Source organism: Drancourtella massiliensis, assembly GCF_016900655.1.
Classification (GTDB): Bacteria; Bacillota; Clostridia; order Lachnospirales; family Lachnospiraceae; genus Sellimonas; species Sellimonas catena.
This window is the reverse complement of sequence record NZ_JACJKH010000006.1, coordinates 1-57,671: the sequence shown is the minus strand read 5'-3', so window position 1 is coordinate 57,671 and position 57,671 is coordinate 1. Positions and strand designations below refer to the sequence as shown.

The following is a 57,671-nucleotide window of genomic DNA, read 5'->3' as shown; positions in this document are numbered from 1 at the left end:
TAATTGACTGTTCCCTTCTCCACTTTTCAATGTTCGCATGATGACCGGAAAGAAGTATCGGCGGCACCTGTTTTCCGTGCCACGTCTCCGGCCTGGAATACTGCGGGTATTCCAGAAGGTGATCCTGAAAACTCTCAAACTCTGCCGAAACATCATTGTGAAGGACTCCAGGTACCAGCCTTGCTATTGCGTCTATCATGACCATGGCCGCGAGTTCTCCTCCTGTCAGGACATAGTCTCCGATGGAGACATAATCTGTCACAATCTCTTCCAGTACTCTCTCGTCAATCCCTTCATAGTGGCCGCAAAGCAGGATCAATTCATCCTCTTTCGCGAATTCTTCCGCCATTTCCTGGTTAAAGGTCCTGCCCTGTGGAGACAGGTAGACAAGCCTCGGTCTTTTTCCTTCCTTTGATGCCTTTGTCTTCTGACAGACGGCCTCATAGCACTGAAAAACCGGCTCTGCCTGCATCAGCATTCCTGCTCCGCCTCCATATGGATAATCATCCACGCTCTGATGCTTGTTAAATGCGTAATCCCGGATATTGACCGCGTCAATGGATAACAGACCTTTTGCCTCGGCACGTCCGATGATACTGGTCTTCAATCCCTGTTCTACCATATCCGGAAACAATGTCATAATGTGAAAATTCATCTGTGTTTCCTTCCTGTTACTGGATCAGTCCCTTCATCAGATGAATCTTCATCTGCCTCTTTTCCGGATCCACATCCAAAATACATTCGCGGATGGCCGGAATCAGAACTTCTCCCTGCTTTTCTGTCTGAATGATGTAAACATCATTTGCGCCTGTTTCCATGACATCGCTCAGGCGTCCGAAACAGGAACCGTCCTCCGTCACTACATCCATGCCGATCAGGTCGGCAATGTAGTATTCGTTTTCATCAAGCGGCACGGCGTCTTCTCTTGCAACGAGAAGCGGGCGGCCTTTATAGCGCTCGATATCATTTATATTATCGATTCCTCTGAACTTCAGAATGACCATCTGTTTAAAATAACGGACATTCTCAATCTCCAGCGTCATCTGTTCTTTTCCTGTATCCAGTATGACTTCTTTCAGCTCCTGAAAGCGTGTCTTCTCATCCGTGGTAGGAAAGACCTTTACTTCACCTCTGATTCCGTGTGTGCTTGAAATCACTCCCACCTGCAGAAACTGTTCCATACGCTTCTCCTTCTCTATAAAAATGAAGAACAGTCCCGCACATGCCCGGCATGGCAGCCTGTTCTTGCTTTTGCAGTCCGCAGACATCACTGCTTAAGTGATATCTACGACTACCTTTTTGTCTTCTTTTGCGGCGGCAGCCTTTACAACAGAACGAATTGCTTTCGCAATACGCCCCTGTTTGCCGATCACCTTACCCATATCGCCTTCTGCCACATGAACTTCGATGACCGTAGTCCTGCCTTCCACCTTTTCCGTAACTACTACCTGATCCGGTTCATCAACCAGAGCTTTCGCAATTACTTCTACTAATTCTTTCATATGCAGGCACCTCCGACGTCTGGACTATTTTTCGATACCAGCTGCTTTAAAAATCTTGCTTACAACTTCTGTCGGCTGTGCTCCGTTGTTTAACCATTTCTTTGCTGCTTCTTCGTCTACCTTGAAAACGCTCGGATCTTTTGTCGGATCGTAAGTACCGATTTCCTCGATGAACTTACCGTCTCTTGGGGAACGGGAATCAGCTACGATGATTCTATAGAAAGGAGCTTTTTTCTGTCCCATTCTTCTTAATCTGATTTTTACTGCCATTTGTTTCACCTCCACTATACTGTTTCTCTTTTATTTATGTTAAAAAGGTAATTTGAATTTTCCCTTTTTACCACCTTTGCCGCCCATCATTCCAGGCATCTGCTTCATCATCTTTTTCATCTGTTCAAACTGCTTGCACAGCTTGTTCACTTCCGAGATGTCCACTCCGGCGCCTTTTGCAATCCGGTGCTTTCTGGAAGGTGTCAGGATATCCGGATTTCTCCGCTCCTTGACTGTCATCGAGTAGATGATAGCCTCCATCCGCTCCATCTTCTTTTGCGCATCATCGGAATCAATGTCAGGCATCTTACCTTTCTTTCCCATCATGCCGCCGATTCCCGGAAGCATGCCGAGGATATTTCCAAGGCCTCCCATGTTTCTCATCTGCTTCATGGACTCCAGATAATCTTCAAAGTCAAACTGGGCCTTCCGAAGCTTCTGTGACATCTCTTTTGCCTTGTCCTCGTCAATGTCAGCCTCCGCTTTTTCAATCAGAGTGAGGATATCACCCATACCAAGGATTCTGGATGCCATCCGGTCCGGATAAAACTGCTCCAGATCGGAGAGCTTCTCACCCATACCAACATACAGGATCGGGCACCCTGTCACGGCTTTGATGGAAAGTGCGGCACCGCCTCTTGTATCACCGTCAAGCTTTGTGACAATGACACCGTCTATTCCAATCTTATCGTTGAATTCCTTTGCAACATTGACCGCATCCTGACCAGTCATGGCATCCACCACAAGAATCGTCTGGTGTACGGTCACTGCCTCTTTAATCTCCTGGAGTTCTTCCATCATATCTTCATCAATGTGAAGACGTCCGGCCGTATCCAGGATTACAATGTTGTTTCCGTTCTTCGCCGCATGCTCCATGGCCGCTTTGGCGATATTTGCAGGTTTATGTTTCTCTCCCATGGAAAATACTTCTACACCCTGCTTCTCCCCGTTAATCTGAAGCTGCTGGATCGCCGCCGGACGGTAAACGTCACAGGCAACCAGAAGCGGTTTCTTGCCTTTGAGCTTGAACTTCCCTGCAAGCTTTGCGGTAGTGGTCGTCTTACCGGCTCCCTGTAACCCTGCCATCATGATGACGGTCGTTGCTTTCCCAGGTTCCAGCTTGATCTCCGTAGTCTCAGACCCCATCAAAGAGACAAGTTCTTCGTTTACGATCTTGATTACCATCTGTCCAGGATTCAGTCCATTCATAACATCCTGTCCGACCGCGCGTTCCTGCACGTTTTTGATAAAGCTCTTTACAACTTTGAAGTTTACATCGGCTTCCAGGAGAGCCATCTTGACTTCTCTGAGGGCCGCCTTTACATCCTCTTCTGTCAGCCGTCCCTTGCTTCGCAGATTCCGGAATACATTCTGAAGTTTCTCTGTTAAGCTGTCAAATGCCATTCTATAACTCCTCTATGATTTCATCTGAAATCTGCCGGATCTCGCGGATCAGAGTCTCTTTCTCCTTTTCCTGCCAGGTGTCCAGCAGACGGTCAATCTGATGTACCTTCTCTTTTACTGTAAGAAACTTCCGGATCAGGTGGAGCTTCTCCTCATACCCCTCCAGCGTCTTTTCGCACCGACGGATCGTATCGTGGACCCCCTGCCTGCTGATGCCTCTCTCTTCGGCAATCTCACCGAGGGAAAGATCCTCCAGCATAAACTGTTCATATATTTCTTTCTGGTTTGCTGTCAGCAGTTCGCCGTAAAAATCATACAGCAGAGCACGCATTACGATTTCATCCATGTTTCTCACCTGTGACATCATACTATAAATAAAATGCGGTGTCAAGAGGAAATGCTTGACACCATAAAAAATTTTTTACAGCTTTGGATTGAGCAGTTTTTCGATGTTTAACAGCCCTCTTCCCTGAATGTTTGCATCCTTTCCCATGTCATCCGCGCTCATCAGAAGACGAAGCTTGACTTCCACATTTTTCATGTCCGGATATTTGCTCAAAAGAAGCGCTGCTGCCCCGGATACAATGGGAGCGGACATGGAGGTGCCGCTTTTTACCGAATACATCTTCTGATTCTTTTTCTGTCCGAATCCGTTGCAGGAACGGATATAGGATCCGGGGGCTACCAGATCCGGCTTGCAGACGCACTCGAATGTCGGTCCTCTGCCGGAGTAATTCGTCCCGACTTTTCCAAACCGGTCTTTTTGCTCTCCGTCATCGGACGCTCCGACTGTGATCACTTTTTTGCTGACACCGGGAATCGTTACGGTTCCACTCCTGGGGCCGAAATTTCCGGCCGCCGTAACAACTACAAGGCCCTCATCCCACATCCGGTCCACCCAGCGCAGAAGCTCCGCCTCTTCCTCGTCTCCACGGTGGGGAAGGGTTCCGATCGAAATGTTCACGATCCGGATCGCCCATTTTTCCCGGTTTTTCAGGATCGCCCGGATGCCTTCTATCAGATGCCGGATCTTTCCTTCCCCTTTCTGATCCAGCACCTTAACGGCCACAATCCGGGAAGCCGGAGCGATGCCTGCATACACTCCGGACGACATTTTCCCTGATCCTGCAATGATGCCTGCCACATGAGTGCCATGAGAATTATCGTCATACATCCGCCTTTTTCCATGCAGCATATCACCAAATGCGACAATCCGTCCCTCCAGGTCCGGGTGCGGTGAGATACCGGTATCCAGCACCGCCGTCGTGATCCCGTGCCCGTCGATATGACCAAAGAGTGTATCGTCACAAAAATAATGAACATTTTCCTTAACCCGTCTCACGCAAAAAACTCCTTTTCTTTCATCCTATTCAAGAAAAAACCTCTGTGTGAGCGCCTTATATTTTCTCTTTGGAAATATTTTGAAATCAAGGAAACACTTACAAGCCCTGCTACATAGTATAACATTGTAAATAACAAATATGGAGGCAAAAATATGAGTGACTTAAGTGCAACAAACTGTGGATGCGGATGCGAATCTTCTTCTGGTTTCGGAGGTAATTCCTGCCTGTGGATCATCCTTCTTCTGTGCTGCTGCGGCGGATGCGGAGGAAACGGAAGAAGCGGTTTTGGCGGCGGATGTGACAACTGCCTGTGGATTATCCTTCTGCTCTGCTGCTGCGGCGGATTTGGCGGAAACGGATATAATGACAACGGCTGCTGCTAGTGCCTGCTGACAAAAAGGGGAGGCGGGGTAAAACATCCCGCCTCCTCTTTTCTTCTAATCAAATGTTACCACATCATTGGCCGGTTTCTTTGCCGGAAGAACCTCTTCCAGGTAAAGAACCGGTCCTTTTTCCTTGTACTGCTTCATATATTCATACCGGAACGAAACCGTTACAAATACCCAGTCTCTGTTCTGATAGGGAATCTCCTCTTTACATTTACAAAGATACCCAAGAAATGTAATGTCCTCCTCGCAGCAGGTCATCACAAAACGGCCCGGCACAAAAAATCCGCCTCCCAGTTTCTTGTTTTTATATACCTGTGCAAGAAACCTGAGCTTTTTGTTTTTGTAATGCTCCGGGTGCTCCATGGCGTCCAGATACCAGATGCCGTAATCGATCTCATCAATCTCGATCACCGGCGCATTCAGATCAAACGGCAGATCCTCCTCTGTATTCTCAACCGGCTCTCCGTCCTCATTTTCAAAAACGATCTGTGCTCTCGGATTCATCACCTTGATGCTTCTGCGGATCCTGGCTTTATCCGTATCGTCCTCTGTCCGGTTGACAATAACCAGATCAGAATAAAGAAGCGGAGCCAGAAACATATTTCTCATATTCAAAAGATACATCTCTGCCGTGCCTGCATCCACAGTAGAGAGTACTGCTCCAATCTCCCATCCCGGCGGAAGCTTCATCTCCAGCATCCGGTTCAGATCCCATGTGCCGTTGAACTCGATCATGACATGATCCGGGCGGTAGTTCAGTTCCAGTCCCTCAAGGAAGAATTCATTAAGTTTTTCCTCCTCGTCTACCACGTATTTGATGATTCCGTTTTTCTTAAGCCACGCTTCGTCGTACTCCTCGTCCCCCTCTTCACAGACAATCAGAAGTGTCTGATTGTAGTCAAGAAAGTCCGGGCTGTGCAGCGCTTCATTAATTAAAGTTGTCTTCCCGCTGTCCAGAAATCCTGTAAAAAGTTCTACTACTGTTTCCATCTGGCACTCTCCTGTCTATACATGCAGTGTCTGCTGAATGTTATCAGTATGGATATCGGTTCCGATCACACAGATCTTTCCGGTATAATCCGCTTTGGTGTCACGGATCTCATATTCTCCCGGCACATAGTCAAACTCCATCCAGCTTCCGTCAGTTCCCTCGACGATTCCCTTTGCTCTTAAAATGGTACCGTATGTTTCTTCATCTGCAAGAGAATCCAGGAACTGTTCAATCTCGGAACGGTCGTATTTCTCTACGGTCTCTGTTCCCCAGCTTGTAAACACATCGTCTGCATGATGATGCCCTTCATGATCGTGGTGGTGATGTTCATGACAGCCGCAATCTTCGTGATCATGGTGGTGCTCATGTCCATGTCCTTCATGGTCATGATGATGCTCATGGCAGCCGCAATCTTCGTGATCATGGTGGCAGCATCCGTCATGATCATGGTGAAGGCATGCTTCATTGAGAAGATCCGTCGGCTTGGAAGTCTGCTCTACCGCATTACGGATCACTTCCCCGTCAAGCTGATCCCATGGTGTTGTGATGACGGCAGCATCCGGGTTTTCTTCCCTGATCAGAGCGACAGCCTCTTTGAGTTTTGAGTCTGTCATGGACTGGGTCCTGCTCAGCACGATCGTTGCGGCATGTTCAATCTGATTGCTGTAAAATTCACCGAAGTTCTTCAGATAGATCTTTACTTTCTTTCCGTCTGCTACTGTGATACAGCTGTTCAGTTCGATTCCGCAGTGTTCCTCTACATTTCTGACCGCTCCTGCCACGTCAGACAGCTTGCCCACACCGGACGGCTCAATGATGATACGGTCCGGATGATACTGATCTACGACTTTTTTCAGCGCTTCGCTGAAATCTCCCACGAGGGTACAACAGATGCAGCCTGAATTCATCTCGGTAATCTCGATCCCGGCATCTTTCAGAAATCCGCCGTCGATTCCGATTTCTCCGAATTCATTTTCTATCAGTACGATCTTTTCCCCCTGAAATACATCCGTCACCAGACGTTTGATAAAGGTGGTCTTTCCGGCTCCGAGGAAGCCGGAGATAATATCTACTTTTGTCATAATGCATCCTTCTTTCTTTTTTCATCGTCTTTTATCATAGCAGTTTTTTGTCTTTTTTAAAAGACTTCTGTTATAAAAAAGAGCAGGACCGGCTGCTCCGGTCCTGAAAATTTCCGCAGTTGAAACAGACGTTATCCATTGCATCTCCGGTCTATTTCCTGTTCTGACGTCTTACTGCTTTTTTCTCATCTTCTTTATTAACGTGAACGGCGAGAGTCTCTTTATCATATTCGGAACTTTTTTGCTGCAGCATGCATTCTTCATCCAGTTCATAAACCGTATTCCCGTCCAGAATCAGTTTTCTTGGCATGTCTCATTCTCCTTTTCCTTTTTCTTCCAGTATATGATGCCCGCATATTTTCGGTTTTATTCACATATATATTTACAACGCCGGATCAGATAGGAGATGCAAACATATGAAGAACAAAACTCCATTTCCCATGACACCTTTCGATATGCTGGTAGTACCTGAACATCTTCATATTATGAAGCTGTTCCTCCCCTATCTGCCTTCCGGCACTCAGAAAATTCTGGCTGTTTGGATCAAATATATGGAGCTTCATAATACACTTGCATATTTCCGGAACTTCCCTCATTTTGGCCTGGGGGAATGTCTCTCGCCAAAACAGGCGGGCGCAATGGAAATTTTCGAAGAGCTCCGCCCGTATATGAAGGAAGACGAGGCCGAACAGATCGATATGGCTCTTTCCGCCATGAGCATGATGGAAATGATGAATGCTGCCGGTCCCGCAGAAGAACATCCCGGCCCGGCAGATCTGCTCCGGTCCATGATGCCTTCCGGCACGGACGACATGTTCGATCTCTACAGTCAAATGTTTGAAAAAGGAGGCGAAGCTGAAGATGAATCCGAAGGACAGCCAGTGGGCGGAATGGATGAAGAATCCTGCGATCCGGAACCTGGATCCGCTGAAACAGGAACTGATACGGACAGCATTTGACAGGACACAGGGAAAAACAGGCCGGAATCTGGCGCCTGTCATGATGTCTTTGATCACTCAGGCAAATCAAAAAGGAATCCGATTTTCCGAGGATGAAATGACTTTGATTCTCCAGTTTTTAAAGGAAGGGAAAAGCAAGGAAGAACAGGCCCGAATCGACCAGATGGTCGCCTTTGTCAATGCTGCATGGAAAAAGAGGAACTGAATACAGTTCCTCTTTAAAATCCTTCTTCTTTTCTCATCAGGCGGTTTTCTCTTCTTTTCAGAGCCCCTTCCCACTCGGCCTTTTCTGTCTCAGACTCGACTATCAGACGGGGAACTTCTTTTGGACGGTCATTTTCGTCCAGCGCCACTACCGTAAAATAAGCACGGTTGATCGGCCGGCGCATGCCGGTCGGATCCTCCACATAGGTATCTACCCTGATTTCCATGGATGTGTGTCCTGTATAAGTCATTTTCGCCCGGATCACAACCATATCATTTTGATAAGCCCCGCGGATGAACCGGAGATTATCTACTGAAGCTGTTGTAATATTGCTCATGCAATGACGCTTTGCTACAATACCGGCTGCCTCGTCAATCCACTGCATCAAAACGCCCCCAAACAGACGGCCGGCTGAATTCAGATGGGTAGGCCGCACCAGATGGACCGTCTCCACCATGGAATCCTCGACTCTCTTTGGTATGATTTCACTCATAATTTTAACCTCTTTTTGACTTTCTTTTTTCCTTTTTTTATTATATCATGGTACTACAAAAGAAAAAAGGAGTAAAATCTATGCGAAATATCAGACTGACAATAGAATACGACGGCTCCAGATACCACGGCTGGCAGAGACTCGGAGCCGGTGAGGATACTTCCAGTACCATTTCCGGAAAACTTTCTGAAGTAATTTTCCGGATGACCGGTCAGAAATCAGAGCTTTTCTGTGCTTCCAGGACAGAGACCGGAGTCCATGCCTACGCACAGACGGTCAATTTCCATACAGGCTGCAGCCTCAGTGCCAGGGAAATCAAGCATTATCTTAACCGCTACCTCCCTTCCGACATTGCTGTTCTGGAAGTAGAGGATATGCCGGAGCGTTTCCACGCTTCCTTAAATGCAAAGAAACGCACCTATATCTACCGGATCTCCACTGCAGAAGTGCCGGATGTATTCGAACGGAAGTATGTATATCATCTGTTTAAGAAACCGGATATTGAGAAGATGCGTGAAGCATCCGGACTTCTGGTTGGACGCCACGATTTTCAGCACTTCTCTTCCTCTAAAAAGAAAAAAGGCGGAGTCAAGGAAATCTTCTCCATTGACATATACGGAAGCGGGGATGAACTGGAATTCACTATCACTGCCAATGACTTCCTTCATAATATGGCACGGATCATCATCTCCACACTCCTGGATATCGGACAGGGAATGCGTCCGGTTGACGATATCGGACGGATCTTTGACGGCAAAGAAGCCGCATCTGATCCGATCGATCCAAAAGGCCTGTTCTTCCAGGAGGCAGAATATCCACAATAGTACAGACAAAAGGCCAGAAAGGACAGGGCACGACTGAACCTTTTCTTTCCGGCCTTTTTTAATACAACAGTTTGCTGAATATCGATGTAATCAGAACATCCACGACCGTGCAGCCTGAACAGATCCGCCAGGTATACAATCCCCATTTTCTGCGCTTTATCTGAAAAAGACAGATAAAAATCAAAGAACCGATATAAATGCTGTATCTTAAAATCACGTATAGATTTAAAAAACATGAAATCATATCTTTTACCAACCAAACTATAAGAAGCTCAACATAAGTCGATTTTCTCCTGTTTTAGAGAGACATTTTTTCAATCCAATATTATCTTCATTACAAATTCGATTCAATAATTATACCGTTAATTTCATGCTAAATTTATGTTAAAGCATTTTTTCGCATCTATTATTATCACCTGTCGGCACAAAATAAGACCAGTTGCCACTTCAGCTGATCTTATTTGCTTTTCGTTTTATTTATTTAAATATTCCAGCAGTCTTTCATACTCTTCTTTCATCTGCACATAGCCGTGCTCATAGAACGATGTAAGACGATCGTAATTCTTTTCCATTCTTCCTATCGTTTTTATCTTCGGACGGAGGACAAAAATTTCTCCTTTCCGTTCCAACTGCTCAATCTGCTCCATCTGCTTATTGTAAACATAAGGACGTCTCAGGATCGTCCGGACCAGATTCGGATATTTCTTATATGCAGCGCGATAGATTCTGGTTTCTCCAAGGGACGGTTTCTTCTTCCGATAGCCCTCGTTTCTTGTCAGAATGACAATAATCTTTTTCCTTCCCTTTTTTAAAGCTCTTTCGATCGGCACGGAATCTGCAAGTCCTCCATCCAGATACGGAACTCCGTCAATCCGGACGATCGGAGCTGCCAGCGGCATACTGCTGGAAGCCCGGCAGATTTTTAGAAGCCGTTCTTTTTCTTTTCTCTCATCGAGATACTCTGCTTTCCCGGTCTCGCAGTTTGTCACTACCTGATCACATTTCATCTCCGACTGGAAGTACGTGTCAAAGTCAAATGGAATCAGCTCTTTTGGATACCGGTCAAAAATGAGATCCATATCCATCATGCTTTTTTCCTTGACCATCTTGCGCAGGCCCAGATAAAAGTCATATTCTTTTTCCTTGTGTATCATGCACTTTTTCGTGCGTCCGATCTGCCTGGACACATAATCGATTGCGTTGCAGGCCCCTGCGGATACTCCGATCACGTCGGTTGTGTAAAAATCTTTTTCCATAAGAAAGTCAAGCACTCCGGAGGTAAATACTCCTCTTGTCGCGCCTCCTTCCAGAACAAGAACCGCAGGAATCAGTTTGTTATTCTGGCTATTCTGTCTTTCGTCCATTTTTCTCCTCCTGCTTTCAAATTTTGCCTTTGTCTTTTATAGTATCAGCTTCTTTTCATGAAGTAAACAATGAATTTGATCTTTTTCTTTCTTCCTGTGTTATACTGGTTTCAACGAATGAACAAGGAGGAACTTATTTATGATCAGCAAAGAATTTCATGCTTCCAGACGGGCGCTCTACGCTTCTGTTCTGAATGAGAATTCTGTCGGATTTGTCTTTTCCGGCACAGAAAAGGAATGGAAAGGGGATGAAATGTATCCTTTTACACCCTATGCCAATTTTTATTATCTGACAGGATTTTCCTATCCGGATGCTGTCCTGATGGTTGTCAAGAGAAACGGCGTTATCCGGGAGACATTGTTTATCGATCACCCGGATGAAAAGGCTGCCCGCTGGACCGGCGTCTCTTACACAAAGGAAAGCGTCAAGGAAGAAACCGGCATCGAACAGGTGGAGTATCTGGAGCGTTTTGAAAAATCTATTCCGCTGTTTGGCGAGCCGGGCCTGATTCATCAGGTTTATATCGACATTCCCGGATGGGAGCGTCCGTTTGTTAAAAATGAGGCCCGCAGCTTTGCCTGCCGCATCCATAACTTTGATCCTACTCTTCCGGTTTATAACACCTTTCAGGATCTGGCGCGGTTCCGCCAGGTAAAAACAAAGGAAGAAATCGCACTGCACCGCAAAGCCTGTGAGATTACGGAAATCGGCGTAAAAAACATGCTCTCCCATTTGAAACCGGACATGTATGAATACGAAAGCGAAGCGTACTTTGATTTTTCCCTGAAGTCCCACAATGCTGCGCACGCGTTTCCAACCATTGCTGCTTCCGGTCCGAATGCCTGCTGCATGCATTACAGTGACAACGACCGTCTGATGAAAGATGGAGACATGATTTTATATGACCTTGGTGCCAAATGGGGCGGATATGACGCGGATGTCAGTCGGACCTATCCGATAAACGGACATTTTACCGAGGAGCAGAAAACCCTTTACAACATCGTTTTAAAAGGACTGGATGCTGCCATTGCTGCGACGAAACCGGGCCAGCCGAAAAACGAGCTGCAGGAATTAAGCAAGCAGGTGATGGCGGAAGAACTGATCCGGATTGGCATGATCGAAAAGCCGGAAGAAATCATTCGCTACTATTTTCATGGATCCGGCCATTATATTGGTCTTTATACGCATGATGTAGGGGACGATAACGCCCTTCTGGAAGAGGACATGGTCTTCACCCTGGAACCGGGGCTCTACTTCGATGAGCTTGGGATCGGCATCCGAATTGAAGACACTCTTGTTGTGACAAAGGACGGCTGCGAAGTACTCAGCGGAGGAATCCCGAAAACAGTTGAGGAAATCGAAGCATTCATGCAGAAGTCATAAGCCGGCACAACTCGTTCATTTACCGGATTCTGCCGGGGAAATCCCTTGCCAAGTGGATATGGATTGTGATAAGATAGGCGATGGTTATTATGACGCAGACAATCTGAATTCACGTAAAGGAGAACGAAACGCTATGATCAGTACAAATAATGTCACACTTCGCGTTGGGAAAAAAGCGCTGTTTGAAGACGTAACGATCAAATTCACCGAAGGCAACTGTTATGGACTGATTGGCGCCAACGGGGCCGGAAAATCTACTTTTCTGAAGATTCTTTCCGGACAGCTGGAGCCGACGAACGGGGAAGTGATCATTACACCGGGAGAGCGTCTTTCTTTCCTTCAGCAGGATCATTTTAAATATGATGAATACATGGTTTTGGATACCGTAATTATGGGAAATGCGCGGTTATACGAAATCATGAAAGAAAAAGAGGCGCTCTATGCCAAAGAAGACTTTACCGATGAAGATGGCATGAAAGCAAGTGAGCTCGAAGGAGAATTTGCTACCATGAACGGATGGGAGGCAGAATCTGATGCAGCCAGTCTGTTAAATGGTCTTGGCATTGAAACGGATCTTCATTATCAGTATATGAAAAATCTGACCGGTGCACAGAAGGTGAAGGTCCTGCTTGCACAGGCACTGTTCGGAAATCCGGATATCCTTCTTCTGGACGAGCCGACCAACCATCTGGATCTGGATGCCATCGCATGGCTGGAGGAATTTTTGATCAGCTTTGAAAATACGGTCATTGTGGTGTCCCACGACCGTTATTTCCTGAATAAGGTCTGCACTCAGATCGCAGATATCGATTATGGAAAAATCCAGCTCTATGCAGGAAACTATGATTTCTGGTATGAGTCCAGCCAGCTTTTGATCCGGCAGATGAAAGAAGCAAACAAGAAGAAGGAAGAAAAGATCAAAGAGCTCAAAGAGTTTATCTCCCGTTTCAGCGCCAATGCTTCCAAATCCAAGCAGGCGACTTCCAGAAAGAAGGCTCTGGAAAAGATTCAGCTCGATGAAATCCGTCCTTCCAGCAGAAAATACCCGTACATCGACTTCCGTCCAAACCGTGAAATCGGTAATGAAGTTCTGACAGTGGAAAATCTGACCAAGACTATTGACGGAGTGAAAGTTCTGGATCATTTAAGCTTCACCATCAATCACGATGACAAAGTCGCTTTTGTCGGAAGTAACGAGCTTGCAAAGACAACCCTCTTCCGCATTCTCGCAGGAGAGCTTGAGCCGGATGAAGGTACCTACAAATGGGGAATCACAACTTCTCAGGCCTATTTCCCAAAGGACAGCGGAAAAGAATTTGACAGTAACTATACGATCACAGAATGGCTGACACAGTATTCTGAAGAGAAGGACGTGACTTATGTCCGTGGCTTCCTTGGCCGTATGCTCTTTGGAGGAGACGATGGAATGAAGCGTGTCAATGTTCTCTCAGGCGGGGAAAAGGTACGCTGCCTCCTTTCCAAGATGATGATTTCGGGAGCCAATGTTCTGATTTTTGATGAGCCGACCAACCATCTGGATATGGAATCCATCACTGCGCTTAACAATGGTATGATCAAATTCCCGGGAGTGATTCTTTTCTCTTCCCGCGACCATCAGATTGTACAGACAACAGCAAACCGGATTATGGAAATCATGCCGAACGGCCAGATGATTGACAAGATCACAACCTATGATGAATATCTGGAAAGCGATGAGATGGCCAGAAAACGCCAGACTTATACTACCACAGCTGAAGAAGAGGAAGATGACTAAAATACCAGACGTGTATCTTCCATAAAAAATCCCCGTCCTGCGGCCAGATACGCAAGACGGGGATTTTAAGTTACCATGGTTTGACTTCTTCTGTATAGTAGGTTTTTCCTTCTTCTACAATCCGGTATTCTTCCGGTGTCACGTCCACGATTGTCACCGCACAGTTCTTGTGAACTCCCGTTCCCCAGAAATCTTTGACATCTGCTCCCTTCATATGACATAAAAGAGCACAGAGTGCTGCGCCGTGGGTCGCAATCAAAATCGTCTGCCCTGCACGTGCAGGATCCTGACGAAGCTCCTCCAGAAAATCCCCCGTTCTTTTCAGGACATCCTCAAAGGATTCTCCTCCTTTTGGTGGACGGTACTTTTCCGGAGCATGGAAAAACTGGAAAAACTCTGGATCCGGAATTTCAGATGCCTCTTCTTTACAGATCAGCCCTTCGTAAATGCCAAATCCCATCTCCTCGATTCTCTTCTCATCGAGAATTGGAACATTACGGTCTCCGAGAACAAGCTCTGCCGTCCTTCTGGCACGCTTCAGAGGACTGGTATAAGCCACATCAAAAGGGACGGTGCTTAATGCCTCTCCTGTTTCTTCCGCCAGATGCTCTCCAAAGGCATTCAATGGAATATCCGACTTTCCCTGCAGTTTTTTCACTTTATTCCAGTCCGTCTCACCATGACGAATCAAATATAAACGCATAAGTAACCCTCCTGATTCTTTATCAAATCTCAGTGTCCTAACACTCTTTTCCTATTTTAACACAACCTGAGATTCATTTCAGTATTCCCTTGCCCTTTTTAACAAATCAGTCTATACTTACTAAGTGAAAGGAGAGAAACAACATGGAAAAAATTGCAAGTTTTACTATAAATCATCTGACCCTTCTTCCAGGTGTCTATGTGTCACGAAAGGATACTGTGGGGGATTCTGTTATTACGACATTCGATCTTCGAATGACCCGGCCGAACTATGAACCGGTAATGAATACCGCAGAGGTTCACACGATCGAGCATCTGGGGGCAACATTTCTGAGAAACCATGAGGGATTCGGGGTAAAAACCATTTATTTTGGACCTATGGGATGCCGTACCGGATTTTATCTGGTGCTTGCAGGCGACTATGAATCCCGGGACATTCTTCCGCTTTTAAATGATATGTTTGATTTTATTGCCGGATTTGAAGGAGAAGTTCCGGGAGCTTCCGCCAGGGACTGCGGGAACTATCTGGATATGAACCTTCCGATGGCCCGCTATCTTGCAGCAAAATATAAAAAAGAAGTGCTGGATCATATTACAGAGGAGCGTCTTGTTTATCCGGACTAATCTGAAAATTTCAAAGAGAGAGTACCGTCTGAGTCTACAGACTGTGCTCTCTCTTTCTTTTTTTGATTACCCGTTTCAGATAAGAAAAAGTCTTCTCCTCTCCCTCTTCCGCCAGCATGCGCAAAAGCTTTTCCAGTACTTTCTTTGTATGTGGATGAAGAAACCGGGCTGAACAGCCCCTCTCATAATATTCCAGCGGACAGCGATCCGTATATGACTCTTTTTTATATGTTTTGGATGCCGCAATCCGGTCCAGAAACATCTCAAAAATATACCTGTCCGGCATCCTCATGCCGCAGATCCCGTCTTCCGGACGAAGTCCATAATCCATCCAGTACTCATAATGATGCTTGTTGCGTCCCTTATGATGCAGCCAGGCAGTTGAGCAGCCTTTGTCCTCCCGTTCGGCATTATTCGGGCTTCTGTTGCCTTGAAAATAACGACAGCCGACAAGAAACTCGCACGGCGAATATTTCGACAAGTCATGCAACAGTCCCTGCCTGTACAGTCCCACCCGAAAACAATATTTCATCACCAGAAATTTATGTCGGTTGATTGTACAAAAATGTCCCCAGACGTTCATTGTGTTTCCTTTCTCTTTGTTGTTACTGTTCGATCCACCACCGGATTCCCGCCAGAAGCGCAAGATGCAGCGGATAAAACAGATAAAAGATTTTTTTCATATCCCTTCCTTTTTCTCCGCTGTAAAGATGGAGAGGAATCAAGGACAAAACCGCAAACATCTGTCTTCCTCCCATCAGTAAAACATTGACGGCTGCAAGAGATATATCGCGCTTTAGATTTTCATTGTAAAAGCAGTAACAGAATAAAATCATCAAAAGTCCCATGGAACTATAGTCTGTCGCAAAAAATTCTGCTGCCAGAAGAACCATAAGTACAGAAAAACACCTGAATACCATGTTTTCAAAATACAGCCAGAAATAAAGCATCAGAACTCCTAGCGCAAACGTAAAAAGAACATTCTGTCTTCCAGGATAAACAGGTGTTCCGAAAAAAGCAAGATCGTAAAATGGCTCCGAGGCAACAGCGAAAGCAAACAGCCTGAGACCGTAACTGACGATGTTCCTCGTGTACATGAATCCGACTGCCGTCGTGAAAGCAAAGATCGGAAACGAAATCCTCCCGATCACGTCCAGAATCCACAGGTCCGGAAAAAAGATCAGTCCGACGTGATCGATCAACATTGTAATCAGTCCGGTCCACTTCAACTGACACGCAGAAATCTCCGGCCTATTTTTTACAAGTATCTTCTGATTCATATGCCTCCCCTGTAAATACCGCTATGGATCTCGCTTCAATCACTGCCTTGCGCTCCTGACAGACTTCACCATTGCTTTCTAAAAATCCTTTCTGGACTGTTGTGGTAAAAATCTTCCTCCAGTGTTTTCCTTTTGGCAGAGACGGCAATGCAAAGGTATGATCTTCCCAGTGCATATTGTAGGCAATATAAAGATCTTTCTCCCTCTTGGTCGCGCCACTGTAAAAGACTCCAAGTTGTCTGCTTGCAATCTCATTCGGAACCTGCCATGCATTCTCTCCGTGATAAGACACATCCGGCACTCCACAGTGGGTCAGATCAATTCCCTGACATTCTTCTGCCGGGTGAAGGATCCTGTGCTCTTTCCGGAAACGGATCAGCGCTTTGACATAATCTGTCAGCCACTGCTCTTTCTCCGCCTTTTTCCAGTTTACCCAGGCAGTATCATTGTCCTGACAATACACATTATTGTTTCCATTCTGAGAATTTGCGAACTCGTCTCCTGCCAGAATACACGGCGTCCCCTGAGCCATCAGAAGCAGGAAAAATGCATTGCGCATCTGCTGCTCTCTGAGTTTTACAACCGCTTTTTTTCGTGTCGGACCTTCTACTCCGCAGTTCCAGCTGTAATTGTAGTCCGGTCCATCATGATTATTCTCGCCATTTAATTCATTATGCTTTCCATCATAGGAGACAAGATCACAAAGCGTAAATCCAGTGTGATCCGTAATATAATGATACTGATGGTCATTTTGACAGAGATGCTTCAAATGCCAGATGACACTCTCGATCATACCTTCGTCTCCCTTCAGGAAACGCCGCATAACTGTTTGAAACTCGTCATTTTTCACAATCAGCTTCAGATTCTTCAGATAATCATCACTCTGAATCACTTCCAGCGGAACCGTATATGGATTTACGACAAAACCGTCTGCATGAAACTCCTGCCGGTAATATCTCAGGCATTCGATCATCTTTTGTTTCGGCATGGCATCGTAAAACGGCAGGTGAAGGATTACCTCAATCCCTGCCTGATGGCATGCCTTGACCATCTCTTTTAATTCCCGGAGCGGATTGGAGCTGGCGTAACGGCTCTTCGGAGCAAAACAGTAGGCCTCACCATATCCCCAGTAATTCCTTGCAAGTCTGATGTGATCTTCAAACTCATAGACCGGCATGCACTGAATCTGATTGATGCCAAGCTCTTTCAGATACGGAATTTTTTCAATAATGCCTCCAAAAGTTCCTCTGTTTTTTACTTTAGAGCCCTGACTTTTTGTATATCCGCGCACATGAAGGCTGTAGGCGATGATATCCTCATCCGGAAGATCCAGCGGGCGGTCATTGTCCCAGTCAAAATCCGGTGCACAGAGAAGCGCCCTCACATATTCGGTCTCCAGACCGTTTTCGTCCTGTCCGGTATACTTTCTGATCCCATGGGCATACGGGTCTACATAGGGCTCGTCATCAATAAAGTACAGATACTCATCTCCATCCTTAAGACCGCTCTGGATACCGGATGAACGGATATCTCCATAAAGAATATCTTCTTCCATGCTGATCTCCCGATATGGCTCTGTCTTTTTCCCCCGGTAGATACAAAGCCTGCAGTTCTTTCCTTTCGGAACCGCTACAGAAAAGGAAATCCCCTCCTCTGTCCATAATACTCCTGCCGGCACAGGTCGTTTTTCTCCATGTGTCATAACTTTTAATCCTTTCCGGCGGCAGTGCTACTGCCAGCCATCGACTCCATACATTTCAACATTGCTTCTATCAATGTAAAGTACTTCCTCTAATGTCTCTTCTTCATATCTTTCCCCGTTCATAATCTGAAATGCCACTGTCACTGCGGATTTGCCAATATTGATCGGCGACTGTGCAGCAATTCCGGCAACCAGACTGTCATCCTTAGCAAGTTCCTGCTTTAACTCCGGCGAACCGTCTACACTGTAGATCATCATGTCTGTTCTGCCTGCTTCCTCGATGGCATCCAGCGCACCAAGAGCAATCTGGTCATTTCCGCACATGACCGCTGTAATATGCTCCTGCTCTTGCAGGATGGATGCCATTTGTTTCTTCGCCTCTTCACGTTCGCCATATGTCTCGGCTCTCGACACAACTTCAAAGCCTTCTCCGGCAATTGTCTCCTCAAATCCGTTAATCCTGTCAATAATTGAATTCTGTGTTGTGCACTCCAGGATCACAACCTGTCCGCCATCCGGAGCAGCCTCGATCAGCTTTTCGCCGCAGATAACCCCCGCGCTTGTATTGTCAGAACCGATATAGGCATCGACATCCTCCCGGTTCTGTACCTGCGTATCAAGATTAATGATCTTAATATCTGATTCCTTTAACTCTGTTACTGCAGGCTGAATCTTCTCCCAGTCTACCGGACATAAAAAAATCGCTTCAATTCCGTCCGAAATCATCTCACGTATCTGCTGGATCTGTGTTGTGGAATCTCCCTTCGGATCTTTGGATATCAAAGTGCTGCCCGCCTCTTCAACGGCCTCCCTGATAGATGCCTCCAGCGTGTCATAATAGGGATTGTCCATGTTAATACAGGAAAAACCTAATTTATATGATTCGGTTTCAACTTCTTCTTCCTCCTCTGCCGGGACCGGATTGTCTTCCGGAGTACCGCCTGCCGGTTTGGCGCAGGCCACAAGTCCCAGGCTGAAAACAAGCAATAGTGCAACAATACCTGCTGCCCATCTTTTGAACTTCATATTCTTTCCTCCCGATGTTGTACTAATCAGTTTTATTGTAACTTTTCCCCGTAGGGAATGTCAATAGTTTAAAATTTCATTCATTTTTTGTTTCCCCTTGCTTTTTATGAACGGGTCTGATACAGTAAATTTATCAACACAAAGGAGAGAAAGAGTATGGAAGATCAAAATTTAACTGTCACTCTTACGCTTGATAATGACGAGGAGCTGGAATGCGATGTGCTGACTATCTTTTCTGCCGGTACACATGAATATATTGCCCTGCTTCCTCTGGATGAAAATGGGGACGCAAATGAAAACGGGGATGTATTTCTTTACCGCTACGAAGAGATTGACGGCGAGCCGAATCTTTCCAACATCGAGGATGATGATGAGTATGAAGCGGCCGCTGATGCATTTGATGAGTGGCTTGATGAGCAGGAATTTAACGAGCTTCTTGACGAGGACGAGTAAATAGTTCCTGGACAAAACGGGATGGATAAACTTCCTTCCCGTTTTTTTCTTTGACATAACAGATGGAAAGCTCTTCCTTTGCGCGCGTCATGGCAACATAAAACAGCCTTCTCTCCTCTTCGATTTCCTCTTCCACAATGGCTTTCCTGTGGGGAATACTGCCTTCCTGCGCTTCAATGATATAAACACAGCGGTATTCCAGGCCTTTGGCTCCGTGCATCGTCAGCAAAGCTGTTTTCCCCTTTGTAAATTTTTCTTCCTTTTCCATCTGACGGATCCGGTCTGTATAAACCTGTGTGAATTCAATCCACTCTTTCATGGTATCCATCTTTTTCATGCTCTGGGCAAGTTCATCTACAATCTCGGTAAGCTCTGCCTCCTCAATCTGCATCTTCTGCGAATACTCTTTCAGATACTCCTGATATCCGGTCTTTTTCAGAAGAAACTGAAATGCCGCATATGGCGCCATCCTGGAAACTGCCTCCATATCTTCTTCGAAAGCATCAATTCTGTCCAGCATCCACTCTTTATCACAGTAAAATAATTTCAGATCCTCAAAATCTGTCCGCTCTTTCTCCAGAGCACTCCGGCTGATGTAACGGTTCGGGCGGTTGATTACCCGCAGAAAATCACTGCGGTTTCTTTCCCCCATGGCAATCCGAAAATATGCCTTCATATCTTCCGCAATAAAATGCTCAAAGAGATGGAATGCTTTTTCTTTCATAAAAAAAGGAATCCCCCGGTTCATAAAGGCGGACATTACCATAGAAGCGTCCTGTACGGTCCGGAAAATGACTGAGATCTCTTCCGGCGGCACTCCTTCTTCCAGTTTCTTTTTTACAGCGGCTGCGACATACTCAGCCTCCTGCTCCATGTCTTTTAATTCCTGTACATGAACCGGCTTTCCCCGGTCATGGACCGCTTCAAGATCTTTGGAAAAGCGGAACTTGTTTTTCCGGATCACTTTTCCGGAAGCCTGTACAATAAACGCGCTGCTCCGATAGTTCACGGATAGCCGGACAAGCGATGCCTGAGGAAAATCCTCCATAAACTGTTTCATGATGCCCGGTGTGGCCCCGCGAAACCCGTAAATCGCCTGATCATCATCTCCTACCACAAAAAGGTTCGCCCTCTTCCCCGCAAGTAATTTGATAATCTCGTACTGTATTTTGCTGCTGTCCTGAAACTCATCGATCAAAATGTAAGGATATCGTTCCTGCCATTTCTTCAGGATCTGAGGCTGACGACAGAATAACTGATAACACAGCAGAAGCATATCATCAAAATCGATCCGGCCGGCCTCTTTTTTCCGCTTCTCGTAGGCATGGTAGATCTGCCGGTCTTCCGGATCATCCGTAATTCCGGAAAATCCCCCGTTATTTTTTACCTTCCCGATCATAAGAAGGACATCTTTGTCTTTCGGGCGTTTCCGGTTTTCTCTTTCCACATCCCTGACCGCTGCTTCTGCCATGGCCTTCTGTTCTTCTTCCGTCAAAATCTGATCCGGAGCAAGATGATAAATCTGACGGAGCATTCCATAATAAATGCCGTGGAATGTCCCGAAGGTCACCGGACAATGTTTCAGTCCCATCCTGGCAAGGAAACGCTCTTTCATTTCCTTTACCGCATACTTGGTGAAGGTAATAACAAGTATCTCCTCAGGCCGGATCCTGAAATGGCGGATCATCCATTCCAGACGTCCCGTAATCACAGCCGTCTTTCCGGAACCCGGTCCTGCAAGGACCATACATGGTCCTCCACGGTGGCAGACCGCCTCCCTCTGTGCCTCATTAAAATCGGAAAGCGGGGGTCTTTCTCCCCCGCTGTGCTTTTTTTCCATACTCTATTTCTCCAGTAATTCGATTGCTTTACGGATCCTGTCAAGAGATTCTTCCTTTCCGAGAACCTCCATAATCTCAGTTGCCCCGCCCGGTGTATTCTGTTTTCCGGAAACCGCTGTTCTAACCGGCCACATTACATAGCCGTTCTTGCATCCTTTCTCTGCAACATATCCTTTTAATGTTTCAAAAAGTGCATCGTTGGAATAGTCATCCTGCTTTTCCAGAACCGGAAGAAGCTCTTTTAACACTTCAAGAGATGTCTCCTCATTTGTCTTCATCTTCTTGTGAATGTACATGGACGTGTCATACTCCGGAAGTTCCTCGAAGAAATCAATCTGCTCCATGATATCCGGGAAAATTTCAATTCTGGTTTTGACAAGAGCAGCGATTTTCTTCAGATCGTAGTCTTTTGTGATAACCTTCCTGATATAAGGCTCCGCCATATCATAGAAGGTATCGAAATCCATCATCTTCATATATTCGCTGTTCATCCATTTCAGCTTCTGTACGTCAAATACGGCCGGAGATTTGCTCATATGGTGGTAGTCAAATGCCTTTACAAGCTCTTCCAGACTGAAGATCTCCTGATTGTCCTGCGGGCACCATCCAAGAAGTGCAACATAGTTTACGACTGCCTCTGAGATAAAGCCCTGTTCGATCAGATCCTCATAGGAAGAATGACCGCAGCGTTTGCTCAGTTTTTTATGGTTCTCATCCGTAATCAAAGGACAGTGCACATAAACCGGCGGCTCCCATCCAAATGCCTCGTAAAGTCGGTTGTATTTTGGCGCGGAGGAAAGGTACTCGTTTCCTCTTACCACATGTGTGATATTCATCAGATGGTCATCGACCACGTTTGCAAAATTGTAGGTCGGGTATCCATCGGACTTGATCAGAATCATATCATCCAGCTCAGCATTGTTAACTGTGATATCCCCGTAAATCTCATCATGAAAGGTTGTCGTTCCTTCTGTCGGCATATTGATCCGGATAACATACGGTTTGCCTGCCGCAAGGTTCGCTTCGATCTCTTCTTTGCTCAAAGACAGACAGTGTTTATCATAAACACGGATCTCTGTCCCGCTTTCCGAGACAGTAGACTTCAGACTGTCCAGACGCTCCTTGTCACAGAAGCAATAATAGGCGTCTCCCTGCTCAATCAGCTGCTTTGCATATTTCAGGTAGAGACCGCTTTTATTTCTTTCACTCTGCACATACGGCCCATATCCGCCATCCTTGTCCGGTCCTTCATCGTGAATCAGGCCCGTCTTTTCAAGCGTCCGGTAAATAATTTCCAAAGCGCCGTCCATAAAACGCTCCTGGTCTGTATCTTCAATACGAAGCATGAAATCTCCGCCTTCGTGTTTTGCAATCAGGTAGGCATACAGCGCCGTACGAAGATTGCCGACATGCATTCTCCCTGTCGGACTTGGTGCAAATCTGGTTCTTACTTTACTCATAGTTTTCTCTCCTGCTTTCCTTATTTGTCTTTTTTGTCCTTTCCGGTAATATTGATCATATCAATAATCGCAATGCTGACAACAAACAGCAGCATCATACCGTAAACAGCATATCCCTGAAGCTTTTCCGAGTCTGAAAAATATACGATGATGAAAAAAATAATCATGACAATATCGACGCCTGCCATAGGAATGCCAAGTTTACGTCCAACCTTCTTCGGATCAAGTGTTTTTTTCACTTTATCCGGAAGGGTACGGTAGCCCGGAACCATATTCAAAGCTTTTCCGTTGATCAGCGCGATGCTGATAATTGTCATAAATCCAATTACGATCAGACTTCCTACCATTTTTCCTCTTCCTTCCTTTCCTCTTTTTGTATATAGCGGAGGGAATCCTGCTTCCATTCTCCTTTTCGTACCACTTTAAACAGCGTATCCATCAAAAAGATTGCCAACGCTATGGCACCCGCAATCTCAAGTGTCTGAGTCAGGTAGAAACTCGCCATAGAACGGTCATTTTGAAGAACGTAATTCATAATCTGATAAATACCGTTTCCCGGAACAGTCGGCAGAATTCCGCCAATCAAAAATATCGTAACCGGGGCCTTTAATGCCCTTGCAAAAATATGGGAAATCAAACCGGCAGCCAGAGCGGACCAGAAAGACGATATCACCGCGTTCCATCCCGCCTCCATACAGATCATATAGATAAATCCTGCGGCTGCTCCGGAAATCCCTGCCCAGATCAAATATTTTTTCGGTGAATTAATCAGCATGGAAAAGGAAAATACCGCAATAAAAAACCCGATTGTCTTGATTCCGATTTCAATCATAAGTTTCCTCCCATGATTCCATTTCCAAATACCGCAAATGCAACTCCGACCCCGAGCGCGATCGCCGCCGCCTTTAGAAATGCTTCCAGAATTCTCGCGCATCCTGATATATAGTCACCCTGCAGTGTGTCACGCACAGCATTGGTAATTGCAACCCCCGGAACAAGCGGCATGATAGATCCGATTACGACAGTATCGAGATTAATTGCTCCTCCAAGAATAGATTTCACAATAACGGCCATCAGACCTACGCAAAAAGACGTTCCGATATCAAGAATCAAACCGTCAATTCCCGCCGTTTCTGCTCCCGCCATCACCCCTGAAAGAGCAAGGCCGACAATCACTGTTGCCAGCACATCATAGAGTGAACCGCCAAGTGAAATCGTAAATCCAACCGCCACCGCAAGCGGAATAAAAAAAGCAAGTGCACTTGGATATGGAACGGATTCTACTCTTTTCAGCTGGTCATAGGCTTCCTGAAGTTCAATTTCTCCGCCGCAGTATCGTCTGGAGATCTGATTCACCTGCTCAATCACACTTAAGTTTGTGCCTCTTTTTTCAATCCCCTGAATCAGAGTAACAGGGGCAACATTTTCACCGCTGATGCATGCTGTGATTCCCGTCAGGACGACAAGAATCTCCACCACCTCCAGATGGGAAGTCTTTAAAATGTGGTGCATCGTGTCCTCAACCCGGTAGGTTTCTGCACCACTTTCCAGCATCATTTTTCCGGCAAGCATTGCTGTATCCATTAAGAGTTTGTAGTCCATTTAGATGTCCTTTTCCTGTTATCATAGTTCCATGAGACATCATACTATTTCTTCCGGGAAAAATCAAGCCACACAGGAAAACCAGCCCGAAAAAACTTTTCCGGGCTGGTTTTGTATAGGATTTATTATAGTATATCGGCTAGTTAATGTATCCTGCTTTTTTCAGCTCTTCTTCAGCTTTTGCAAGATTTGCCTCAGATACACGGATGATCGGGCCTGTACATCCCATTCCGCTTTCAGCGTAAACTTCGATCTTCCACAGTGCGCGCACTGCATCTTCAAGATCCATAACCTCAATTCCGGCAATCTGAGCTGTCACGATTTCCTTCGGCGGCTCTTTTACTTCCTCTTCTGCTGCAGCCGGTTTTGCAACTGTCTTATATGCAGCAAGTACTTCTGTATATCCGCATTTCTTTACAGCATTGAACTCAGCTTTAGCAACATCAAATACCTTGTTGCGTACAAGTTCTGCAGCGTAGCAGATTGCATTTGCGATTACCGGAGCACCGGAAGCACGGGAAACGATCATAACGAGTTCATCGTATCCTTCCCCGATTCCCGGTCCGTATCCATATCCTGTTGCCTCGAAGCTTCCGCCTGTGTTGAAAGAGGAAAGCATCTTTACAAGAATGTTTCCTGTCAGGGAATCTGTAACAAGGATATCCGGGGATGCCTGAAGGACGTCATTTCCTCTCATTACACATCCGCCGTCTGCACGTCCGGATTCAGCAAAAGCAATATCGTATCCATTGCTCTGAAGCTCCTTCAGTGCTTTTTCTGTCTGGCGTGCACCGTCAACATTCAGGATGCCGACTGTCGGTTTTGCGATTCCGCAAGCCTTTGCAGCAATTACGCCGTAAACAGCATTTTTAATCATACCTTCAATACGGTCGGTACTGGAAGTTCCTGTCGTATTGGCGATAAACATTTCTTTTCCTTTAGCAGGTGTTACAACGCGTCCAACAGTAGATACACCGATCGGGAACGGGAAGTGCATTGTTACAGCACCGTCTATCTCCTTGTTTTTCAGCATATCTTCCATCTTTTTATGACCTTCTTCATCATCAGCCACTTTGATTGTTGTTACGCCTTCTGCTTCCAGAGTTCCGATGTAATATACATCTACGCCCTGCTTTGCTGCCATCACCGCTGCCTGCATGGAATTTTCTTCACCGTGTTCGCTGCCCATTCCTGTCAGAGCAATTTTCGGGCGTTTGCCGTACTGGCCGCTCTCCAGTCCCTGTGCCATTTCCATAAAGGTAGAGGCAATTACTTTTTCAATACTACTTGCCATTTTCTACACCTCACTATTCTGCCATCAGAGTTTCAGCGAATTCTTTCATAGCTTTTGCGATCAGGCCTTTTACTTCTTCTTCAGATACAGCAGATTCTGCGCTGTTTCCTTCATTTGCCTGGATTACAAAAGATACACCATCGAACAGGTTTGTCATACGTCCAAGGAAGAGACTTCCTTTTCCGATGATCATTGCTTTCTTGATCTTTCCTTCCAGAATATCTTCACGTGCAAATCCGATGTACGGAACACCTGACGGAATATGTCCCTGTGTCGGAGCCCATCCTGTCAGACCATGCTGTGCGATGAAGTCCGGAAGAGCTTTTCTGTCGATATCGCCGCGTTTTACAGCAAGCGCACCGATCATCTTGTAGTTTGCAAGCGGAACATCACCTGCTCCAGCCGGTTTTGTGATATCCGGATTCTGCATTTCCGGTGAGAATTTGTCAATATCTGTTACTTTCCAGCCTACTCTGTCAAGCGGATCTGTTACAAGACTTCCGATAACAGCCTGAGGTGCGGAACCGGTTCCTACTGTATGACGTCCAAGAACATCCAGATTGATTTCCGGGTTTACACCATCGTTTTCTGTAACGACAACCGCAAATCCTCCAAGGCAGTCTTCCAGGATCGGAAGGCCTTTTTTCACGTGGTCTTTACCGTTCATACCAAGTTTTGCAGTACATCCACCTGCTGTAACAACAACAGTTTTATATGCTCCGGATTTTACGAGAGCAGCTGCCTCAATCAGAGCGTGGGATGGTCCTGCACAGAATCCACGGGAGTCAGATCCTGTTGCGGATACAAGTCCTGCTACTTCTGCAGCAGCTTTCGCGAAGTTACCGCCGCCTCTCTGGTTCATATCACCACATGCTTCCTCAGCACAGTCGATAACGTACTCAACGTCTTCTTTGTTGATTCCAGCATTGCGGATTGCATATAACAGAGCAAGTACGCTGGAGGCTTTGCTCATCAGGTTTTCATGCATTACATGAGCAGAAAGGTTCACATCGATATCGTGAGCTGTTCTTACACATCCAACAAGTTCATTGTTGTGGTACAGTCCTTCTGCATGCTCATTTTCGATATAGTGTTTGATTTCGTCCAGCTCATAACCTTCTTCAATCTTGGAGATGATATCCTCTGTGATGATCGGGTCAGCAGCCAGAGCATCTTTATGAGCGCTTACGAAGTTCTTGTCAAGTTTTACAACTTCGAACATATCGCAAGCCTGTACTAAAAGAAGGAACTCTTCTTCCGGCATGATTTCACCGAATTTTCCGTATCTTTCTGCTCCTTCTTTTGTTTTGTCATAGTAAGGGAATTCAACCTGGGAAAGTTCTTCCGGTGTAGCGTTTCCAATGTAAACCTGGTTTGGCCAGTAGTTTACACATTCTTCATAAGAGCGTAAATGACCTCTTAATTCTTTTAAATATTCTGATTCCGGATTGACAACTCTTTCTGTTGTCTGTGTTGTCCCGTTATATACTACCATTTCAGGAGTATGTGCCAATACATAGCTGGCTCCTTTAATTACACTGTTCATTGTTAGTGTCCACCTTTCTTTACGTTATAAAAAGGAATTATGTTGTAGAAAAAGCGGTGAGGTAAGTATTTACCCCACCGCTCCTGAATCCGAAATCCGGTATTTCAGATTTTCCTATAAATACTTACAGTATTCGTCACGGATTGCAGACATTTCGTCTACGATGTCGTCAACATCAAGAACCATTTCCATCATGCCGACCTGTTCATCGTATACCGCTTCATCAAACTCTTCTTTCAGTTCTGGTTCACAAACGTGATATGTCGTGAGTCCAAGCTGGACCCCTGTCAATGGACCTGCGAATGTCGGGTCACCAGCAGTAACTGTTTCAGCTGCAAGACCAGCAGCTTCACCTTCAGCTGCACCAAGTACTACTACCAGGTTTTCTGGTCCGAATTCATCTGCGAATTCTTTAACCCTCTTCTGATTCTCAAGATCCATTGCGCCTGCGCTCGTTCAGACGAAACATTCTGTTGAAGAAAAAACAATTTCTCCACCGGCTGTCTTTACGCATTCTGCGATAGCCGGTCCCGGAACACCATCACGGTCACCAATAATAATGACTTTTTTACCTTCTAAAATTGCCATGATGTTTTTCCTCCTTCCCTTCATTTTAATAATTGGTTGATAAATATTTATTCAGGGCACCGCTTTATGCCCTCGTAAAGCCCGAAAGGGCAATTACGCAAAAGAAATTTACGCCATAGCGTAGTATTTTTTAACCATCTCTTCTACTGCTTCCGGAGTAGCGTCATCTTTTACTAACTCTTCCACTTTTTCACCATCTTTATAGATAGCAATAACCGGAAGTCCAAGGATCTTCTGGCCGATTGCAAGACGGCGTGCTTTTGTTGTATTTAAAGATGTAAATTTGATTTTGTCGCCATATTTGTCAGCATATGCATGAACATGCGGCATTAAAGCCTGGCAAGGTACGCATCCATCTCCGAAGAAATCTACGAGAACGTATCCTTCTGCCTGCAGAACTTCTGGTTCAAATGTTTTCTTATCTACTTCTAACATTGTTAAACTCCTCCTTAATACTTCTTATTCGTTTTCGTTGATATATTTTTCAGCCTGTGTAGCAGCAATTGCTCCATCTGCAGCAGCTGTTACTACCTGACGAAGGCTCTTGATACGAACATCACCTGCCACAAATACGCCAGGAATGTTTGTATGCATGTTTTCATCGGATTTGATATATCCTCTTTCGTCCATGTCGATCACGCCTTCGAAAATTTTGGAATTAGGGATTGTTCCGATAAATCCGAATACACCGAACATTCCGTCATCTTCGTCTGCTTCGATTGTAGTAAGTTCGCCAGTCTTAACGTTCTTAACTGTCATGGAAGAAAGAATACCGTCACCGTTTACTTCTTCTACAACGGTATCCCATAAGAAATGGAGTTTGTCATTCTTAAACGCCTTTTCCTGAATGGACTTCGCTGCACGAAGTTCATCACGTCTGTGGATGATTGTAACTTTTCTTGCGAATTTTGTAAGATACATCGCTTCTTCAACAGCAGAATCTCCGCCGCCTACTACGAAAACTTCAAAATCTTCAAAGAAGTTGGCATCACATGTTGCGCAGTAAGAAATACCTTTTCCCATAAATTCTTTTTCGTTTTTGCATCCAATCGGACGTGCAAAAGCGCCGGTTGCAATGATCACTGTTTTTCCAAGATATTCTGCCTTGGCACTCTTCAGCTTTTTCACATCGCCATCCAGTTCAACAGCATTGATTACGTCTGTCACACGCTCTGCGCCAAACTTCTCAGCCTGTTCTGTCATTCTTGCGATCAGAGAAGGGCCGCTTTCTCCCTCCACGATCTGTCCCGGATAGTTTTCAATTTCATCCGTGATAGCAATCTGTCCGCCGTCTTTTCCTTTTTCAATGATCAGAGTGGATAAGCGGCTTCTTCCGGCATAAAGGCCTGCTGCTAATCCGGCCGGTCCTGCTCCCAGGATGATTACGTCATAAATTTTGCTCATAACGTTTACTCCTTCTTTCCTATAATGTCTTTATCCTTACGTCCGGAAGGCTGCAGGCCTGTCCGGACGCTGAATTCCACATGACGCCAATCAAGAGGGCGTTTTCAGACTCTTATTTATCGAAAATCGTCTGATCTTCAACTTCTGTAGTAAGAGCATTTAATGCTTTTTCTACGATTTCTTTACGAAGTTTGTATTCTTCGTCTTTATCAAGTGCCGGGTTGCCAAGCGGATGAGGAATGGCAATAGCCGGAACGATTCTGTTTGCACCAACTGTCATGGAGATTGGTGTAACTGTGCAGACATGAACAACCGGAAGTCCGGCAGCTTCGATGCCTTTAACAAGCGTTGCACCGCAACGCGTACAGGTACCTCATGTAGAGGTGAGGATAACTGCGTCAACTCCGTCAGCTTTCATCTTCGGAGCGAACTCTTCAGCGAATGCTTTTGCAGAAGCAACGGCTGTTCCGTTACCAACTGTTGTATAGAATTTATCATACAGTTTTCCAATCTTACCTTCTTTTTCCATTTCACGGAGAACATCCACCGGAAGTACGCGGTCCGGATCTTCGTTTGCGTATACCGGGTCGTATCCGCCATGTGCTGTCTCGAATGTTTCTTCTGTCAGATCATCTACACCTGCAATGCTGTATTCACCGTATTTGGAAGCATTGGAGCTTTCAATATGATCCGGATTTCCCTTCGGTACAATACCACCGGATGTAACCAGTGCGATTGTTGCTTTGGAAAGATCTTTTACAGCCGGATTCGGAGCAACTCTGTCGAATGTCGGCATCGGATACTCTGTTTCAAACGGTTTGCCGGCGATCTTCTTAAGAAGCATTTCAACGGCACGTTTGGATCCGCGTTTTTCTTCGAAGAAGTTTACACGAACACCGTTCGGCATATAACCTTCCTGACAGGAAGCACCGATCTTCTCATGTTTTGCAAGTTTAAGAGCAAGCGGAGCCATGCTTCCGACTGCTTTTCTCATTCCTGCAGCAGAGTTCTTTGTAGCTACTGTGTAAACTTTGTTTTTGAACATATCAGCACCAGGGTTTTCTGTGTACATACCTGTCACTGCCGGAATACCAAGTTCTTCCTGTACAGCGTCACAGATTGTACCGCAGGCAACACCGTAACGTCCGGCATTGAATGCAGGACCTGCTACGAATACATCCGGGTTGTATTTTTTAACGATTTCAATAATTTCTGCTTTTGCTTTGTCAAGGTTTTCGTTGAAGTAAGAGTCACCGCAGATGATAGTAGCAACGATTTCTGCTTCTTCTCCGAATGCCTGTTTAAATGCCATACCTGGTCCGACAACTTCGCCCTCGCGAACTTCTACCGGGTAATCAGCTTTTTCTTCTCCACCAATATTAGCGAAGAACTGATTGATATAATGAACTACTTTTAACATCTTTTTCTTCCTCCTTCACTATCTGGCGCTTAAGTAACCAAATCCTGTTTCGTTTGTTGCACCTGTAATTGCCTGGATTTCAACTTCGATTGTTCCGTCTTCACGTAAGCTGTGTTCGTTACCGCCGGCAATAGTGTTGACATAATCCAGAGTTCCGATTACTTTGTCAAGTTTCGGAAGTACGACTACCTGGTTTGCGTTACCGCCTGTTACAACTGCATCTGCTGCAACGTCAGCGTCAGCAAGTGACTGGGATTTTCCATCGCGTCCAGCATATTCGTCTGTGATGATGACAGTCTTAACGCCTTCTGCTTCAATTTTCTTACAGTTCATGATAAGGTCTGTATCCGGGTTACCGAATCCTTCCTGAGATACGATAACTGCATCCAGATCAAGAAGACGGCAAAGTTTTGCTGTCCAGTCAGAAGAACGCTGTTTGTCAGCAAGGTATACGTTTTCGTTTGTCAGGATCTGGCATACGAAGTTGATTGTCTTGCCGTGTTCTTCAAAGAGGTCATGTACAACCGGGTTGTTTTCGTGTACGTATGTAGGGTTCTTGTCACATGCAGATACACAGTTACCGGAAACGATTGCACCGTCCATTACTTCTGTCGGGTTGATGATTGTAGAAAGTGTTTTCTTTGCGTCAACGCCGTATACATATGTATCATGCAGAAGTCCCTGGCTCTGAAGCATCTGTACATATGCAACTCTCGGAAGTCCCGGAAGTTTTTCCATTCCTTCTTTGATTCCATATGTTTCATATACTTTTGTTTCATCCGGTGTGAGTTCTCTTGCGAGTTCACCGAGATATACAGCAACACGGAAACCTGCGAAACGTACAGCTGCTTCATATTCATGCTGTTTGATTCCGTCAACCGGCTCACATACAACAACAAAGTTGTTCAGTTTGGAGAATGGTGTGTAGTCAGCTCCCGGGCCTGTCATATCGATGATACCTTCCTGGAATCCGACAATCTTACCTGCTGTTACGACAGCCATTCCCTTTAATGCGTATGTTTTTCCTTCGCCGACTGTGTCAACTTTGGAAATAACTCCCGGGAAAACTCCTCCGCGTCCTTCAACCTTTACACGAGGTTCGATAACGTCTTTTACCGGTGTGATTCTTACGCTTTCTCCCGGTCTTGCGATGTCAAATTTTACGCTTTTGATGTGCTCGTCCTCAAGGACAACTTCTTTTACAGCTTCTTCGGATACATAAAGAACACCGTCTTCAATTTTAGACTCAGTGCCAAACTGGATGTCCTTGATAAAAATGTGTCCAACTTCTAATCTCACTGTAATTCCCTCCTTCTAAATAATGAAATCTATGCCCCAAAGTACCCCAGTACTTTATAGCCTTTTTCTTTTACCAGGCATCTGCCGACGGAAGCGCACTGGATATTAATGTGTAATCAATCAGCCTGAAATCTTCATAAACCTGCGGTGCATATTTATCCGATTTGAACTGAAACTTGCTGACGGAGGCAATGGCCCGTTCGATAATTTCAATTCCCATCAGGTCTGTCTCGCCGCTCTTTCGGGAAACCATTACTGATTTGTAAGGTGTTTCATTCGGCTTAACACTTCCGGAAAGCGGATGCGTTAAGAGCTTGTACCCTTTACATACTTCTTCTTTTACTTTTTTCAAAACATCTTCATATGAGCAGTCATAAAACTCCACATCATGATCCTGCCCGAGCTTTTCACGAACGAGCGGGTTGTTTGTTATAATTCTATAATCCTTCTTCATGGCTCCACCTATTAAAAAAGGACGGCTGACTTCCGCCGAAGCAGAATACAAGGCCGCCCTTCTGTCTTATGTATGTCATCCTGATATATTTGTCATACACGATTCAGAATGTGGTCCTTTCCCTGATCCTTTTGCCTGAAAGTTTCACCTTTGGTCTGTAAGGTTTGCATCTTCGGCGGTTCATTTGCGAACTCTCTCGCAGGAAAAATCATCCCACTATTCAATTGTCATATGCGCAGAATATGTCTTTCACAATTCTGTTTAGAGTATACCACATCGATTTATAGATTTCCAGCTTTTTATTCGATTTGCACATAGTTTTTTTCTATAAACCATTTCTCTTGTTCATGTTGATACGCTCTTTGTTATTTTTTCTTCTTTCTCTGAAGCTCAGGATGCTTCGGCAGGAAGTTTTTAAAGTAATCGTCGTGGGTCTTCTTGATCATACCGCTCAATGCAAAGAGGGCGATAATGTTAGGAACAACCATCATACTGTTGAAGCAGTCTGCCATATTCCATACAAGGTCAACCTGTGCAAGAGAACCAAGTACTACACATACACAAACGAGAACCGAATAAACCGGAACTGCTTTTGGTCCGAAGAGATACTTGATATTCGCTTCTCCGAAGAAGTACCATCCGATAATGGTAGAGGAAGCGAAGAAGAACATACAGATCGCAATAAAGATCTCTCCGCCTTTTCCATAAAGAGTCGAATACGCAAACTGGCTGAGTGCTGCTGCGGAATATCCGCCTTCAACCACTTCATAGGACTTCGGAAGCGCCTGAGTTGTTACAATAACGAGAGCTGTCATTGTAAGAACGATAAACGTATCAATGAATACACCTGTCATTGCCACAAATCCCTGCTCTACCGGATGATCTACCTTTGCAACCGCATGTGCATGAGGTGTGGAACCCATACCGGCTTCGTTGGAGAACAGTCCTCGTGCAACACCTTTTGTAATCGCCTTGGAAACTGTAGCACCGATCGCACCGCCTGTGATAGCATCAGGTGCAAATGCGCCTACAATAATCTGCTCAAATGCCAGAGGAATATTTCTCCAGTTATAGATAATAATAATCAGAGAACCGACAATGTAAAGTGCCGCCATAAAAGGAACCATAAGCTCGGTAACTTTTGCAATACGTTTCATTCCGCCTGTAAAAATGAACAATGCAATAACCGCTACAACTACACCTGTGATCCACTGCGGAATACCAAATGCCGTATGGAAAGAAGATGCGATAGAGTTAGACTGAACTGCATTACCCATGAAACCAAGTGCGAAAATCAGAAGTACCGCAAAAATCGCTGCAAGCACTCTGCCGAATGTACCTTTGAATGCTGCGCGAATGTAGTAAACAGGTCCACCTGTTACAATTCCGTCGCTGCCGACTTTCTTGTACTTCTGTGCCATAATTGCCTCGCAGTAGATCGTCGCCATGCCAAGGAATGCTGCCACCCACATCCAGAATACAGCACCTGGACCGCCGATCGCAATCGCTGTCGCAGCTCCTGCAATATTACCAGTTCCTACCTGAGCCGCAATCGCTGTCGCCAGCGCCTGGAAAGAACTCATTCCGTCTTTCCCTGCTTCTCCTTTTTTGGAAAACAATCCGCCGAATGTACGTCTCAGGCCTTCCGTGAAGCCACGGACCTGAATGAAACCGGTACGGATGGAAAACCAGATACCTCCTCCTACAAGTGCTACGATCAGGATATAGTTCGACAGATAGTCTTGAATAGTTAGTACGATGTTGTTCAATGTTTCCATAACAACCCCTCCTTTGCCCTATAGATGTTTTGAATATTTTTTCCTGATGTATCTATCATACCATTTTTAAGCTTAGTTTACAATAATTTAATGAATTTTATATATTTTTTGTTTATTTTATCCAGTTTTTATTTTATCTTTCTGCTTCAACGCAAAAAAAAGAAGGCGGAATCCCACTGTTTCAGGGGGTTCCAGCCTCCTTAAAATATGCATCTTAATTATAGTTTCTTTACTTTTTATGCACATTGCCAAATTTTTGTCATTTTGTTCTATACATTTATTTCCGCTTTTATTCCAAGCTCATCTTTATGCTGATCCAGTACCGGACGTACCACATTCGCAAGGAACGCCTCCACCTGCTCTTTCGCGCGTCCTGTATAGCGGGCCGGATCCATTGTCTTTTGAAGCTCTTCCAGCGTCAGGTTGAATGCAGGATCTGCCGCAATCAGTTCCAGAAGGTTATTGTCAAGACCTTTCTCTTTCACATTCTTTCCTGCTTCCATGGAAAGTTCGCGGATTCTCTCGTGCAGTTCCTGACGGTCCCCGCCTGCCTTTACCGCATCCATCATGATGTTTTCTGTTGCCATGAACGGAAGTTCTGACATCAGACGCTTCTCGATGACTTTCGGATAAACGACCAGTCCGTCTACCACATTCAGGCAGAGATCCAGAATACCGTCAATGGCAAGGAATCCTTCCGGAATGGAAAGACGCTTATTTGCCGAATCATCCAGTGTTCTCTCAAACCACTGGGTAGCCGAAGTAATGGCCGGGTTCAGCGCGTCGATCATCACGTATCTGGAAAGTGATGCGATTCTTTCACTTCTCATCGGGTTTCTCTTATATGCCATAGCCGAGGAGCCGATCTGATTTTTCTCAAACGGCTCTTCCACTTCCTTCAGATGCTGAAGAAGCCGGATATCGTTTGACATTTTATGTGCACTGGCAGCAATACCTGCAAGAATGTTCAGCACTCTTGTATCCACTTTTCTGGAATAAGTCTGTCCGGAAACCGGATAGCAGGCCGAGAAGCCCATTTTCTTCGCGATCATCGGATCAATTTTGTCGATCGTCTCCTGGTCTCCGTCAAAAAGTTCCAGAAAGCTTGCCTGTGTTCCGGTCGTTCCCTTGGAACCAAGAAGCTTTAATGTTCCGCTTACATACTCCAGATCTTCCAGATCCATCAAAAATTCCTGGAGCCAGAGCGTTGCCCTCTTGCCTACCGTCGTCGGCTGCGCCGGCTGAAAATGAGTAAACGCAAGAGTCGGCTGCGCTTTATACTGATCCGCGAAGCCGGCAAGCTCATTGATTACATTGACCAGTTTCTTTCTGACCAGTTTCAATGCCTCTGCCATCACGATAATATCTGTATTATCTCCAACATAACAGGAAGTCGCTCCGAGATGGATGATTCCCTTCGCCTTCGGACACTGCTGACCATAAGCGTAGACATGGGACATAACGTCATGACGCACAAGCTTTTCCCTTTCTCTTGCAACATCGTAATTGATGTCATCCGCATGTGCCTTAAGCTCTTCGATCTGCTCGTCCGTAATAGGAAGTCCCAGTTCCTTTTCCGTTTCCGCCAAAGCGATCCAAAGTTTTCTCCACGTTCTGAATTTCATATCCGGAGAAAAAATATACTGCATTTCTTTACTTGCATACCGTTCTGATAATGGACTCTGATATCTGTCGTTCACTTTTCCATGCTCCTTTTCTTAGTTTCGGCCTGTCGGCCTTTTTGCATTCCTACTATACTACAGAACAAAGAGAAACGCAATATAATACGTTTCTATAGATAGCGGCGGTACTGATGCTTCCATTTTTCCAGGATCTCCGGCGCCGCTTCTTCTTTCATCCCGCTCTCCTTTTCTTCAATCATCTGCTCTACCCGGTCCGCCGTCCGGGAATAAGACGGATTTTCCTCGAGAAGTTTCCGGTATTCATCCTCCTGCATATATCTGGAGCAGGCATAGATATAGGCCGTCAGCATTGTCTCATCCTGGCAGATCTCATATGCCTGTCTGTACATGGACGCTGCCTGCTCATAGAGAAGTTCCCTTCCGTAAGCTGCTCCAAGACATCCGTACACCTTGCCGTAAAACCGTTCTCCCGCGGATTCATCTCTCTCATCCTGCAGAATGGACAGATAGACAAGAATCGCAGATTCATATTCACCGCTTTCCAGCAGATTGTCCGCCTTATATTTTCTGCGTTCAATCTCTTTCTGATCCTTCAGTCTGTCCAGTACATTCCGGATATGTTCCATCTCCGGTTCCGAGTAAATTCTGGCATGCTCCAGAATGCGGAGCACGAACTGTTCAATGGTCCCCTTTTTCTGGATCAGATCTAGAAGTTCTCCTGCCAGTTCCCGCATATCCAGTTCCGAATACAGCCACTCGCAGATTTTTTCATTCATGATCGTATAATCAATCAGATAGAGATTATTGCAGAGATAGTAGCACAGTTCTTCTATTGTATAGATCTTTCTGTGAATGCGTGTAATCTTGTACGGTTGTGATGCTTTTTTGTTATGACAAAGAATTAAACTGCCCATTGGTACCTCCCAGATGAATTATTTTTTCTACCTTGAAGTCCGTAGCCGGGAAAAAGTCTCCAAATCCTGCATCTCTGAAGCTCAGCCGGCAGGTACGCTCGTCATCAAATTCCGTGCGGACAATCAGCTTCATGGAATATTCCTTCCGTTTCGGCATTCCCGCAAAGGAAACAGTCTCTACGTTCCACTGGCCTGTTGCAAGGGATTCGATATGAATTTCAATATCCTCAGTGTTTTCAAGGAGCACCTCCCATTCACGGGTATCTTCATACCAGTGTGTTCCGAACTCGACAATCGGATACCAGATATCCACCCCATCGATCCTCATCTTCAGGCAAATCTGCTCCATCAGCTTTGTTTCATCCAGATACGTCGGTACATCAAGAGAATTGGACCGTTTTTTCAGTCCGCAGTAGCAGGCTCCTTTGCTGTAGAGATTATTGCCGATAAAAGCCCTGCGTCCATTGCAAAGCACTTTCTGCGAATTCGGATACCAGTTGTTTTCAAATCCTTCTCCCGTCAGGTAAACAGAAGAAACATGCTTTTTATCAAACACTCCCTGAATAAAGTGCCGGAACCGTTCGTCCGCATTTCTGGCCTTGTCGACATTGAGCACAGGATAAACCGCTTTCAGCTCTTCCATCTGGGCTTCTGCAACCTTTTCCACGCTGACGAAATTCTCTTTTTCTCTCCGGTAGTCCGTATTCAGCTGCTTCAACATATACGCCTCAATCTTTTCCCGGTCACAGTAAAAGAGAGCAGACTCATACTGCCAAAGCTCTTTCGGCTGATAAAGCATATAATAACAGAAGCTTTCACGATAATCCATTGCATAGACCCGCGCTTTATCTACTCCCGCCTGCGCCCCTGCTTCTCTCAAAAATGTACGGATCTCCTGATCAATCCAGGGTACTGTAAACGAAACAAAGGTCACTTCTTTCTTGCGGAATGTCTGCAGTGTCAATTCAATAAATTTTCCAAGGAGCCATCTTGCCTCATAGACAGTCCCCTCTTTTTCAATCTGCTCATTTCTCTGCGCTTTCCGATAAAGATCGGAAACCACCCACCCCTTGTCCATCATCGCTGCTCTCTGCGCTTCGCGCCCGAACATCCATGCTTCTTTATAATGTCCTACCATCAGCGGAATCTGGTAATTGTCAGCTGCCACTTCCAGTGTCTTGAGCTCATGCTTTTCTTCATCAAAGTAACTGATCTGACATCCGTTTTCATTCAGATCATATCCGATGATATATCCACCATTTTCCATCATGATCCCTCTCCTATTCTAGTATAACATAAATAATTCCTGTGACAGTTCCTTCTCACGGCTGTACTCATTCATGGCCTGTTTCAGGGCTTCTTTTGTAAGCTCCGACATATCATCAAGCCGTCCGTAAGTTCCGACAGCCGGTATTTCACCGTCAAGGCGGAGTACATGTTTTTCGGACACTGCCGTACTTCCATCCATCTTCAATTCCTTAAAGTAGTATTCGAGAATCTCATCGCTGTAAAGAATAAATGTCCTTACATGAATATCCTCATAAACAGCCGGCATAATTTCTTTCTGATACGGCTGTTCATCTTCCTGGTCTTTCGCTTTTCTGATCTTGTATTCAATTACAACCTGGCTTCCTTTTTTGGCCCGGTATTCAATAATGCTCTTATCATACAGCATCACCTCCTGCAGCCATGGCCTTGGATATTTCAGATAGAACTGAAAGACAGCCTGTTTTTCACAAAGTTCTCTTAAGAAACGTTTAAGCAGTTCCTCCGACGCGCTTTCCAGATCATGCTCTGAATAGTATTTTAAATATGCAATCCGGCAGATATCCGGAAGCTGCTCTCCAACAGACGCTTCCTTCTCCACAACTTTCCATACCGACTCTCCTGTCTGACGTTCCCGCATCAGATACTCCCGGGAGATATACGCAAGATACGCTCTGATCAGGCGGAAATACCCGTTTCCACTGTCATAGTAATCGCAGAAAATTTCCTCTTCTCCGAAAATATTTTCGGAAAAGACCATCTGTGTGATGATACGCTCTGCAATCTTGCCGGAAGGTACCCCCTCCTTTTTCGCCGCGCGCCACACCTGTTTCATATTCCTGGTAGCCCCACAGTAATACATGGAAAGATACGTCAGTGTCGTCCTGTCGAAATGGCCTCTCTGGAAGAGGACAAAGCATACTTCCAGAAGAGTCTCCTCCTCTTCATATCCGTCTTCCTGAATTTTCTTCGTACAAAGATCAAAAATCTCCTCGTCCGCAAACAGCTCCATTCCATGTTTCTCGATATTCTCAAAGGAAAGCTCCGGAACCGGCACGGATTCTTCTTCCTGATCCGGTTTCTTTTCAAATTTTCTGCACAGTTCGACAAAACGCATCTCATAAAAAAGTCTGGTCGTTTCATATGGAATCGAATCGGTATAATGCCGTCCGTCCATGGATTCCCAGATAATTCTGGAATCTTTATCGTAGAGGAAAATCATCGCGCTGCCATCAACAACGCCGACTCTCTGGTGGATTTCCCCGTCTTCCTCAATCACCATGACAGACTTCATAAACGGGAGCTTTGTCCTGACTTCGTAAGCATGACAGATATCGTTAAGCGCTTCCAGCCTGTCTTCCGTCATATTTTCTTCCGTGCAGAATTTCTTATAGATAATCCGAAGCGGCTCATTGATATGGCGCTTCAGAAGCTGTTCCCACGCAAACGCCTCCATCTTGTCACGGTAGTAGGCGTAAATCTCTCCTGTCTCATCCTGAAACTGTATGATATTGGCATAAAGAAACGCTGTCTTTTCATAAGTAAGCGTATTCCCGTGCATAAAGTAAAGGCATACCGCTTTTGGAAGTGGATCTTTAACTCGCTCCTCCTCGATGGTCATCATATAATATTCATAGAGCTGTACGATTTTCATCTCCTGTTCTACCGCAAGCTCATACCATTTGAAATACTCGGACCGGATCTGATTTCCTTTAATCAGAAGCGTACAGATGGAAGTCAGCACCATCGGGTCCGGATAATCTGTATACAGACGTTCCAGAAGTCTGAAAAGCTGTCTGTCAAATTTCTTCTGCTGCCCTGCCAGATTCGCTGTATAGAGGGCAAGCTCCCGTGTAAACAGGCCGTATCTGGATCCAAAACTCAGAACCCGAATTTCAAAATTTCCAAGTTTCTTCAGACAGACCGGATCTTCCCGGTAACATTTAAACGCCTGCAGGTACAGAAGTGTATGACCTGCTTTTTCTGCATAGAAATGCTTCTCCAGCGCGGCAAGCCTTCTTGTAATATTTCTGTATTCCGGATCAATATCAACAAGCATGCAAAGAGCGCTCCACATTTTCGGGTGCTTATTATATGCCTTCTTTATCTCATCGGTCACATGTTCTGTATGGTTTGCATTCTTTTTCAGAAGCGCCGTCAGATACAGATAATATGTTGTATTTTCCGGACGCTTCATCATGTCGAACCGTCCGTAATTATACTCTTCGATAATCCTGGCGGCCTCCTCGGTCTGACCGCTTTCCAGGTATGCATGTGCTTTTACAAGAGAACAAAATGCCGCATCCCGTCCAAGATTTTCCATTTGCCCGGCCAGCTGCACCGTATCCTCTGCCCAGCTTAACAGATCGCTCGTTCCGGTAATACAGGAAAAATATCCTTTTATAATCTGTGTCATATAAAAGGTCTGCTCATGCTTCGGAGTATGCACTCCTTCCCGTGTCACCTCGATCTCGTACGCAATCTGTTCGTACGGAGTTGTAAAAATAATCCGGCCGAAATTTCTTCCGGCATGAAGAACCTGCGGAGTAATCACATAATGGAATCCCAGCGTATTTCCGACAAAATCATCGGTTGTAAACTCCTTCTGCGTGATCTGGATAAAATTACCCTCCACAGAGGCACGGATCGGCATATAACCCCATGTATTTTTGGTAATGATTATATTCTCCCGCACCGCCTCATTCGGGCTTTCAAACTTCTTTTCGTACTCGGACAGAGAAAGGAAGAGGCATTCCTTCTGCTTGATTCCCACAAGGAACTCCTCCACTGCCTGCTCTCCAAGAGACCATTTCCGCATATTATTATAGAGCGCCACCACCCTTGGATTTTCATACCGCAGGATCTCATAAAAACTCATGGAACGGAACAGCCTGCGCGCTTCCAGGAAATCCTTCATCGCCAGGAGTTTAAAATCCTTCATGTTCTGCACCTTTCCATGGGATGTCATAAGATAAGGGCGCTCAATCACTGCTGTAAAGGAAAGCTCATATTCACCTCCGTTACAAACCACGGTAAATGTTCCGTTTTCCACGTATCCGGGCTCCAGCCCTTCTGCATCGTAGGTGAATGAAATCACAACCGGATTCCCCTCAAATCCACTCTCTTTCAGATGTATCCGGAAAGAGGAGGAATAGACAAGTCCTCTTACCGGTGCTTCTTTTCTGTTTTCAATCGTAAAACTCCCCTGAAATGTTTCCCCTTCTCCAATCAAAAGCACCAGGTTGGTCTCTGAAAACCTTACATCCGGCTGCTCCTTACTAAAATCTCCATTTGAAAAGCGTTTAATCTTATTTTTCAAGCCTTCCACCTCTTGCATTGCATTTTTTATCAGATATACTATAATTGAAATTATAACATTATTCCCTGTCATATGGCAATGCCTGTGCAAAATTTATCAAAACTTGTCAAAAAAGTTGTTACTGTTCACACAGTATTTCGGAGCAGACAGATACAGCGGCATGCTTGCATATAAGATGTATCTGCCTGCTCCGGAGTACGAGCTTAACTTGTAACCATAAATATTAGGAGGACATACACTATGAGCCAGTCAACCGCTTTTCATGGAAGCGATCTCGAGCAGGTCGCGCAATATTACCATCTGCCGCAGGAGGAAATTATCTGTTTTTCCGCAAATGTTAATCCTCTCGGTTTTCCCGCGAAAACAGCCGGACTTGTCTGTCAGAATTTTTCCCGCCTGATGACTCATTATCCGGACCGGGAGTATACAGGTCTGAAACAGGCAATCGGTAACTACTGTCATATTTCCCCGGACCATGTTCTTGTCGGCAATGGTTCTACCGAGCTGATTTCTCTGCTGATTCAGTCCTCCGGGAGAAAACGTGCCGTTCAGGTCGGTCCTTCCTACTCGGAGTACGAAAGGGAACTGAATCTTGCCGGAATCTCTTTTACAACATGGTTTCCGAAAAAGGAACACCTCTTTCAGCCTGACACGGATGATCTGCTTGACTTTCTGACGGCTCACAATGCAGACTTTCTGATTCTCTGCAATCCAAATAATCCGACTGCCCGCGCGCTTTCAACCGATGAAATTGCGGATCTTCTGGAAGGCTGCCTGAAATCAGATATCTTCGTGATGATCGATGAGACCTATGCGGAATTTGCTGACAGAGAAGTCTCTGCAATGTCTCTTGTCTCCAGATTTCCGAATCTGATGGTAATCCGGGGAATTTCCAAATTTTTCGCTGCTCCCGGACTCCGTCTCGGGTACGGTGCATCCGGAAACCGTGTTTTTCTTGATCATGTAAAGACGCACCAGAATCCGTGGAGTGTCAACAGTGTTGCAGCCTTTGCCGGAGAGCATCTGTTCTGCGAGGAAGAGTTTATCGTTAAAACAAAAGCCCTCATATCAGGCGAGCGTACCCGCATGATACAAGGACTTTCTGGAATTCCTGCTCTTCGTGTCTATCCGAGCGACAGCAACTTCCTGCTTGTCGAGATTCTGGATCCTTCCCTCACGGCATCCGGTCTTTTTGACTGCCTGATCCGCCAGAAGCTGATGATCCGGGACTGTTCCTCTTTCGAGGGACTCGGAACTCAGTTTTTCCGGTTCTGCCTGATGCTTCCGGAACAGAATACCGCACTGCTCCAGGCAGTCCAGGAATTTTTCGCAAAATCGCGATAAGTCCGGGAATTCTTCTCCCGAAAGATGATTCTGCAGAAAAAAACGCACTGCAGCGGAAAACGCTGCTGCAAAAGCAGCCCGCCGCATGCGGAAATCCTGTAGATTTTTTTATTTCTTTTTCAGGATGAGAGCGATAAATATGATATCCTCGTCTCCGTCATTTACAAGTCCGTGGCCCTCTCCGTCCGGGCAGAACGTCACATCACCCGCACAGATTTCGCGTTTTGTGCCGTTTTCATTGTAGATTCCCTTTCCTTTTAAAAGGTAATACGTTTCTGTTTCGCCATGATGCTCATGGTATCCAAGCTCGCATCCGGGCTTGATTGTCACCTCGCTGAACATGCCGCAGCCATCTCCAAGCTGCTCTCCTTTGATCAGTGCTTCTTTGAGAATGTATCCCGCACCGCCGGAAGCGTGCTCTGCCTTTTGAATTTCCCGTTCTTCCTTATGTGTAATCATCATCTTGCCCTCCTTTTGCTTCTTTTCCAAACTGGTTTTATCATAACACAAAGGCACTGCATTTTCAAACACAGTGCCCTTTCCCGGTTATCTGGTAACAATTTTATAATATTCTCTTGCCGTCAGTTTAAAGACAAACGCATAAATCAACGCAAAGATAAGAACCGTTCCAATTGTACATGCAACAATCAGGTTTGTGTTCGTCAGATTAAATGACGAAAGAAGTCTTCGAATCAGCTGGAATGCCGCTGCCAGATGGAGAACCGAAAGTCCAAGCGGCAGGAAAAATACCATCCTGATCTGACTGTTGACGGTTTTTTTAACCTCCCGCCGGCTCATGCCGACTTTCTGCATGATCTGATACCGGTTCCGGTCCTCAAATCCTTCGGAAATCTGCTTATAGTAGATAATCAGTACGGTTGCCATCAGGAACAGACCGCCGAGGAAAATTCCAAGGAAGAAGAAGCTTCCGTAAAACATATGGAAATCTTCTTCATAGACGCCCCGGAGTTCCAGGTATCCTCCGATTCCGTAATCATTCTGAATCCTGTTGGTAATGGCCTCTGCTGCTGCCTCTTTTTTCTCTTCGCTTCCGGTCAGATCAAACCCATAGGAATATTCCATCGATACTTCTCCGGATTCCGGCAGGGATGAGATCAGATTGTTAATGACCGTCTGATCTTTGACGAACAGGATATAAGACTCCATTACAGGGAAGTTCTGCTTCTTTTCCATCGGAATTGCATCCGGCTCTTCTACAATGGTAAAATCCGTGTCTTCAATCCGGAAATGATCCTTTCCATAAGGCGTTTTGGAAGAAGTGTATATGACTGCTTCCTGATCCGAAAGCTCCAGATTTTCTCCCATCATCTCATTATAGTATGATACCGGAGCAAGCTGTACCAGCACCCGGTTAGGGTAAAAGAGACTGCCGAACGCATAGAAGGAAAATCCATCTTTTTCTTTATCCGTCACCATGGAAACAGACTGACACCGGTATCCGTTTTCCTGCCGGATCCCCTGCCGGTTCAGTTCTTCCGCCACTACCGTATCCACAGTCCGGATCGTTTCTTCATTACTTTGCTCAATGGTCAGAATCAGCTCCTTCGGAAACCGGTTTTCCATTATGTTTTCCATTCCCAGATTCAGGCCGACTGTCGTTGAAAGCGTAACCAGTACCATTGTACTCAAAATACAGATATTGGCAAGTCCTACTGCATTCTGCTTCATCCGGTAAATCATGCCGGAGACAGAATGAAAATGTTTCGCCTTATAATAAAAAGATTTATTTTTTCTCAGAAGTTTTAAAAATGCGATACTTCCTGCAACAAACAGCGCGTATGTTCCGATAACGACAAGGAGCACCGCTACAAAGAAGACACTGATCGCTTCAATCGGATTTTCTACGATATTGGCCAGTATATAACCTGCCGCGATTGTCACGACTCCGAAAACGGTAAGCAAAATCTTGGTTTTTGGCTCTTTTTCACCTACATTTCCGCCTCTGAGAAGTTCAATCGGATTTGCTTTACGCACCTGAATCAGATTGGATACAAATGCTACAAAAAAAATTACCGCAAAAAGAATCAGGGTCGTGCTGATACTGCTGCCCGTCACTTCATACTGAAGGGATGTTTGATATCCGATAATCTTATAGAGCAGAAGAAACATCAGTCTTCCAAGGATAATTCCGCCAAGAATTCCCGCCAGGATACTGGCGCCTCCGACCATCAAGGATTCCCAGAACATCATAATGGCAATCTCTTTCTTTCCCATTCCGAGAACATTATAAAGGCCGATCTCTTTTCTCCTCTGCTTGATCAGGAAGCTGTTTGTGTAGAAAAGAAATACACACGCGAAGATTGCAACAATGACTGTACCAAATCCGAGAATGCTTCTCATGCTGCCTGCCCCCGGCATTTCTTTAATTCCGGAATTGTCCATGATGATCGACATATCGAAAAACAGCATGATCGTGATGATGCTGGTTACCAGAAACGGAAGATACGACCGTTTGTTTTTCTTCATGTTGGTGAATGCAAGCCGGATGTAAATCGATTTAAACATGCCGCTCACCTCCTGTGGTCAGTACCGTCAAGGTGTCTGAAATCTTCTGGTACAGCTCTTCATTTTTCATATTACCCCGGTAAATCTGATGGAAGACTTCGCCATCTTTGATGAAAAGGACTCTGCCGGCATGGCTTGCCGCTTTCACAGAGTGGGTTACCATAAGAATGGTCTGTCCCGTCTGATTAATCCTTGAAAACTGGTTCAGCAGATCGTCCGCAGCCCTGGAATCCAGCGCACCGGTCGGCTCATCTGCAAGAATCAACTGTGGTTTGGTAATCAATGCTCTGGCCACCGCCGTCCGCTGCTTCTGTCCTCCGGATACTTCATAGGGAAACTTGGAAAGAAGCTCATAAATTCCAAGACTCTTTGCGATCGGCTCCAGCCGCTTTTCCATCTCCGGATACTTCCTTCCTGCAAGCACAAGCGGAAGGAAGATATTATCACGGATGGAAAGAGTATCCAGAAGATTAAAATCCTGGAATACAAATCCCAGATTCTGTCTCCGGAATGTTGCGATCTCCCTCTCCGGCACTGTAGAAAGATCTCTCCCTTTCAGCTTGATGCGCCCGCCTGTCGGCTTATCCAGCGCTGCAAGAATATTCAAAAGTGTCGTCTTTCCGGAACCGGACTCTCCCATGATTGCGACGTACTCTCCTTCTTCCACGGAAAAGGTCACATTTTTCAGGGCTTCTACCTGATTCCCTCCAAAACGTGTTGTATATGTTTTCTTCAGATTCTGCACTTCAAGAATCGTCATCTGCTTCTCCACCTTTCTGAAATTCTGTTCTTTTCTATGCCTTTATTATAGTCAACCCCCGATGGTCTTTTCCATCGATTCGGCTTACAATCCATCCGCAAACCTTACGATTTTGAAAGGTAGAGAATCCCGCTTATTCCACATCCAGTTCCCGGCGCCCTAAATCCAGTGTTACTTTCGTTCCTTTATCCGGTTGGGAGGAAATCTGAATCCCGTGGTTTAATTTGTCCATCACTTTCTTGCAGAGATAAAGGCCGATTCCGGTGGACTTTTTGTCTTTTCTGCCGTTATATCCGGTATAGCCCTTCTCCATGATTCTCGGAAGATCCTCGCTGGAAATCCCGATTCCGGTATCTTCAATCACCAGATGGTCACCGTCCTTCATATAGATGGAAATCTTTCCTTTTTTCGTATACTTCAGCGCATTGGAAAGGATCTGCTCTACCACAAAGGAGAGCCATTTTTCATCTGTCAGCACCGTCTCCTTGATTTCACCCAGTTCCAGCGAGAGCTTTTGCAGGATAAACAGTCTGGAGTACTTCTTGACGGCCTGACGCACCACTTTCCCAAGATCGCAGTTTGTCAATACCATATCTTTGGATATGTCACCGATTCTCAGGTAGGACAACACCATCTCCACATACTGTTCCGTCTTAAACAGCTCCATCTGCAGAGAATCATAGAGTTTCCGGTCAATCTTTTCTTCTTCACTCTCCCGGCCGGACTGCAGAAGAATCCGCATGGCGGCGATCGGAGTCTTAATCTGATGCGCCCACATGCCGTAGTAATCCATCATATCATTATATTTGAGTCCATCCTCGTACAGAACCTCTTCCTTTTCATGTGCCATCTTCTCAATCAGCTGCCGGTAAAGAGCATCCATCGCTCCAGGTGATGTATAAAATGTTCCGGAACAGGTATCCATCGTCTCGATCCGGCGCTTCAGTTCTTTCCACCGGCCTGCATATTTCGTCACATCCACCAGAAAACAGAGAAATGCTCCGGCCAGAGTAAACTCTGCTATATAAAAGACCTTTTCCATCGGAATATCATATAAATATCCGATCAGAAACAATGCCGCGTAAAAAAACAGAAAAACCGCCCAGGCCAGCATCCTGTCTTTCAAATATCCTTTCACCATGGTTCTCTCACTCCTTTATCATGTAACCGATTCCTTTTTTGGTCAGAATGATATCCGGCAGGCCGGCCTTATCCAGCTTTTTCCTCAGCCTTGTCATATTGACTGTCAGCGTATTGTCATCGATAAAGCTGTCGTCCTCCCAGAGTTTCGTGATAATGTCCTCCCGGGAGACAATTTTCCCCGCACGTTCCATCAGGCACTGTAAAATTTTATATTCATTTTTCGTAAGATCAATCCGCGCACCTTCATACAGAACCGAAGCGTCACTCATGTTCAGAATCAGGCCTTTATGCTCAATCACATTGATATTTCCCTGAAAAGAATAACTCCTCCGCAGCAGTGCCTGAACTTTTGCCGTCAGAACATTCAGGTCGAACGGCTTTTCTACAAAATCATCTCCGCCCATATTCATGGCCATGACGATATTCATATTGTCAGACGCCGATGACAGGAAGATGATCGGCACTTTGGAAAATTCCCGGATTCTCTGGCACCAGTGGAACCCGTTGAAAAACGGCAGCATGATGTCCAGAAGAATAAGGTGCGGCGAACAGGCCGCCGTCTCTTCCAGAATATTCTTGAAATCCTCCACATATTTCACCTCATATCCCCACCGGGTCAGATGGGATGCCAGGGTTTCTGCAATGGTCATATCATCTTCGATAATCAGAATTTTGTACATAACGCTTCCCTCCTGCTGTCAAATTACCAAGCGCTATGATCCGGATGAACCATAGCGCTTCTCTTTTATGTTCTGTCTTCAATTATACTACTGAACTTTTGCGATATCAATCAAAGCCAGTTCTTTGATATTGGTATTTTCAAGGCTTGTCACCAGTGCTCCTGCCGTATCCATCGCAGTCAGTACAGTCACACCTGTTTCGATGGCATTTCTGCGGATCGTAAATCCATCTCTTGCATGATCTGCTCCCTGCGGAGGAGTATCGATGACAAGGTCAATCTCATGTCCAAGAATCAGGTCCAGAAGGTTTGGAGATGCCTGCTCGATCTTGTTGACAGAAATTGCTTTTACCCCTGCTTCTTTGAGGGCTTCCGCCGTTCCGGCTGTCGCAAAGATCCGGTATCCGAGAGCCTCGAATCTGCGTCCGATCTCTACCGCTTCCGGCTTGTCCTCATCCCGTACGGTCATAATCATATTCTTATATTTCGGAAGTTTGATACCTGCTCCAAGGAAGGCTTTGTATAATGCCTCGTTAAAGGTCTTCGCAATTCCAAGACATTCTCCGGTGGACTTCATTTCCGGTCCAAGGCTGATGTCTGCCCCGCGGATTTTCTCAAAAGAGAATACCGGCATCTTGATTGCGATGTATTCCGCCTCTTTCTGCAGTCCCGGAGTATATCCCATCTCACGGATCTTATGTCCGATAATGACTTTTGTTGCAAGCGGAACGATCGGGATGCCTGTCACCTTGCTGATATACGGAACGGTACGGCTGGATCTTGGATTCACCTCGATGACGTACACTTCTTCCCCGCAAACAATGAACTGAATGTTAATCATACCGATGACATTCAAAGCTCTGGCAAGTCTTCTTGTGTACTCTTCGATCTTCCGCTTTGTTACTGCGGAAATGCTCTGGGCCGGGTAAACGGAGATACTGTCTCCGGAGTGAATACCGGCTCTTTCGATATGCTCCATAATACCCGGAATCAGGATATCTTCTCCGTCGCACACCGCGTCAACCTCGATCTCTTTTCCCATCAGGTACTTGTCTACCAGAATCGGATGCTCCTGTGCGATCCGGTTGATGATTCCGATAAACTCGTCGATATCATGGTCGTTGATGGCAATCTGCATGCCCTGGCCGCCAAGAACGTAGGACGGTCTTACAAGAACCGGATAACCCAGTTCGTTTGCAACCTTTTTCGCTTCCTCTGCTGTAAAGACCGTTCCACCTGTCGGGCGCGGAATCTTACATTTTGCAAGGATTTCGTCAAAGAGTTCTCTGTCTTCCGCTGCATCTACATTTTCTGCCGAAGTACCGAAGATCGGAACTCCCATCTTCATCAGTGCCTCGGTCAGCTTGATGGCTGTCTGTCCGCCGAACTGCACAACAGCGCCGTCCGGTTTCTCAATATCTACGATGCTTTCCACATCTTCCGGTGTCAACGGCTCGAAATAAAGCTTGTCTGCGATGTCAAAGTCAGTGCTGACTGTCTCCGGGTTATTATTGACGATGATTGTCTCATAGCCTTCTTTTTTGAATGCCCAGGTACAATGTACGGAGCAGAAATCGAATTCGATTCCCTGACCGATACGAATCGGGCCGGAGCCAAGGACAAGAACTTTCTTCTTTCCACTTGTTTTTTCTACTTCATTTTCACTGCCGAATACAGAATAATAGTACGGTGTGCTTGCAGCGAACTCTGCCGCACAGGTATCTACCATCTTGTATGCCGCACGGATTCCGTTGTCCATGCGCATCTGATGGATCTCTCCCTCGGTCTTACCGGTCAGAGATGCAATGACATGATCCGGAAATTCGATCCGTTTTGCTTCTTTTAAAAGTTCCGGTGTCAGCGGTCCGTCTTTCAGGGCTTTCTCCATCTCTACAATGATGGCGAATTTATCAATAAACCATTTGTCAATTTTTGTAATGCTGTAAAGGACATCGTAGGAAACGCCTCTTCTCAGGGCCTCTGCAATCATCCAGATCCGTCTGTCATCTACAATATGAAGCTTTTCCATCAGTTCCTCATCAGACAGATCCGAGAAATCATAGGACATCAGGCTGTCTACATGCTGTTCCAGAGAACGGATTGCTTTCATCAGCGCGCCTTCGAAATTGTCACAGATACTCATGACTTCCCCGGTCGCTTTCATCTGTGTGGTCAGTGTTCTCTGGGCACTGATAAATTTATCAAACGGCAGACGCGGGATCTTGACAACACAGTAATCCAGCATCGGCTCAAAACTTGCATAAGTCTTTCCGGTAATGGCGTTTTTGATTTCGTCCAGAGTATAGCCAAGTGCGATCTTTGCCGCCACTTTTGCAATCGGGTATCCTGTCGCCTTGGATGCAAGTGCAGAAGAGCGGCTCACACGCGGATTGACCTCAATAACACAGTATTCAAACGTATCCGGGTGAAGAGCATACTGCACATTACACCCTCCGGTAATGTTCAGCTCGCTGATAATATTCAAAGCAGAAGTTCTCAGCATCTGATACTCTTTATCCCCCAGCGTCTGAGACGGTGCCACAACAATACTGTCTCCGGTATGAACACCGACCGGGTCGATGTTTTCCATATTACATACGGTAATGCAATTTCCATTTCCATCCCGCATCACTTCATATTCAATCTCTTTCCATCCTGCAATACAGCGCTCTACAAGTACCTGACCCACACGGGAAAGACGAAGTCCGTTTTCCAGAATCTCCACCATTTCCTCCCGGTCATGGGCAATACCACCGCCGCTTCCGCCAAGGGTATAAGCCGGACGCAGAACGACCGGATAACCGATCTCCTCTGCAAATGCCACGCCGTCCGGTACGTTTTCCACGACAAGGGATGCCGCCACCGGCTCTCCGATCTTTTCCATTGTGGCCTTGAATTCCAGACGGTCCTCCGCCTTTTTGATCGTTTCGGATGTCGTTCCGATCAGACGCACATTGTTTTCTTTTAAAAATCCTGCCTCATCCAGCTCCATGGCAAGATTCAGTCCGGCCTGTCCTCCCAGTGTCGGAAGAATACTGTCCGGCTTTTCTTTGCGGATCAGTTCTTCTACTACTTCTACCGTCAGAGGCTCGATGTAAACCCTGTCTGCAATATCCTTATCTGTCATGATGGTGGCCGGGTTTGAGTTAAGAAGTACAACTTCGATTCCCTCCTCTTTCAGGGAACGGCAGGCCTGTGTTCCTGCATAGTCAAACTCAGCTGCCTGGCCGATGACAATCGGCCCGGATCCGATTACTAATACTTTTTTAATATCCTGATTTCTTGGCATTATCTGTCCCCTCCCATCATTTCCATAAACCGGTCAAAAAGATATCCGGAATCCTGCGGTCCAGGACATGCTTCCGGATGGAACTGTACGGTAAAGATCTTCTTTCCGGTGTATTCCATTCCTTCATTGGTTCCGTCATTGACATTGACAAACGCCGGCTTTGCGATTTCCTGACTCAAGGTTGTGTCATCAACGACATAACCATGATTCTGTGAGGAAATGTAAACACGGTTTGTGCTCAGATCTTTCACCGGATGGTTTCCGCCGCGGTGTCCATATTTCAGCTTGTGGGTATCTCCCCCATTTGCAAGTGCCATCAACTGATGCCCAAGGCAGATCGCGAAAATCGGCACATCACTTTCATAAAACTTTCTGACTTCTTCGATAATACCGGTACATGTCTTCGGGTCTCCAGGACCGTTGGAAAGCATGATCCCGTCCGGGTTTGCCGCCAGTACTTCCTCCGCCTTTGTATGAGCCGGATACACGGTAACCTCACAGCCCCTCTGATTCAGGGACCTGGCAATGTTGTTCTTTGCGCCGTAGTCCATCAGCGCAACCTTGTAGCCGTCTCCCGGAAGCACATAAGGCTCTTTACATGTTACTTTGGAAACAACGTCTCCAACCTCATATGCCGCAATCTTCGGAAGTACCTCTTCCAGATTATAGGCAGCATTGGTTGTAATCATACCGTTCATGGTTCCCTTTTCTCTCAGGATCTTCGTAAGAGCACGGGTATCAATGCCTGCGATGCCCGGAATATCCTGCTTTTCCAGAAATTCCTGTATCGTTCCTTCGCACCGGAAATTACTCGGCATTCTGGAGAGTTCTCTCACAATATAGCCGTCCGGCCACGCTTTTTTCGACTCCATGTCAGGAGTAATTCCATAATTTCCAATTAACGGGTAAGTCATGACAACTGCCTGTCCGGCATAAGAAGGATCCGTAAGGACCTCAAGATAACCTGTCATAGAGGTGTTAAAGACAATTTCACTGATCATTTCTCTCTTCGAGCCGATGCTTGTTCCTTCAAAGACGGTTCCGTCTTCCAAAATCAGAAATGCTTTCATAGCTTCACCTTATCCCTTCGTAGTTTCTATATGTTTGTTTGCGCAAAAAGAAAGGCGCATGAGTGTCTTTTTCGATACTCGAGCGCCCTCCTTCTCAAATTGTAAAGATTTTACCATATCTCTTTTTGTTTTTCAACGCTTTTCCGGAATTTTCTTCCTTTTTATTCATACTGCCAGTAAACGGTGATCTTACACAGAACCGGATCGTCCTGATAGGAATACCGGGCACTTGAAAGGCCGTTCTGCTGTGCCAGAATCGATGCCGCATCCCGTATCAGCCCGTTCATAAGCCTGTCTCTGGACTCTTCGTAAGCTGACTGCCCTGAAAACTTGAAGACAGAAACCGGCTCTTTGGAAGAAATCTCCTCATTCAGCTGTTTTTGCATCCGGTCCTGGTCAAAACGCTGGTAATAGCATCCCTCTCTTACATAGTAATTATCGTTCACAGCAGTACAGGACGGAAATGTAACATCTGCATCCAGTTCGTGCGTCCGGAATAGTTCCTGTTCACTGCAGCAAAGATAATCGTACTGAATCTGCTGTTCTTCCGGAATCGACCCGCCGTCGGTTTGAAGGAAGACCGGATCGCCCCAGGTGGTGTCCACGTAATAATAGTTCCCGTCACACCGGACCAGATTCCATGCGTGCGGCTGTCCTCTGGTTGTCCCTGTGACATATGTGCAGAATACTCCAAGCCGTTCCAGAAGATACTGGGTCTCCCGCGCATAACCGGCGCAGACAGACTCCTTATTGACAAGCGCGCTGTAGAGATTCTGACTGTCACTTGCATTTTCCACATAGTCAACCGAACGGATAACATATTCATAGACATACCGGATTCTGTCATATTCCGGATCGATCTGTGATACATCCGCCGCACCAAGAATGGCCTCTGCCTCCGCTTCAATCTGTGCCTGCATCTGTTCCTTCTGTTCCCCCTCGTAGGTATACTCCGGGCAAAACTCAGAATATCCTCCTCCCGGAATCTGATAAGCTGTCGTCTCCGCCGCACCGCTGCACCAAAAAATATCCGGGAAATCATTCAGAACAAATTCATAAATCTGGTTGACCCGCTTTGCATCTGTCATCTCCACGTTGATCGTTTCCGAATTATTCCGGACACCCTGAAGAACGGCCTGATACACCTGCTGTTCTTCTTCACTTAACGTACTGTAATAAAATTTCTCCGCTACTTCTTCGGCCGGAATTTCGACTTCCTGAAATACCGGCTGTTCTGCTGAAGAAGCAGTCCTCTCTTTAACCGTTGACACAGACCCGCGGAACAAACCGGCAAGTCCTGCCGCAACTGCCAGAATCAATATGACGCACAGAACAACGCATCCTTTTAAGAATCTGTTTTCTCTTTTTCTCATGCTTTTCTCCGTAATCATCCTTTACTGTCTATTATAGAGAAATTCCTGCCCGATACGCAACCCTATTTATTCTTTTATACAAGTTCCGCAATCCTGGAAACGCCCACATAGACCTCCGAAATTTTATACCAGGTCCGGTAATCTACTTTCCCCGTCTGCGGAAGCCCGAACACTTCCTGAAACTTACGGACTGACGCTTCCGTCCTTGGACCGTAAATTCCGTCCGCATCCACTTTCGGAATCGCCGGATAGGCTCCCGCAATCACATTCAGCTGTTCCTGCATCTGCAGAACTTTGCTGCCGGAAGACCCATTTTCCAATGTGTAACCCGGCCACGATGACGGAATCCCGGAAATCTCCTGGGCGGTATTGATATACATGTCACTTCCGTAAAAATAACGCAGGATCTGGATTGCACTGTATCCCTGATCCGCCAGATCTTTGGAACCCCACTGGGTCATCCATCCCGGACAGGTCACCTGTTTTCCGTCGCAATACTGAGTCAGGATCGGCTGGCGTACGTTCGGTCTGGAAAGATAGGACGCAAACAGATCATCCACAACTACGGAAATCGTGTCGTAAATATTCCGTTGCGGAATCCACTTATGGTCAAAGGCAGTGGAGGAGGAAATCGTAAATTCAAAGCCCTGATTTCTGTACCATTCTGTGTAAACCCTGTTCAATGTAAAGGACATAATTGCAAGGACATTCGCCTTGATCGCTTCCTCCGGCCATGTCGCATATATTTCGCTGGACGCCACATTTTTAATATAATCCTTGTATCTGTCATAGTAATTCAATGCCGTAGAATCCCGCGGTGACCCATCATGTACAACAATGTATTCCGGCACTACAACGCGGCTCAAAACAATCTCTCCTGATTCGTCCATCGGCTTGATTTCGGCTTCCGGAATTTTGGGCGGATAATTTCCAAACAGCGTATGTGCCGGAATCACATAGACCTCCTGACCTTCCTCACGTTCCAGAGGAAGCATCCGGATATTCTGAAGCGCAGTTACCCCCGAGAGAATCTCTGTTCCCGCGATCTGAATCGGTTCAAATCCTGGCGCTGTTACTTCCAGTGTATATTCCGAGTAAGGCTGTTCCTCCTGACGCTCATCCAGACTGTACTCTACCGGAGGGGCCGGCAACTCCAGCGTCTCCGTTTGTCCGGAAGAATCTGTGGAGACAGTCTCAATCGTCTGATCCGGCACCCCGGTATAGGTGATCCGGATACTTGCGTCCTCCACCGGGAAGGATGTAGCCTCCGATGTGATCTGTATTTTCAGCTTCCCTTTATCAATATTGTTTTCCTGCATTCCGTAATTTTCGTTCATGCCCACCTCAAAGCATTTCTTCTCTTCAAGATATGAAAGCACTTCCGAAAACATGCCTTGAAGAGAACAAAGAGTTCCGCCCGCGGAACTCTCGCGCCGAGCGCGGTCTCTGCAGCGACAAATTTCTGCTTCGTGCGAGTGCGCATCCCGCGGAGCGTTTTTATTTAACAGGGAACGAGGTTTCCTGTTAAACAGGAAAAGGCACCGCACATCCGTGCGGCACCTTCTGTAATTCAGAGAAAAATTCTCTGTATATCATTGAACATTACAAAAACCATCAACAAAAGCAGGCAGACCATTCCGACCATGTGAACATAGCCTTCTTTCTCAGGCGGCACCCGCTTGCCGCGGATCACTTCAATGATCAGGAATACAAGGCGTCCTCCGTCCAGTGCCGGAATCGGAAGCAGGTTCATGACACCCAGGTTGGCAGAAAGCAGAATCATAAGATTCAGCATGTTAAGAAATACAAGCGATGCTCCGCCGCTTCTGCTCTGATTGTAGGTATCCTGCACCACATCGACAATTCCTACCGGACCGGACATGCTGTCCATTCCGATCTGTCCGGTAACGAGCATCTTCAGGCTTTCGATTGTGGATGTGATCCAGTATTCAACCACGTAGAAACTGTATTTTATCGTTTCAAAAAAGCCGGTCTTTACATATCCGCCACCAGAATACCCATACCGGTACATTCCGCTTTCTTCATCCCACTGCGGCTTTAGGTGAACTGTCGTCTCCACGCCGTCGCGTTCATAAGTCAGATCAATCTCCTCATTTTGGTGAAACTGATTATAAGTCGTTGCATCCCGAAACAGATGGATACTGCGTCCGTTGATTTCTTTGATAACATCCCCGGCCTGCAGTCCTGCCTCAGCCGCCGGATAATTCTCTTCCACCGAAGCTACAATCGGTTTGTCCACGCCGATCCACGCTGTAATAATGATGGCTCCGATCAGAGCCAGAATAAAATTGAATCCTGCCCCTGCTACGATAACACTGATCCGTCTCCACGGGGATTTCTGGTTGAAATTCCCGACGCTCTCCCCGTCCTCAGTTTCGTCCTCGCCCATGGCACAGAATCCGCCAAGCGGCAGAATCCGGATGGAATACTGCGTTTCTTTTCTCTGAAATCCTACGATTTTCGGCCCCATTCCGATAGAAAACTCCTGCACCTCAATCCCGTTTAGTTTGGCCAGAAGAAAATGTCCAAACTCATGGATAAAAATGATAAATCCAAAAATGATAATTGCAAGAATAATTCCCAAACTGTCTGCTACCTCCTGCTGCGAATTCTTTCATATGTTTCCTGTTCAGTCATAAGAATCTGTTCTAAGGAAGGATTCTCAATCTTCTTATGAGCCTTCATACAGTCCTCTATAATCTCCACGATTTCCAGATATGTGATCTGTCTGTCTAAGAACATGCTGACAGCCAGCTCGTTGGCTGCATTCAGCACGGTCGGCATGCTGCCTCCCTCTCTTCCTGCCTCATAGGCAAGTGCCAGCCCGTAAAAAGTATCCAGATCCGGCTTTTCAAAGTCCAGATGGGAAAGGCTCCAGAAATCCAGGCGGTCGCCCGGAAGATATCTTCGTTCCGGATAATATAGCGCGTACTGGATCGGAAGCTTCATGTCCGGTGTTCCAAGCTGTGCAATCACAGAGCCATCCTCGTACTCCACCATGGAATGGATCACCGACTGCGGCTGGACCACAACCTGAATCTCATCTACGGATACATCAAACAGCCATTTGGCTTCGATTACTTCCAGTCCTTTATTGATCATGGTGGAAGAGTCAATCGTGATCTTTCTTCCCATGGACCAGTTCGGATGCTTCAGCGCATCTTCCACTTTGACATTCAGCAGATCTTCCTGCTTTTTCCCGCGGAACGGTCCGCCGGACGCCGTCAAAAGAATCTTCTGTATTTTATTTCCGGCATTTCCCTGTAAAGACTGAAAGATCGCGCTGTGCTCGCTGTCTACCGGGAGAATCCGGATTCCTTTTTCCTTTGCAAGCGGAATAATCAGATGCCCTGCGGTAACAAGTGTTTCCTTATTTGCAAGCGCAATATCTTTTCCAGCTTCAATGGCGGCAATCGTCGGCCGGATACCAATCATCCCTACAACCGCCGTCACAACAATCTCCGCTTCAGGAATACAGGCCGCCTCAATCAGGCCATCCATTCCTGTGACAATTTTTACAGTTTTATCCTTAAGGCGCTCTTTTAAGTCCGCCGCACGTTCTTTTTGATAGACACAGACAACTTTCGGATGAAACTCACGAACCTGCTTTTCCAGAAGCTCTGTATTGGATCCTGCCGCCAGAGAGACGACCTCAATGTCCCCGTTTTCTCGCACCACGTCAAGCGTCTGGGTGCCGATCGAACCGGTGGATCCTAATATGGCAATTTTTTTCATGTTTCTTCTCCTGACTACTTATTAACTAAAACTTCCCACACCAATACGGTGTGTTGAACCTTGAAAATTCAATATTTCAGCCAATAAAAAAGGCATAAACCTGTCCCGTTTGGTATAATGGAATTGACGAAA

The 57,671-nt window shown here is 45.9% G+C and carries 55 protein-coding genes and 1 riboswitch (1 of these 56 running past the window's edge); of the genes, 9 read left to right on the top strand and 46 right to left on the bottom strand.

The genetic code is table 11. The features are described 5' to 3' along the window. The 7 genes from trmD to H6A32_RS04660 form a co-directional block, all read right to left on the bottom strand. Positions 1-655 carry the 5' portion of a tRNA (guanosine(37)-N1)-methyltransferase TrmD gene (gene trmD, locus H6A32_RS04690; protein WP_191426742.1) on the bottom strand. 104 nt of this gene lie to the left of the window's left edge, so 655 of the gene's 759 nt are visible here — the first part of the coding sequence; the start codon lies at positions 653-655; its stop codon lies beyond the left edge, outside the window. A 16-nt stretch (positions 656-671) separates the two neighbouring features. Beyond that, positions 672-1,181, bottom strand: a complete 510-nt coding sequence (rimM, locus tag H6A32_RS04685; RefSeq protein WP_087167929.1) for a ribosome maturation factor RimM — start codon at positions 1,179-1,181, stop codon at positions 672-674. 93 nt (positions 1,182-1,274) lie between these two features. Then, positions 1,275-1,502, bottom strand: a complete 228-nt coding sequence (locus H6A32_RS04680; protein ID WP_087167829.1) for a KH domain-containing protein — start codon at positions 1,500-1,502, stop codon at positions 1,275-1,277. A gap of 24 nt (positions 1,503-1,526) precedes the next feature. Next, entirely contained in the window at positions 1,527-1,772 is a 246-nt protein-coding gene (gene rpsP, locus H6A32_RS04675; RefSeq protein WP_087167828.1) for a 30S ribosomal protein S16, read from the bottom strand. Positions 1,773-1,811: 39 nt separating this feature from the next. Continuing rightward, positions 1,812-3,176, bottom strand: a complete 1,365-nt coding sequence (gene ffh, locus H6A32_RS04670; protein ID WP_087167827.1) for a signal recognition particle protein — start codon at positions 3,174-3,176, stop codon at positions 1,812-1,814. A 1-nt stretch (position 3,177) separates the two neighbouring features. Next, positions 3,178-3,522, bottom strand: a complete 345-nt coding sequence (ylxM, locus tag H6A32_RS04665; protein WP_182466514.1) for a YlxM family DNA-binding protein — start codon at positions 3,520-3,522, stop codon at positions 3,178-3,180. A gap of 75 nt (positions 3,523-3,597) precedes the next feature. Then, the gene (locus H6A32_RS04660; RefSeq protein ID WP_087167825.1) at positions 3,598-4,518 is read right to left on the bottom strand and encodes a S8 family peptidase; all 921 of its coding nucleotides are present in this window, start codon (positions 4,516-4,518) and stop codon (positions 3,598-3,600) included. A gap of 153 nt (positions 4,519-4,671) precedes the next feature. Between H6A32_RS04660 and H6A32_RS04655 the strand changes: the two genes are divergently transcribed. After that, positions 4,672-4,902 carry a chorion class high-cysteine HCB protein 13 gene (locus H6A32_RS04655; protein WP_087252332.1) on the top strand — a complete coding sequence of 77 codons (231 nt, stop codon included), beginning with the start codon at positions 4,672-4,674 and terminating at the stop codon, positions 4,900-4,902. Between the two features lie 54 nt (positions 4,903-4,956). On the opposite strand, the gene H6A32_RS04650 is transcribed toward H6A32_RS04655, so the two are convergent. The 3 genes from H6A32_RS04650 to H6A32_RS04640 all read right to left on the bottom strand — a co-directional run bounded on the left by H6A32_RS04650 (position 4,957) and on the right by H6A32_RS04640 (position 7,291). After that, positions 4,957-5,898 (bottom strand): TIGR03943 family putative permease subunit, encoded by a 942-nt coding sequence (locus tag H6A32_RS04650; RefSeq protein ID WP_191426740.1) that lies wholly within the window; start codon positions 5,896-5,898, stop codon positions 4,957-4,959. A gap of 15 nt (positions 5,899-5,913) precedes the next feature. Next, entirely contained in the window at positions 5,914-6,981 is a 1,068-nt protein-coding gene (locus tag H6A32_RS04645) for a GTP-binding protein (protein WP_204863848.1), read from the bottom strand. A gap of 151 nt (positions 6,982-7,132) precedes the next feature. Then, a complete protein-coding gene (locus tag H6A32_RS04640) occupies positions 7,133-7,291 on the bottom strand; it encodes a hypothetical protein (protein WP_162610155.1) in 159 nt (52 codons plus the stop codon). A gap of 106 nt (positions 7,292-7,397) precedes the next feature. On the opposite strand from H6A32_RS04640, the gene H6A32_RS04635 reads away from it, so the two are divergent. Next, positions 7,398-7,940, top strand: a complete 543-nt coding sequence (locus H6A32_RS04635) for a hypothetical protein (protein WP_087167821.1) — start codon at positions 7,398-7,400, stop codon at positions 7,938-7,940. Further along, positions 7,876-8,145, top strand: a complete 270-nt coding sequence (locus H6A32_RS04630; protein WP_191433594.1) for a hypothetical protein — start codon at positions 7,876-7,878, stop codon at positions 8,143-8,145. The genes H6A32_RS04635 and H6A32_RS04630 overlap by 65 nt, the downstream gene beginning before the upstream one ends. A 13-nt stretch (positions 8,146-8,158) precedes the next feature. On the opposite strand, the gene H6A32_RS04625 is transcribed toward H6A32_RS04630, so the two are convergent. Beyond that, the gene (locus H6A32_RS04625; RefSeq protein WP_242958930.1) at positions 8,159-8,638 is read right to left on the bottom strand and encodes an acyl-CoA thioesterase; all 480 of its coding nucleotides are present in this window, start codon (positions 8,636-8,638) and stop codon (positions 8,159-8,161) included. An 80-nt stretch (positions 8,639-8,718) separates the two neighbouring features. Here H6A32_RS04625 and truA point away from each other — a divergent pair, with 80 nt between their 5' ends. Next, positions 8,719-9,462, top strand: coding sequence for a tRNA pseudouridine(38-40) synthase TruA (truA, locus tag H6A32_RS04620; protein ID WP_191426738.1), 744 nt, complete (start codon positions 8,719-8,721; stop codon positions 9,460-9,462). A 473-nt stretch (positions 9,463-9,935) separates the two neighbouring features. Here the strand turns inward: truA and H6A32_RS04615 are convergent, their stop codons facing one another. Then, positions 9,936-10,826: a patatin-like phospholipase family protein gene (locus tag H6A32_RS04615; RefSeq protein ID WP_330677387.1), complete on the bottom strand. Its 891-nt coding sequence runs from the start codon at positions 10,824-10,826 to the stop codon at positions 9,936-9,938. Between the two features lie 139 nt (positions 10,827-10,965). On the opposite strand from H6A32_RS04615, the gene H6A32_RS04610 reads away from it, so the two are divergent. Continuing rightward, positions 10,966-12,210: an aminopeptidase P family protein gene (locus H6A32_RS04610; protein WP_087167817.1), complete on the top strand. Its 1,245-nt coding sequence runs from the start codon at positions 10,966-10,968 to the stop codon at positions 12,208-12,210. Between the two features lie 133 nt (positions 12,211-12,343). Then, positions 12,344-13,984 carry an ABC-F family ATP-binding cassette domain-containing protein gene (locus H6A32_RS04605; protein WP_138372977.1) on the top strand — a complete coding sequence of 547 codons (1,641 nt, stop codon included), beginning with the start codon at positions 12,344-12,346 and terminating at the stop codon, positions 13,982-13,984. Positions 13,985-14,054: 70 nt separating this feature from the next. On the opposite strand, the gene H6A32_RS04600 is transcribed toward H6A32_RS04605, so the two are convergent. Then, positions 14,055-14,687, bottom strand: coding sequence for a histidine phosphatase family protein (locus H6A32_RS04600; RefSeq protein WP_138372978.1), 633 nt, complete (start codon positions 14,685-14,687; stop codon positions 14,055-14,057). Between the two features lie 143 nt (positions 14,688-14,830). Between H6A32_RS04600 and H6A32_RS04595 the strand changes: the two genes are divergently transcribed. Beyond that, positions 14,831-15,310: an S-ribosylhomocysteine lyase gene (locus tag H6A32_RS04595; RefSeq protein ID WP_087252324.1), complete on the top strand. Its 480-nt coding sequence runs from the start codon at positions 14,831-14,833 to the stop codon at positions 15,308-15,310. Between the two features lie 34 nt (positions 15,311-15,344). Here H6A32_RS04595 and H6A32_RS04590 read toward each other — a convergent pair whose 3' ends face one another. The 4 genes from H6A32_RS04590 to H6A32_RS04575 are packed head-to-tail and all read right to left on the bottom strand — an operon-like array spanning position 15,345 to position 19,318. Further along, positions 15,345-15,893, bottom strand: coding sequence for a DUF5662 family protein (locus H6A32_RS04590; protein WP_087167813.1), 549 nt, complete (start codon positions 15,891-15,893; stop codon positions 15,345-15,347). A 22-nt stretch (positions 15,894-15,915) separates the two neighbouring features. Then, positions 15,916-16,590, bottom strand: a complete 675-nt coding sequence (locus H6A32_RS04585) for a TraX family protein (RefSeq protein ID WP_204863847.1) — start codon at positions 16,588-16,590, stop codon at positions 15,916-15,918. Then, positions 16,562-18,292, bottom strand: a complete 1,731-nt coding sequence (locus H6A32_RS04580; RefSeq protein WP_204863846.1) for an alpha-amylase family glycosyl hydrolase — start codon at positions 18,290-18,292, stop codon at positions 16,562-16,564. The genes H6A32_RS04585 and H6A32_RS04580 overlap by 29 nt, the downstream gene beginning before the upstream one ends. Before the next feature lie 27 nt (positions 18,293-18,319). Then, positions 18,320-19,318, bottom strand: coding sequence for a substrate-binding domain-containing protein (locus H6A32_RS04575; protein ID WP_204863845.1), 999 nt, complete (start codon positions 19,316-19,318; stop codon positions 18,320-18,322). A 156-nt stretch (positions 19,319-19,474) separates the two neighbouring features. On the opposite strand from H6A32_RS04575, the gene H6A32_RS04570 reads away from it, so the two are divergent. After that, positions 19,475-19,771, top strand: a complete 297-nt coding sequence (locus H6A32_RS04570; RefSeq protein ID WP_087167809.1) for a DUF1292 domain-containing protein — start codon at positions 19,475-19,477, stop codon at positions 19,769-19,771. On the opposite strand, the gene H6A32_RS04565 is transcribed toward H6A32_RS04570, so the two are convergent. The 18 genes from H6A32_RS04565 to H6A32_RS04480 form a co-directional block, all read right to left on the bottom strand. After that, on the bottom strand, positions 19,743-21,611 hold the full coding sequence (locus H6A32_RS04565; RefSeq protein WP_204863844.1) for an ATP-dependent helicase: 1,869 nt from the start codon (positions 21,609-21,611) through the stop codon (positions 19,743-19,745). The genes H6A32_RS04570 and H6A32_RS04565 overlap by 29 nt on opposite strands. A 3-nt stretch (positions 21,612-21,614) precedes the next feature. Continuing rightward, positions 21,615-23,072, bottom strand: coding sequence for a glutamate--tRNA ligase (gene gltX / locus H6A32_RS04560; protein ID WP_087252318.1), 1,458 nt, complete (start codon positions 23,070-23,072; stop codon positions 21,615-21,617). A gap of 20 nt (positions 23,073-23,092) precedes the next feature. Further along, a complete protein-coding gene (locus tag H6A32_RS04555; RefSeq protein ID WP_158099210.1) occupies positions 23,093-23,419 on the bottom strand; it encodes a DUF3784 domain-containing protein in 327 nt (108 codons plus the stop codon). Further along, positions 23,413-23,904 (bottom strand): threonine/serine exporter family protein, encoded by a 492-nt coding sequence (locus H6A32_RS04550; protein ID WP_087252317.1) that lies wholly within the window; start codon positions 23,902-23,904, stop codon positions 23,413-23,415. The genes H6A32_RS04555 and H6A32_RS04550 overlap by 7 nt, the downstream gene beginning before the upstream one ends. Beyond that, positions 23,901-24,674 (bottom strand): threonine/serine exporter family protein, encoded by a 774-nt coding sequence (locus H6A32_RS04545; RefSeq protein ID WP_191426731.1) that lies wholly within the window; start codon positions 24,672-24,674, stop codon positions 23,901-23,903. The genes H6A32_RS04550 and H6A32_RS04545 overlap by 4 nt, the downstream gene beginning before the upstream one ends. A gap of 139 nt (positions 24,675-24,813) precedes the next feature. Next, positions 24,814-25,968: a glycine/sarcosine/betaine reductase complex component C subunit alpha gene (gene grdD / locus H6A32_RS04540; protein WP_204863843.1), complete on the bottom strand. Its 1,155-nt coding sequence runs from the start codon at positions 25,966-25,968 to the stop codon at positions 24,814-24,816. A gap of 13 nt (positions 25,969-25,981) precedes the next feature. Then, positions 25,982-27,514: a glycine/sarcosine/betaine reductase complex component C subunit beta gene (gene grdC, locus H6A32_RS04535; RefSeq protein WP_087167802.1), complete on the bottom strand. Its 1,533-nt coding sequence runs from the start codon at positions 27,512-27,514 to the stop codon at positions 25,982-25,984. 114 nt (positions 27,515-27,628) lie between these two features. After that, complete coding sequence (gene grdA / locus H6A32_RS04530) at positions 27,629-28,102, bottom strand: glycine/sarcosine/betaine reductase complex selenoprotein A (protein ID WP_082136429.1); 474 nt, start codon at positions 28,100-28,102, stop codon at positions 27,629-27,631. Positions 28,103-28,210: 108 nt separating this feature from the next. Continuing rightward, positions 28,211-28,537 carry a thioredoxin TrxA gene (trxA, locus tag H6A32_RS04525; protein ID WP_087167800.1) on the bottom strand — a complete coding sequence of 109 codons (327 nt, stop codon included), beginning with the start codon at positions 28,535-28,537 and terminating at the stop codon, positions 28,211-28,213. Positions 28,538-28,561: 24 nt separating this feature from the next. Continuing rightward, complete coding sequence (trxB, locus tag H6A32_RS04520; protein WP_087252314.1) at positions 28,562-29,506, bottom strand: thioredoxin-disulfide reductase; 945 nt, start codon at positions 29,504-29,506, stop codon at positions 28,562-28,564. Positions 29,507-29,618: 112 nt separating this feature from the next. Further along, entirely contained in the window at positions 29,619-30,926 is a 1,308-nt protein-coding gene (gene grdB, locus H6A32_RS04515; RefSeq protein ID WP_087167798.1) for a glycine reductase complex selenoprotein B, read from the bottom strand. Positions 30,927-30,944: 18 nt separating this feature from the next. Further along, the gene (locus tag H6A32_RS04510) at positions 30,945-32,225 is read right to left on the bottom strand and encodes a glycine/sarcosine/betaine reductase component B subunit (RefSeq protein ID WP_087252313.1); all 1,281 of its coding nucleotides are present in this window, start codon (positions 32,223-32,225) and stop codon (positions 30,945-30,947) included. A 70-nt stretch (positions 32,226-32,295) separates the two neighbouring features. After that, the gene (locus H6A32_RS04505; protein WP_087167796.1) at positions 32,296-32,679 is read right to left on the bottom strand and encodes a GrdX family protein; all 384 of its coding nucleotides are present in this window, start codon (positions 32,677-32,679) and stop codon (positions 32,296-32,298) included. 113 nt (positions 32,680-32,792) lie between these two features. Then, a riboswitch (glycine riboswitch) is annotated at positions 32,793-32,890 on the bottom strand. A 154-nt stretch (positions 32,891-33,044) separates the two neighbouring features. Beyond that, on the bottom strand, positions 33,045-34,457 hold the full coding sequence (locus tag H6A32_RS04500; protein ID WP_087167795.1) for an alanine/glycine:cation symporter family protein: 1,413 nt from the start codon (positions 34,455-34,457) through the stop codon (positions 33,045-33,047). Between the two features lie 269 nt (positions 34,458-34,726). Next, positions 34,727-36,157: an adenylosuccinate lyase gene (gene purB / locus H6A32_RS04495; RefSeq protein ID WP_118636317.1), complete on the bottom strand. Its 1,431-nt coding sequence runs from the start codon at positions 36,155-36,157 to the stop codon at positions 34,727-34,729. A gap of 92 nt (positions 36,158-36,249) precedes the next feature. Next, positions 36,250-37,014, bottom strand: coding sequence for a hypothetical protein (locus tag H6A32_RS04490; RefSeq protein WP_087252310.1), 765 nt, complete (start codon positions 37,012-37,014; stop codon positions 36,250-36,252). After that, a complete protein-coding gene (locus H6A32_RS04485; RefSeq protein WP_087252309.1) occupies positions 36,989-38,284 on the bottom strand; it encodes a DUF5716 family protein in 1,296 nt (431 codons plus the stop codon). Before H6A32_RS04485 ends, H6A32_RS04490 begins: the two co-directional genes overlap by 26 nt. Positions 38,285-38,299: 15 nt before the next feature. Next, positions 38,300-41,599 (bottom strand): DUF5717 family protein, encoded by a 3,300-nt coding sequence (locus tag H6A32_RS04480; RefSeq protein WP_171027904.1) that lies wholly within the window; start codon positions 41,597-41,599, stop codon positions 38,300-38,302. Positions 41,600-41,839: 240 nt separating this feature from the next. On the opposite strand from H6A32_RS04480, the gene H6A32_RS04475 reads away from it, so the two are divergent. Then, a complete protein-coding gene (locus H6A32_RS04475) occupies positions 41,840-42,943 on the top strand; it encodes a pyridoxal phosphate-dependent aminotransferase (RefSeq protein WP_087167791.1) in 1,104 nt (367 codons plus the stop codon). 108 nt (positions 42,944-43,051) lie between these two features. Here H6A32_RS04475 and H6A32_RS04470 read toward each other — a convergent pair whose 3' ends face one another. From H6A32_RS04470 to H6A32_RS04420, 11 genes are all read right to left on the bottom strand, one after another. Next, entirely contained in the window at positions 43,052-43,405 is a 354-nt protein-coding gene (locus H6A32_RS04470; protein ID WP_243272985.1) for a cupin domain-containing protein, read from the bottom strand. An 84-nt stretch (positions 43,406-43,489) separates the two neighbouring features. After that, the gene (locus tag H6A32_RS04465; protein ID WP_087167790.1) at positions 43,490-45,469 is read right to left on the bottom strand and encodes an ABC transporter permease; all 1,980 of its coding nucleotides are present in this window, start codon (positions 45,467-45,469) and stop codon (positions 43,490-43,492) included. Beyond that, positions 45,462-46,229, bottom strand: coding sequence for an ABC transporter ATP-binding protein (locus H6A32_RS04460; protein ID WP_087167789.1), 768 nt, complete (start codon positions 46,227-46,229; stop codon positions 45,462-45,464). Before H6A32_RS04460 ends, H6A32_RS04465 begins: the two co-directional genes overlap by 8 nt. 133 nt (positions 46,230-46,362) lie before the next feature. Next, complete coding sequence (locus H6A32_RS04455) at positions 46,363-47,370, bottom strand: sensor histidine kinase (RefSeq protein WP_087167788.1); 1,008 nt, start codon at positions 47,368-47,370, stop codon at positions 46,363-46,365. Between the two features lie 7 nt (positions 47,371-47,377). After that, a complete protein-coding gene (locus tag H6A32_RS04450) occupies positions 47,378-48,052 on the bottom strand; it encodes a response regulator transcription factor (RefSeq protein WP_087167787.1) in 675 nt (224 codons plus the stop codon). An 87-nt stretch (positions 48,053-48,139) separates the two neighbouring features. Continuing rightward, positions 48,140-51,340 carry a carbamoyl-phosphate synthase large subunit gene (gene carB, locus H6A32_RS04445; protein WP_204863842.1) on the bottom strand — a complete coding sequence of 1,067 codons (3,201 nt, stop codon included), beginning with the start codon at positions 51,338-51,340 and terminating at the stop codon, positions 48,140-48,142. Continuing rightward, on the bottom strand, positions 51,340-52,410 hold the full coding sequence (locus H6A32_RS04440; protein ID WP_118636323.1) for a carbamoyl phosphate synthase small subunit: 1,071 nt from the start codon (positions 52,408-52,410) through the stop codon (positions 51,340-51,342). Before H6A32_RS04440 ends, carB begins: the two co-directional genes overlap by 1 nt. A 161-nt stretch (positions 52,411-52,571) precedes the next feature. Then, positions 52,572-53,783, bottom strand: coding sequence for a transglutaminase domain-containing protein (locus H6A32_RS04435; protein ID WP_204863841.1), 1,212 nt, complete (start codon positions 53,781-53,783; stop codon positions 52,572-52,574). A gap of 74 nt (positions 53,784-53,857) precedes the next feature. Beyond that, a complete protein-coding gene (locus H6A32_RS04430; protein WP_087167924.1) occupies positions 53,858-55,120 on the bottom strand; it encodes a peptidoglycan-binding protein in 1,263 nt (420 codons plus the stop codon). A gap of 233 nt (positions 55,121-55,353) precedes the next feature. Beyond that, positions 55,354-56,388 (bottom strand): RIP metalloprotease RseP, encoded by a 1,035-nt coding sequence (gene rseP / locus H6A32_RS04425; protein ID WP_087167783.1) that lies wholly within the window; start codon positions 56,386-56,388, stop codon positions 55,354-55,356. 8 nt (positions 56,389-56,396) lie between these two features. Next, positions 56,397-57,539 carry a 1-deoxy-D-xylulose-5-phosphate reductoisomerase gene (locus H6A32_RS04420; protein ID WP_087167782.1) on the bottom strand — a complete coding sequence of 381 codons (1,143 nt, stop codon included), beginning with the start codon at positions 57,537-57,539 and terminating at the stop codon, positions 56,397-56,399. Positions 57,540-57,671 lie beyond the last annotated feature (132 nt).

What these genes read in the sequence shown, in the direction of transcription:
- rimM (WP_087167929.1), bottom strand. Translation starts at nt 1,181, where the DNA reads ATGGAACAGTTTCTGCAGGTGGGAGTGATTTCAAGCACACACGGAATC.
- H6A32_RS04680 (WP_087167829.1), bottom strand. Translation starts at nt 1,502, where the DNA reads ATGAAAGAATTAGTAGAAGTAATTGCGAAAGCTCTGGTTGATGAACCG.
- rpsP (WP_087167828.1), bottom strand. Translation starts at nt 1,772, where the DNA reads ATGGCAGTAAAAATCAGATTAAGAAGAATGGGACAGAAAAAAGCTCCT.
- ffh (WP_087167827.1), bottom strand. Translation starts at nt 3,176, where the DNA reads ATGGCATTTGACAGCTTAACAGAGAAACTTCAGAATGTATTCCGGAAT.
- ylxM (WP_182466514.1), bottom strand. Translation starts at nt 3,522, where the DNA reads ATGGATGAAATCGTAATGCGTGCTCTGCTGTATGATTTTTACGGCGAA.
- H6A32_RS04655 (WP_087252332.1), top strand. Translation starts at nt 4,672, where the DNA reads ATGAGTGACTTAAGTGCAACAAACTGTGGATGCGGATGCGAATCTTCT.
- H6A32_RS04650 (WP_191426740.1), bottom strand. Translation starts at nt 5,898, where the DNA reads ATGGAAACAGTAGTAGAACTTTTTACAGGATTTCTGGACAGCGGGAAG.
- H6A32_RS04645 (WP_204863848.1), bottom strand. Translation starts at nt 6,981, where the DNA reads ATGACAAAAGTAGATATTATCTCCGGCTTCCTCGGAGCCGGAAAGACC.
- H6A32_RS04640 (WP_162610155.1), bottom strand. Translation starts at nt 7,291, where the DNA reads ATGCCAAGAAAACTGATTCTGGACGGGAATACGGTTTATGAACTGGAT.
- H6A32_RS04635 (WP_087167821.1), top strand. Translation starts at nt 7,398, where the DNA reads ATGAAGAACAAAACTCCATTTCCCATGACACCTTTCGATATGCTGGTA.
- H6A32_RS04630 (WP_191433594.1), top strand. Translation starts at nt 7,876, where the DNA reads ATGAAGAATCCTGCGATCCGGAACCTGGATCCGCTGAAACAGGAACTG.
- H6A32_RS04625 (WP_242958930.1), bottom strand. Translation starts at nt 8,638, where the DNA reads ATGAGTGAAATCATACCAAAGAGAGTCGAGGATTCCATGGTGGAGACG.
- truA (WP_191426738.1), top strand. Translation starts at nt 8,719, where the DNA reads ATGCGAAATATCAGACTGACAATAGAATACGACGGCTCCAGATACCAC.
- H6A32_RS04615 (WP_330677387.1), bottom strand. Translation starts at nt 10,826, where the DNA reads ATGGACGAAAGACAGAATAGCCAGAATAACAAACTGATTCCTGCGGTT.
- H6A32_RS04610 (WP_087167817.1), top strand. Translation starts at nt 10,966, where the DNA reads ATGATCAGCAAAGAATTTCATGCTTCCAGACGGGCGCTCTACGCTTCT.
- H6A32_RS04605 (WP_138372977.1), top strand. Translation starts at nt 12,344, where the DNA reads ATGATCAGTACAAATAATGTCACACTTCGCGTTGGGAAAAAAGCGCTG.
- H6A32_RS04600 (WP_138372978.1), bottom strand. Translation starts at nt 14,687, where the DNA reads ATGCGTTTATATTTGATTCGTCATGGTGAGACGGACTGGAATAAAGTG.
- H6A32_RS04595 (WP_087252324.1), top strand. Translation starts at nt 14,831, where the DNA reads ATGGAAAAAATTGCAAGTTTTACTATAAATCATCTGACCCTTCTTCCA.
- H6A32_RS04590 (WP_087167813.1), bottom strand. Translation starts at nt 15,893, where the DNA reads ATGAACGTCTGGGGACATTTTTGTACAATCAACCGACATAAATTTCTG.
- H6A32_RS04585 (WP_204863847.1), bottom strand. Translation starts at nt 16,590, where the DNA reads ATGAATCAGAAGATACTTGTAAAAAATAGGCCGGAGATTTCTGCGTGT.
- H6A32_RS04580 (WP_204863846.1), bottom strand. Translation starts at nt 18,292, where the DNA reads ATGACACATGGAGAAAAACGACCTGTGCCGGCAGGAGTATTATGGACA.
- H6A32_RS04575 (WP_204863845.1), bottom strand. Translation starts at nt 19,318, where the DNA reads ATGAAGTTCAAAAGATGGGCAGCAGGTATTGTTGCACTATTGCTTGTT.
- H6A32_RS04570 (WP_087167809.1), top strand. Translation starts at nt 19,475, where the DNA reads ATGGAAGATCAAAATTTAACTGTCACTCTTACGCTTGATAATGACGAG.
- H6A32_RS04565 (WP_204863844.1), bottom strand. Translation starts at nt 21,611, where the DNA reads ATGGAAAAAAAGCACAGCGGGGGAGAAAGACCCCCGCTTTCCGATTTT.
- gltX (WP_087252318.1), bottom strand. Translation starts at nt 23,072, where the DNA reads ATGAGTAAAGTAAGAACCAGATTTGCACCAAGTCCGACAGGGAGAATG.
- H6A32_RS04555 (WP_158099210.1), bottom strand. Translation starts at nt 23,419, where the DNA reads ATGGTAGGAAGTCTGATCGTAATTGGATTTATGACAATTATCAGCATC.
- H6A32_RS04550 (WP_087252317.1), bottom strand. Translation starts at nt 23,904, where the DNA reads ATGATTGAAATCGGAATCAAGACAATCGGGTTTTTTATTGCGGTATTT.
- H6A32_RS04545 (WP_191426731.1), bottom strand. Translation starts at nt 24,674, where the DNA reads ATGGACTACAAACTCTTAATGGATACAGCAATGCTTGCCGGAAAAATG.
- grdD (WP_204863843.1), bottom strand. Translation starts at nt 25,968, where the DNA reads ATGGCAAGTAGTATTGAAAAAGTAATTGCCTCTACCTTTATGGAAATG.
- grdC (WP_087167802.1), bottom strand. Translation starts at nt 27,514, where the DNA reads ATGAACAGTGTAATTAAAGGAGCCAGCTATGTATTGGCACATACTCCT.
- trxA (WP_087167800.1), bottom strand. Translation starts at nt 28,537, where the DNA reads ATGTTAGAAGTAGATAAGAAAACATTTGAACCAGAAGTTCTGCAGGCA.
- trxB (WP_087252314.1), bottom strand. Translation starts at nt 29,506, where the DNA reads ATGAGCAAAATTTATGACGTAATCATCCTGGGAGCAGGACCGGCCGGA.
- H6A32_RS04505 (WP_087167796.1), bottom strand. Translation starts at nt 32,679, where the DNA reads ATGAAGAAGGATTATAGAATTATAACAAACAACCCGCTCGTTCGTGAA.
- H6A32_RS04500 (WP_087167795.1), bottom strand. Translation starts at nt 34,457, where the DNA reads ATGGAAACATTGAACAACATCGTACTAACTATTCAAGACTATCTGTCG.
- H6A32_RS04490 (WP_087252310.1), bottom strand. Translation starts at nt 37,014, where the DNA reads ATGGGCAGTTTAATTCTTTGTCATAACAAAAAAGCATCACAACCGTAC.
- H6A32_RS04485 (WP_087252309.1), bottom strand. Translation starts at nt 38,284, where the DNA reads ATGATGGAAAATGGTGGATATATCATCGGATATGATCTGAATGAAAAC.
- H6A32_RS04475 (WP_087167791.1), top strand. Translation starts at nt 41,840, where the DNA reads ATGAGCCAGTCAACCGCTTTTCATGGAAGCGATCTCGAGCAGGTCGCG.
- H6A32_RS04470 (WP_243272985.1), bottom strand. Translation starts at nt 43,405, where the DNA reads ATGATGATTACACATAAGGAAGAACGGGAAATTCAAAAGGCAGAGCAC.
- H6A32_RS04465 (WP_087167790.1), bottom strand. Translation starts at nt 45,469, where the DNA reads ATGTTTAAATCGATTTACATCCGGCTTGCATTCACCAACATGAAGAAA.
- H6A32_RS04460 (WP_087167789.1), bottom strand. Translation starts at nt 46,229, where the DNA reads ATGACGATTCTTGAAGTGCAGAATCTGAAGAAAACATATACAACACGT.
- H6A32_RS04455 (WP_087167788.1), bottom strand. Translation starts at nt 47,370, where the DNA reads ATGGTGAAAGGATATTTGAAAGACAGGATGCTGGCCTGGGCGGTTTTT.
- H6A32_RS04450 (WP_087167787.1), bottom strand. Translation starts at nt 48,052, where the DNA reads ATGTACAAAATTCTGATTATCGAAGATGATATGACCATTGCAGAAACC.
- carB (WP_204863842.1), bottom strand. Translation starts at nt 51,340, where the DNA reads ATGCCAAGAAATCAGGATATTAAAAAAGTATTAGTAATCGGATCCGGG.
- H6A32_RS04440 (WP_118636323.1), bottom strand. Translation starts at nt 52,410, where the DNA reads ATGAAAGCATTTCTGATTTTGGAAGACGGAACCGTCTTTGAAGGAACA.
- H6A32_RS04435 (WP_204863841.1), bottom strand. Translation starts at nt 53,783, where the DNA reads ATGAGAAAAAGAGAAAACAGATTCTTAAAAGGATGCGTTGTTCTGTGC.
- H6A32_RS04430 (WP_087167924.1), bottom strand. Translation starts at nt 55,120, where the DNA reads ATGAACGAAAATTACGGAATGCAGGAAAACAATATTGATAAAGGGAAG.
- H6A32_RS04420 (WP_087167782.1), bottom strand. Translation starts at nt 57,539, where the DNA reads ATGAAAAAAATTGCCATATTAGGATCCACCGGTTCGATCGGCACCCAG.